Here is a 54,644-nt window from a genome sequence, read left to right on the forward strand (position 1 = left end):
GCTGCTGTCGGCCGTGCGCTGTGTGTTCTACGCGTTCGTGGCGTACTCCGTGCTCTCCTTCGCCGCGGGCGCGGGCGGCGGGAGTTCCAGCGACAAGCAGTCCCGGGACGTGACGGCCCGGGTGCTCGAGATACCCGGTGGGCAGTGGATCGTCGGCCTGGGCGGCATCGGCATCATGGTGGCCGGCGTGTGGATCGGGGCACGGGCCGTCATGCGCAAGTACCACAAGCACATGAAGCTCGGTGAGATGACCCGGGCGACGCGCCGTGCGGTAGACACGGCAGGGGTGGCCGGTGGAGCGGCGCGCGGGTTGGTGTTCGCGGTGGCCGGCGGCTTCGCCGTACGAGCCGCGGTCGACTACGAACCCGACAAGGCCAAGGGCCTCGACGACACCCTGAGGTCGTTCGCACAGACGCCGGTGGGCCCCTGGCTCCTGGTGATCGTCGCGGTGGGTCTGGTCCTGTTCGGGCTGTTCTCCTTCGCGATGGCCCGCTGGCGCAGGGTGTGAGCGGCGGAGGCCGATGAGACGGAGGCCGGTCCCCCACGGGGGACCGGCCTCCGTCTCGACGCGTACGTGCCCGCCGTGCCGCCCTTCGTCAGGACGCCGGCGACGCCGAAAGAGCCGCGCCGAAGGTCGAGTTGACGGCCGCGTAGCCGAACGAGTCCGGACCGAACAGGATGGACCCCTCCCCGGTCAGGCCGCTCGAACCGCCGTAGAGCATGCTGACGGCGCCCGTGTTGCGCCACTTGCCGCGCACACCCACCGCCAGGTCGGCCTTGCCGTCGCCGTTGTAGTCGGCGGGCGCGAGTGCCGTGCCGAACTGGTCGTTCGTCTCGGCGACCCCGACGACACCCTTCGTGTCGAGCGAGATGGTCTGCGCGCCGGTCGCGGTGAGCCAGTTCTTGCTGCCGGACAGGACGGTGAGCGAGCCGGCGTTCGAGAAGCCGTCGCTGTCGGCGGCGGTGGTGTTGCTGACGAGGAGATCGTCGTAACCGTCGTGGTTGACGTCCGCGAGCTTGTTGGCGATGCCCTCGTGCGGTCCGCCGGTCCACGCCACCGCGCCGGCCTTGTCGAGCCCGCTCGCGGTGCCCGGGAAGGTGCGCAGCAGATAGTCGTCGGGCCCGTCCTCGAAGACGGTGTCGATGACGACGTCGTCCTTGCCGTCGCCGTTCACGTCGCCCACCACGGCCTTGTAGTCGGCGAAGGGCAGACCGACGCTCGCGCCCAGCGGCGTGCTCTTCAGCCCGCTCCTGGAGCCGGGCAGTACGCCGAGTGTCCCCTCGTCGGCCGGATCGTCGTTGTAGGCCACGGTCACCAGGTCGGCGAACCCGTCGCCGTTGACGTCACCGCTGGAGACGCCGGTGGTGCCGGCGCCGCCGCCCGGCGGGGTGAAGCGGGTGATCTTCGGTGTCGGCGTGGAGCGCAGGTTCTTCGCGCCCTGCACGACGTCGACCTTCGTGCCGTCGGCCACCGCGAGGTCCCGCAGCCCGTCGTGGTTGAAGTCGCCCACCGCGAGCCGGCCGCCGAAGGCCTGGTGTGCCTTCACACTCGGCGAGTGGAAGGCGATGGCCCGGTCCGAGAGCCCCGCGGAGGAACCGAAGACGACCGTCACGGAGCCGGCGCCCTTCACCTCGCCGATGGCCTCACCGCTCGCCCCGACGATCAGGTCGGCATGACCGTCGCCGTCCAGGTCCCCCCAGGCGACCGCGGACCCGAACCGGTCCCCGGCCTCGGGCGTGCCGGGCACGCCCGCGTGGGACTGGGTGAGCCCTTGGTGGCGGGTGACCTTGACACCGGTCGCGGAGCCGAAGGTGAGGGCGACATAACCGGCACTCGCGTGGCCCTTGACCGACGCGGCGGGCGCCCCGATCCCCAGGTCGTCGTAGCCGTCGCCGTCGATGTCGGCGGGCTTGCCAGGGACGGCCGCCTTCGCCTGCGTTCCGCTCCCGCCCGCCGCCGCCGCGTGGTCGGCCTCCTGCGCGGCACTCGACGTGAACGAGGACGCCCCCGCGAGAGCGATGCCTCCGACCAGGGCCGTGACGGCCCCGGCGGAGAGGATGTGTCTGCGCATACGTGTCCCTTTCCGGTACTTGCCGGGTGAGACCCACGAGGAGCCCGAAGGGTTGGGCTCTCGGGGGAAACCGCTGAGCGGTGGTCGGTACGCCCGGCGTCGGCAAGGGCACACCGCCGGGCGGTGGTCCGTGTCCCTGGCACCGGCGTTCTCCCATGTGAATGGCGCCCGTATCGGCAACTCCCGTGCGGCAGCAACAAGCTGACGACGGGTCATGGACATGCGAGGGCGCGGACGGTGAGGATGAATGTCCCCACCCGTAGGAGTTGTTCATATGCATAGACGACGCCTGCTCTCCGCCTCCGCCGCCCTGACCGCCTCCGCCGCCCTCGTCCCCCCACTGACGGGCACCGCGCAAGCCGCCCCCCTGGCCCCCTCGCCGCAACTGCCGTCGAGAGCGGCGATCATCTCCGTCCTGCGGCGCGTCGCCGACCAGTGGACGGGCGCCCACACGAACTCCGGCGACAACGGGTGGGCCAACGCCACCTTCTTCAGCGGACTGCTCGCCCTCCAGGGCCTGACCGGCAGCACCACCTATCTCGGCTACGCCCGCAGCTGGGCGGAGAAGCACGCCTACGGCCTCAGCGGCGGAGTCACCACGCGTCACGCCGACAACCACTGCGCCGGGCAGGCCTACCTCGATCTGTACGAGCGCGAGCCCGACGAGCACAAGCTCACCGCGATCGAGACGTCGCTGCACCGCATGGTCTACACGGACCAGCCGGCCAAGAACGACGACTGGTGGTGGGACGACGCGCTGCACATGGCCATGCCGCCCTTCGCCCGCATCGGCGCCCTCCGCAACGACCCCCAGTACTGGGAGAAGGTGTACGCGCTCCACAACCACACCAAGCGCGTCGAGGGCGGTCCCGGTCTGTACGTCGCCTCGACGGGCCTGTGGTACCGGGACAAGCGGTTCCTGCCCGGCGGAATCCTCTCGCCCTCGGGCAAGCCGGTCGTGTGGTCGCGCGGCAACGGATGGGTGGCCGGCGGACACACCAAGACCCTCAAGGCTTTGCCGTCGACCGAACGGCACACCGCCGAGTACCGGGACGCGCTGACCCGGCTGGTGGTGGCCGTGGCCAAGGTGCAGCGCACCGACGGCTTCTGGAACGTCAACCTCGCCGACGCCGCGCACCTGCCCGGCCCCGAGACCAGCGGCACGTCCTTCTTCGTCTACGGCACGGCGTACGCGATCGCCGCCGGCCTGGTCGACCGGGCCACCTACCTCCCGGTGGCGGCCCGCGCGTGGAACGGCCTCGTCGCCACCGCCGTACACCCGGACGGCGTCCTGGGATACGTGCAGAACGTCGGCGACCGCCCGGAGTCGAGCCAGCCCATCACCTACAACAGCACCGCGAACTTCGGTGTCGGCGCCTTCCTCCTCGCGGGCACCGAGCTCGCCGGGCTGGCCAGTTAGTCACCCACGACAGACAGGTGCCCCCGCCGCTGGTGTGCGGCGGGGGCACCCTTGTGCCGATCGGTCAGGACGGTGCGGTTACGGCTGTGCGGTGAGCGTGAAGCTCTGTGCGGTGGATCCGTCACAGGTGCGCTGGGTGAGCTGGACGCTGTTCGTCGAGGCGCTCGCCGAGGTCAGGCACTTGCCGCTGTGCCGGGCCGTGAAGTGGTAGCGCCCGGTGCTCTCCTTCACCGGCAGCCACTGCTGGTTCTGCCCGCCCGAGTAACTCCACAGCTGGAGCGGCGCGTTGTCGGCCGTCGAGACACCGGTCACGTCGATGGCCTGCGCCGGGTTGGGCCGGATGGCGGCCTGCCGGTAGCCGCTGTCGGTCGAGCGGAACTGGAACTGCTGAGCCTGCGTACCGTTGCAGGCGTACTGCTGGATCGCCGTGCCGTTCGCCGTGGCGGCCGAACGGGCGTCCACACAGGTGCCGTTGCCGGCGTTCGTCAGCGAGTACCAGGACGTCTCGGAGATCGAGCCGTCCGGCGGGGTGGTGGTGGTGCCACCGCCCAGCCACTTCAGCCCGTCGAGCAGGAACTGGTTCTGACTCGCACTCGCGAACGTCGACGATGTACGCGTGTTGGTCGAGTAGTTCATCGCGTTGTGACCGAAGTTCGCGTACAGCATCTTGTACTGCGTGTTGGTCCACAGGATCGGGTAGTACCCGCTGTACCAGCTCTGGTTGGGGTCCGTGCCCAGCGGGAAGCTGCTGGGGTCGACCGAGGCCAGGATCTTGATGTTCGGGTTCTGCCGCAGGTCGTTGGACCAGCTGTACCACTCGCTGACCGACGAGGTGAACGTGGCCGGCAGGTTCTTGGTGGACGCGTGCGTACGGTCCTCGACCTTCAGCACCGCCGACGTGGGACCCCAGGTGTTCGTGGCGAAGTTACCGCTGCCGAGGAACGTGTTGTGGTACCAGGACCAGGCCGAGGCGTTGGTCGTGAAGGCCGAGACGTGGAAGCCCATCCAGGCGCCGCCGCCCCGCATGTACGTCTCGAAACCGCTCCGCTGTGCGGCCGTCTGCGGCAAGTCGTCCAGGAACAGCACGACTTGGTAGGCATTGACGCCACCGTTGGCGAGCAGGTCCCAGTTGTTGCTGGACGTGTACGTGAAGCCGTTCGCCGCGGCCTGCTTCGGGAACCAGTCGTTCGCTTCCTTCTCGAAGTCGATGTGCGCCGCGTCGTAGGTTCCGCTGTAGAGACCCAGCACCTTGAAGGGTGTCGCCGAGGTGCTGGCCTGGGCGGCGGGCGGTGCCGCCAGGCCGAGCAGCGTGGCCAGCAGGAGCAGGACCCGCAGGGCCGCACGTGCCGGACCGGATCTGATGGTGTTCATCTGCTGAGCGATCCTCTCTGTGCGGGTTACGGGAAGTTGGTGAGGTAGGCGACGTTGGTACTGGAGTTGGACGGTCCTCCGGTGTTGTTGATGATGTGGCTGATGGTCCCGACACCGCCCAGCGAGACGGTCACCATGTCGTGGAACTTGACCCCCGACACGCTCGGCACCTCGAAGGCGCGATCGGCGACCACGCTCGAATTGGAGCTGAAGTAGCAGTAACTGCCCAGACCCCATGCCTCATGGGAGGTGACGGAGGAGGCGACCTTGTAGGCGGGATAGCCCTTTCCGGTGCCGTTCATCCAGGACGACTGGTTCGGCGGGTCGTAGGGCATCTCGTTCTGGAAGAAGTACGTTCTGCCGCCGTTGCCGTTCCAGATGACCTGGGTCTTCTGGTAGTGCTCGACGAACAGGCCGTACGCGGTGACGTTGTTGCCGTTGACCACGAGGCCGGTGTCCGCCGTGTTGGTGGTCCAGCCGACCGTGCCGCCGTTGCCGTGGTCGGCCCGCCAGATCCAGGTGTGGTCGATGATCGTGTTGGCGCTGTTGATCACCAGCGAGTTGGTCGCCTTGCCGACGGTCGCGCCGCCGATCCGGATGAACACGTCGGACAGCTGGATCGGGTTGGCCGCGTGGGTGGCGGACGAGCCGGCCGGGCCGATCTGCATCAGCGTCGGGGAGTTGGTGGTGCCCGCGTCGATCAGCAGACCCGCGATCTGGATGCCGTCCACGTCGGCGGTGGAGACGGCCGTGATCCCGCCGTCCGGCACGAAGGTGGCCAGGCCCATGCCCAGCACGACCGTGTCGGGACGCGTGATGTTGATCGTCTGGTTGAGGTGGTAGACACCCGGGGTGACCAGCAGGTTCTTGCCCGCCGCGAGAGCGGTGTTCATGTCGGCCGCGGTGGCACCGGGCTTGACGATGTAGAACTGGTCGATCGGCAGGGACTTGCCCGCCGGGGTCTTCCCGCTCCACGTGGTGCCGACGGCGTTGGACTGCAGCCCGGGCACGAACACCTGGTAGGCGCCCGCGCTGTTGACGTACAGGAACGGCTTCTCGCGGATCGTCGGCGAGCTGGCGACGTTGGTGTACGTCGGGAAGGACTGGGCGGGCGCGCCCTGGTCACCGACGAAGACCATGTTCCAGTTGGATCCCGACCAGCTGCTCATCTGCGAGTTGCGGGTGAGGAACTGCTGCTGGGAGCCGGACTGGATCTGTCCGTCGACCTTGGTGTCGGAGATGAAACCGCCACTGGACCAGCCGCCGTCGTCGAGCGCGAGGTTGCCGCGCACGTGCATGCGCCGGTACGGGGCGGCCTGGGAGACGGCCCAGCGGTCGGTGCCGCCCGTCGGGTTCACCGAGAGGTTCTCGGCGTCGCGCCAGAAGTTCTGGGTGGCGTTGCCCTGGAACCAGTCGGCCTCCGCGTGCACGGAACCGTTGATGGTCACGTCGTCCGGCGAGAAGCCCAGGCCGGCGACCTGCGTGTAGAAGCCGACGTTGGCGTTGGCGCTGTAGGTGCCGGGCTTGAAGAGCAGGGCCTGACGGGCCGAGCCGAACTGGTTGGTCTCCTGCTGGGAGAAGACCGAGTTCAGCTTGGACTGGATGCTCGACGACGACATCGACGGGTCGAACACCGTCACATTGGGACCGAAGTCAGGAGTGCCCGGCGGGTTCGTGGTGCCACCGCCGAGGATGAAGGACTGCGCGGCGCTGCCGTTGCAGGTGTACTGCACCAGCTGCACGCTGTCCGCGGTGGAGGCGCTGGGGACGTCCAGGCACTTCCCGCTGTTGCGGTTGATGAAGTGGTAGGCGCCGTCCGCCTCGGCGACGGGCTGCCACTGCTGGTTGTTGCCGCCGGAGTACGTCCACAGCTGGGTGGTCGCGTTGTCGGCGGTGGAAACGCCGGTGACGTCCCAGGCCTTGGTGGAGTCGAGGTTGCTGTTCACCCGGTAGTAGCCGCCGCTGGTGGCCACCAGCTGCCAGTTCTGGGCACTGCTGCCGTTGCACGAGTACTGCTGGACGGCGGTGCCGTCGGTGCTCGTGGCCGAACGGACGTCGACGCACTTGCCGTTGCCCTTGTTGACCACGGTGGTGTAGCCGGTCGGTATGGCGTCCGCCGCCGCGGGCTTCGCGCTGGCCGAGGAGGCCGAGGTGAACTGGATACCGGTCGCGGTGGTCGCCACGAGCGCGACCGCGGTCAGAACCTTCGGTATCCGGTGACGGCCGGACAGTCTGTTCCGTCTGAGCACGGATTTCTCCTGTGTCGATGGGGGGTGAGCGGGGAGGAGTGCGTCCGTCAGCCGGTGTACTTGGCGAAGATGCTGGTGAACTGCCAGTTGGTCTGGGAAACGCCCGAGCACGTGTCGTTGTTCGGGTAGCTGCCCGAGCAGGGACGGTCACGGTTGACCGACCAGAACGTCAGCCGCGCCAGGTGGTGCTGCTGCGCGTAGGTCAGGATGGTCTGGAAGTCGGCCGTCGTGACGGTCTCGTTGACGTCCGTGATGCCGTTCATGGACGAGATGCCCATGTCCCGGTACGCCTGGTCGTCGGTGTACTTGTAGGCGTTCTTGAGCGCCGTCTTCAGGCCTTCCGCGGCCCGCTGCGTGAGTGTGCCCATGTTCTGGCCGGCGCCGCCGAAGTCGAACGGCATGATCGTCCAGGCGTCCACGGTCAGTCCGGACGCCGCGGCCCGGTTGATGAGGCTGGTGTCGGGACCGCTCTGCCCGGTGCCGATGGTGACGTACACCTTGAGACCCGGGTTGTTGGCCTTGACCGTTTTGAGGGCGTCCACGGTGCGCTGCTGGACGGTCCCGCTGCTGTAGGCGTCGGCCTCGAGGTCGATGTCGATGGCCTTGAGTCCGTAGGCGTTGATGACCTTCTGGTACGCCGCCGCCAGCTCACCGGCGCTGGAGCAGGAGCTCTCCAGCTTGTTGCCGCTGTAACCGCCGAAGGACGGGATCACGTCGCCGCCGTTGGCCCGGACGTTGTTCACGGTCTGCTGGTCGACACCGCCGGTCAGGGCGCGGCCGCCGTCCCACTGCGGGTTGCAGTAGCCGTTGCTGAGGACGAAGGCCAGCGTGAACCACTTGACGCCGGTCGCGTTCATGACAGTAACGGGGTTGGGCGGGCTGCCCCAGCCGTTGTAGATGTACGGCGCGACGGCCATCGGCGCGGACGTGGAGGGAGGCGGGGTGGTGCCCCCGTCGGCGGCGGGCGCGGTCCACTTCTGGTTGGCCGCGCCGCTACAGGTCCAGATCTGTATCGCGGTGCCGTTGGCCGAGGTGTTGCCCGTGACGTCCAGACACTTGTTCGCCTGCGGGTTGACGATGTCGCGGGACGTGCTGACGGTCCACTTCTGGTTCGCGCCACCGCCGCAGTCCCACAGCTGGAGCTTGGCGCCGTCGGCGGTCGAATTGCCGGTGACGTCAAGGCACTTGCCGAGGGCCCGGATGGTCCCGTCGGAGCCGACCGTCCACTGCTGGGCCGCGGTGCCGTTGCAGTCGTAGAGCTGTACGGCCGTGCCGTTCGCGGAGCTCGCGCCGGCCACGTCGAGGCACTTGCCGCCGAGCCCGGTGATGGTACCGGTGGCCGCGGCGGCGGGGGACATGGTGAGGGCACTGGCCGAGAGGGTCAGTGCTGCTGTCGAGAGGGTGACGCGCAGCGCGGTGGAGCGTGCGAGGGATCGTCTGGCCATCAAGGGGATCACAGCCCTTCAGAAGTGGCTGATGGTGGGGGGTTCACGTCCATGAACGAAGAGCGTATTCGTGGAGGCTTGGTGATCGGTGAACTTAAAGGTCTGCACCAGACACGTCAAGACATGAAGACAGGGGAACCGTCGAATTGGAATGTCTTGACGATGAGTTGAACGCGTCGGCGGTGTGAGGTCTTGACCTCGGCCGAGGCTCCACCGCCTCGGAAGGGGCAGCGGTATCGATATGTCGAGGCTCGCCGGGCCGTCCTCCAGGCGCCCGATCGCGGAGGGAACGATGCGTCGGGGATGACGACGTACTCCGCCCTCGGTGCGGCGCGTCGGCCGTGCGCGGCGACTTCTCAGCTCGCGCAAAGGAAGGCGTGCTAGAAGAAGGCCTGCACCGCCACCGCCCGTTCCCTTCGACGCCGACCGGCGTTCGTCACCCCTCTGGTGCCTGTCTGATGACCAACCCTGTCTGCGTCTCCTCCGCCGTGACGTCGTGGTCGAGCCGGAACGACTTGTCACCTTCGCTGATGCGGTGTTCGCGATCGCCATCACGCTGCTCGCGCTGGACATCTCCGTCCCCGACGGCCTGACCGACTCCGAGGTCGGGACCGCCCTGCGGGACGCGCTGCCCGCGTTCGGCGCCCATCTGCTGAGCTTCGCCGTCATCGGCGCGCTGTGGCCGGCGCAGCACGCGCTCTTCCGCCTGATCGCCGCGCTCGACCGCTGCCTGCTCCACCTCTACCTCGCGCTGCTCGCCGTCGTCGCCGTACTGCCCTTCCCGACCCGGGTCATCAGCGAATACGGCGACACGGCCGTGGCCACCTCGTGCTACGCCACGACCATCGCCCTCGCCGGGGCCCTGATCGCGGCCATGTCCGCCCGGCTCCGGGCCGCCCCCGCCCTCGCGACAGCGAACGCGTCGGCCGGCGACCTCGGGCGGTCGGTCCTGCGGGCCCTTCTGGTCGTGGCGGTCTTCGCCACCTCCGTTCCGGTGTCGCTCGCCTCGCCCACGGCGGCCAAGTACTGGTGGCTGCCGGCGATTCCCGCACGTCTGCTGTTCCGCGATCCGCCTGTGCCGGAAGGCGCGGAGACGAGTGCTGCCCGGGACAGCTGAACGTCCGGTCGGCCGAGCGCCGGTGAACAGCGCGCCCTGTCCCGACCGCGTGGTGGCTCCCTTCACTTCTTGAATGGTTCTTCGGTGGACGCACGCCGGCCGCAGGTGACACGAATCAGCGCCGTGATCGAAGCGCATCACCCATCTGTACGCGCCGCTGCCGCGGGCGTCCCGCACAGCCCCCCGCGGGTGTCCCCCGTGGAACGGGGCGGGCTGTCCTGCGGTGACAGGTTGAGGTGTCAGACTGACGGCATGGACGAGCGCGAATTCGGCAGGTCGGGTCAGCAGGCTTCGGTCATCGGTCTCGGCACATGGCAGTTGGGTGCCGACTGGGGTGATGTGGATGATCGCGAAGCCCTCGCCGTACTGGAGGCGGCGGCCGAGTCGGGCGTGACGTTCTTCGACACGGCCGACGTGTACGGCGACGGCCGGAGCGAGCAGACCATCGCCGCGTTCCTCAGCGGCAGGCCGGACCTCCATGTGCGGGTCGCCACCAAGATGGGGCGCCGGGTCGACCAGATCCCGGCGAACTACGTCCTCGACAACTTCCGTGCCTGGAACGACCGTTCCCGGCGCAACCTCGGCGTGGACCGCCTGGACCTCGTGCAGCTGCACTGCCCGCCGACGTCCGTGTACTCGTCCGACGAGGTGTTCGACGCCCTCGACACCCTGGTCGAGGAGGAGCGGATCGCGGCGTACGGGGTGAGTGTCGAGACCTGCGACGAGGCGCTGACGGCGATCGCCCGCCCGAACGTGGCCAGCGTCCAGATCATCCTCAACCCCTTCCGCATGAAGCCCCTCCGTGAGGTCCTGCCGGCGGCCGCCGAGGCCGGGGTCGGCATCATCGCCCGCGTCCCGCTGGCCTCCGGCCTGCTGTCCGGCAAGTACACGAAGGACACGGTCTTCGGCGCGAACGACCACCGGACGTACAACCGCCACGGTGAGGCCTTCGACCAGGGCGAGACCTTCTCGGGCGTCGACTTCGCCACCGGCGTCGAGGCGGCGGCCGAGTTCTCCGCCCTCGCCCCGGAGGACTCCACGCCGGCCCAGCTCGCACTGCGCTGGATCGTGCAGCAGCCGGGCGTGACCACGGTCATCCCGGGCGCCCGCTCGCCGGAACAGGCCCGCGCCAACGCGGCAGCCGGGAAGCTGCCGGCCCTGCCCCAAAAGACACTGGACGCGATCCAGGATCTCTACGACCGGCGGATCAAGGAGCAGGTGGAGGGGCGCTGGTAGGCGAAGACGCACGGCCGGGAGTGACGCGGGCGTGGTGCGGAGAGTGGCGGGGCCGGTACGAGGGCGACGGGCGGGAATGCTGCGGGCGTGAGTGCGGCCGGCGCGCGCTGCCGCTCGCCCCGCCGGTGGGCCTGCCCGGCGGGGGGTGCGGTGCGCTAGCGGGCCGCCGTCGGCTCATCCCGCACCTGCCCCGCCACCCCGAGCGCCGCGAGCTGCCGGTCGTGCAGGCGGCTGAGCAGCAGCACCGAGACCGTCGCGCCGATCAGGGCGCAGAACATGTCCCACTGGGTGTCCCAGGCGTCGCCCTGGGTGGCCAGGAAGTCGTCCGCCGCGCTTCCGCCGATCACCGCGGCCGCCCACTCGAACATCTCGAAGACCGCGCTGAAGGCGAGACACGCGCACACGGTGAGCGGCGCCAGCCAGCGGCTGCCGCGCAGCGGTGAGGTGCGGATCAGCACCTCGCGCACCAGGACTGCCGGGACGAATCCCTGCATGAGGTGACCGAACCGGTCGTAGGGATTGCGGTCGAGGCCGAGCCCGTCCCGCACCCAGTCACCCAGCGGTACCTGCGCGTACGTGTAGTGCCCGCCGAGCGCCAGCACCAGCGCATGCGCCGCGAGCAGACAGCACAGCAGGTTCGTGAGCGGGAAGCGCCGCCGGTACAGCACGGCCAGCGGAAGGCCGATCAGGACCCAGACCGTCTCCAGCAGCCAGGTCAACCGGTCGTGCGGGTGCCAGGCCGAGACGGCGAGCCCCGCGAGGACGACCCCGACGAGCACCAGCGGGAGCGTTCGGCGCGTGCCGGGTGCCGGAGTGACGGCCTCGGTGGCGGGTCGGGGCATGGGTGAGGCGGGGTGAAGTCCGGGCATCGATGGGCTCCTTGGGCTCCTGGTTCCGGCTGGCCCCATCGTGTCGGGGCGCGGCGCCGGGGACATGAGTACGTCTACTCACCCCGACGTCCGCTCTTCCCGGCCGCGGAGGTGGACCGGCCGGGCGGGACCGGTGTCACCAGCAACGCGCCCGACGCGGACGCGGCGCACCCGTATGTCGAGTCCGTACCGCGTCAACGGGCGCTCCACGGACGGCTCGTGGACGGACGCCGGCCTGACGACGAGGGGCGGCACGCGGCGTCTTCCCGCCCACCGAAGAGAGCGACACCGAGCGGGGGTCCGACCCGGCCGGGCTGCCCCGGAGAGTCTTGCGGTTCCGTGAGAACCCTCAGAGAACACTCACAGCGTTCTCACGGAACCAAATAAACGGGCGGGAACTCTTCCCATCGATCGCAGCGTTCATGTCACCAAGGACGCCGCATCGTAGGTATTTGATGATTGCGATGTGACGACCTTCACCCGGATGTGTCGGAAAGTGATGAATTCATTACGAGGGTGACACGTACCGGTGTGCGTAGACGCATCGTCAGACCGCGGGAGGATTTTCGTGCGACCGTTCACGCTCAACTACGCCTTGCCCAACGGGCATCCGGCCGCGCTGCCGCTGTACCAGTTCGATGTGTCCCTCCAACTGAACGTGCTGCCGGACGGCCGCCCGGCGGTGAGTGACCGCGCGCTTCTCATGGCCGCGGGCACGACGACGTCGACCGCCGGCTCCCAGACGCATTTCGACGACTGACGCCCGCGCGCGGATGACGGTCCTTGTCCTCACCGCCGAGCAGGACGTCACCGCCGACATGGTGGTGGCCGAACTGCACGCCCGCGGGGTGCCGGTGGTGCGTCTCGACCCCGCCGACCTCCCGGGCAAAGCCATGCTGTCCGCCGACTACGCACACGGGGACTTCAGCGGCCACCTGTCGGTCAACGGCCATGTGCTCAGCATGGGAGGGCTGCGCTCCGTGTGGATGCGCCGTCCGGGCGAACCGGCGGCGCACGCGGCGCAGCCCTCGCCGTGGCTCACCGCCGAGACCCGGCAGGCCCTGTTCGGCATGCTCTACTCCGCCGCCACCCGGTGGATGAACCACCCGAACAGCGCGGAGCAGGCCCGCCACAAGCCCTGGCAGTTGCGGATCGCCCAGCTCAGCGGTTTCGCCGTGCCGCCGACCGTCGTCACGACCGCGCCGCGGGTGGCGCAGCAGTTCGCGGCCGAGTACCGGGACGTGGTGGTGAAGTCCGCGTCGGGACCGCCGCCCGGTGAACCCGCGGTCTCCCTGCCGACCACGCTGATCGGACCCGACGCGGACTTCTCCGGCGTCGCGGCCGGCCCCGCGCTGCTCCAGCAGTACGTTCCCAAGCGGGCCGACATCCGGCTGACCTGCGTCGGTTCCCGGCTGTTCGCCGCGCGGAAGGCAGCCGCTCCGGGGCAGGTCGACGGGCGCTACGGCGAGACCGGTCACCTCTGGGAGACCACGGCCGTACCCGACCGCATCGCCAGGTCCGTCCAGGAGTACATGGCCTTCGCCGGGCTCGCCTTCGCGGCCTTCGACTTCGCCGAGGACGACGAGGGCATCTGGTGGTTCCTCGAGGGCAACCAGGGCGGGCAGTTCGGTTTCATCGAACTGGAGACCGGCCTGCCCATCGCGGAGGCCGTCGCCCTCTGGCTGGCCTACCGAAGACCCGACGGCCGCTCGCGTCTGACGTGAGCGGCACTGTTGCAAACTCATCGCCTTCTGAGGACTACGACCTGTCGGTCCTCAGGGGCTGCATGCCGTACGCGACCGCGGACCTGATGGCCGCCTTCGAACCGGCGGTGCGGCAGCGCCAGTTGGGGAGGACTGGCTCGGGGTGGGCCGGCTGATGCGCCAGGACGGCCACTGCGACGCGGGGGACTGAGGTCCGCGGCGGAGGAGTTGCGCCCCGCCAGGCCCGATCGGCAGGGCTCGCTTCCGCCGGCCGCCCGCTCGCGCGTTCGCCGGGGGACCGGCCCGGTCACCCGGTGGTCTCGTCCTCGAAGGACCGGAAGAAGACGTCGAGTGCCTGCTCGTTCGCGGAGTCGTTCCAGTCCTTGGCCGGAGTGGTCCAGCGGAAGGAGTAGCCCCGGCCGGGCTCGATGATGAAGCCGCGGCCCTGTGTCCGCTCACGCACGCCGTCGACATCGGAGAACCACTCCATGTCCGCCGCATCGAGTCCGCGGTAGTCGACGGAATGGACGTCGCCGATGCGCTCGAAGCCGTCCGTCGCCTCCCGCAGAGCCGGTTCGAGGTCCTGCCAGACCTCGACGGGGTCAGGGCCGAGCCGCTCGCTGTAGGTGATCGCCAGCGTGCGCGGATCTCCGGAGGCGCCGAAGGTGACGCGATAGGAGTTGTCCGTGGGGCCGGTGAGCTGAAGACGCTTCCAGCCCTTGGGCAGGTCGATGGAGAAACCTTCCGGCGCTCGGTAGCGGGCGAAGCCCGACGCCGGTGGATCCTGTGCACCGCGCGTAGCGGAAGGGGTCGGCGTGGGGGAGCGGGGCGGGGGAGAAGTGGGCCTGGCCGTGGGCGAGTTCTGGCCGGGGGGACTGCTGGGGGCCGCACGGGACGGCGTGGGGACGGCGACGGACGGAGTGTCGTCGGAGCTTTCGCCGGTCAGCGCGAGCGCGGTGAGCGAGGCCCCGGCCACGATCAGCGCCGCCACACCCAGCAGCACGGGCCGGCCGATGGACCGCCTGCCCCATACCCGTCCCGTGCGCCACGCGGCGGCGTACGCGTCGCGCAGACAGGGCAGGGGCGCCAACTGCTTCTGCTCCTCGGGGTCCTCGCGCAGGATGCGGTTGAGGGCCAGGCGGACGACCGGCTCGGGCAGTCGCTCCAGCGGATCCCTGCGGAGGAGCCCCTGCACGGCGGGGCTCAGCGGTCCCGCGTTCACCGGGGTCCGGATGGGGAGCCGGTCGACCGCCCGCAGCGTCGCGTCGACCGGCCCCCGGTCCCGGATGGGCGGTCGCCCCTCGATCATCGTGTAGAGGATCGCCCCGAGGGTCCACAGGTCCGAGGCGGGCCCGGTGGCCTCACCCCGGGCCTGTTCGGGCGAGGCGTACGACGGTGCGGTGATGCGCTGGGCCGCGGCGCCCCCCAGCAGACCCCAACCGGTCACGATGATCCGGCCGTTCTGCCGCACGAACACCTGGCCGGGGCTGAGGTCGCCGTGGGCGATGCCGGCATTGTGGGCGGCCGCGAGCAGGTCGAGCAGTTCCAGCCCCATGCGGGCCGCGCGGACATAGCTGACCGGTCCGTGCCGCAGGACGTCGCTCAGCGGCGTGCCCTCGATCCGTTCCATGACGGTCCACAGGGCGCCGTTCTCCTCGACGACGTCGAAGACCGTGGCCACCCGCCCGGGGAAGGCGAGCGCCATGGCCTCGGACTCCCGCAGGATCCGGGCTGCCGTACGGCGCAGGCTCTCGCCCGGGACGGGATCCGCGGGCCGCGTCTCCACCAGGGAGACGGGCCGCTGGAACTCGACGTCCTGACCGTGCCAGCCGGTCCTGCCCTCCTCCTGGTGCACGACCTCCTGGGGCCAGTACCTCCCGGAGATCCGCTCCTGTGTGGTGACGTGCCCTTCGGCCATGGTCATCCCTCGCGCTGCACTGGTCTCTCGCCTTTCCCGGTTGTACGGCGGGCGTGACGGTGGGTGTTCAACGAGTACGCGTTTTCGGCACACGTTTTTCTTTCACACCACCGATACCGAGCACGCGTGTGAAGGATCACCCATATGTGTGGGCCATAAGGTGACGCTACGGAGTCGCGCCGATGTACGACTCGGCGAACGCGGTCGCCGCGGCGGGGGAGTCGAGCAGGCGCCGCAGCCGCGCGGTGGCCGCCCCGGCCCGGAAGGGATCGCCCGAGGACGGCCCGTGCAGCAGCTCGGCGAACCACTGCGAGAACTCCTGGTATTCCCATACGCGCCGCAGACACGCCGCCGAATAGCCACGCAGACCACTGTCGTCGCCCGAGCCCCAGTACGTGACGAGCGCGTCGGCGAGCAGCAGCGCGTCGCGCAGCGCGAGGTTCATGCCCTTCGCGGCGATCGGCGCCACCAGATGGGCCGAATCGCCGGCCAGATACAGCCGCCCGTACGTCATCGGCTGCACCACGTAATTGTGCATGTCGAGCACCCGCTTCTCGATCAGCCGGCCCTCGGTGAGCGGGGGAGCACCGGTGACGGCCAGCCGCTCCCGCAGCTCCGTCCAGACCCTGTCGTGCGGCCAGTTCTCCGGGTCGTCGCCGGGCGGGCACTCGAGGTAGTACCGGGTGATCTCGGGGCTGCGGGCCATGTGTGCGCCGAAGCCCCGGGGATGGATGCCGAAGACGACGCAGTCGGAGGACGGCGGCGCCTCGGCGAGCAGCGCCAGCCAGCCGACTCCGTAGTCGAACCGCGAGACGGGGGCGGTCTCCGGAGACAGATACGTACGCGTCACGCCACGCGCGCCGTCGCAGCCGGCGACGACCACGCACTCGATGCGCCGACGCTCTCCGGACTCGGGATCCGTGTACGCCACGGAGGGCTGGGCGCTGTCGAGGCCGTGCAGCCGGACGTCGCGGACGCCGAAGCGGATGTCGCCGTCCCTGACGTCCGCGTACTCCCGCACCAGATCCGTGACCAGCAGGGGCTGCGGATAGACGAAGTGCCGGTCTCCGGACAGTTCCGCGTAGCGGAACCGGTGCCGCTCGCCCTCGAAGCGGAACTCGCACTCGTGGTGCGCCTGCGCCCGCTCCACCAGCCGGGTCGCCAGCCCCCGTCGTTGCAGGGCGCGCACCGCCCATTCCTCGATGAACCCCGCGCGCGGCCGCTGCTCGATGAACTCTCTGCTCTCGGCCTCCAGGACCACGCAGTCGACGCCCGCCGACCGCAGGATGTTGGCGATGGTCAGACCGGCCGGACCCGCACCGACGATGACGACGGGTATGCGCTCGGCAGGCAGGGAGGTGTCGGAGGCGAAGATCACCGAACCATTATGGCGGTGGCTCATCAAGGAGCCTCCGCCCGCCCGCAGTTGCCGGGGGCGGGCGGCCTCCGGTGCCCCCGGCCCAGGACCTGTCCTAGTTGAACGCGCCGCGCAACGCCGGCAGCAGGGTCTTCTCCGACCAGTCCAGATAGGCGGGCTGGGACGCGCCACCGATCTGCACGAGTGCGATCTCGGTGAACCCGGCCTCGGCGTACGGGCGTACGGCCTCCACGAAGGCGTCCGGGTCGTCGCCGCACGGGATCGACTCGGCGACGTCGTCGGGGGTGACGAACTGCGTGGCCCCGGCGAACGACTTGGGGTGCGGCAGTTCGGAGTTGACCTTCCAGCCGCTGCCGAACCAGCGGAACTGGTCGTGCGCCCGCCGTACGGCCGCGTCCCGGTCGGGGTCGTAGCAGACCGGCAGTTGGCCGACCCGAGGCTTGCCCTGTCCGCCGTGCCGGTCGAAGGCGCTGAGCAGTTCCGGCTTGGGTTCCGTGGCGATCACGAGGTCGCCGAGCCGGCCCGCCAGTTCGCAGGACCGCTCGCCGGAGACGGCGATCCCGATCGGCGGCGGCTGGTCGGGCAGATCCCACAGCTTGGCCGACTCCACGTCGAAGTGCGTGCCGCGCCGGGTGACATGGCCGCCTTCGAACAGGTCCCGGATGATGCCGACCGCTTCCTCCAGCATCTCGTGGCGCACGTCGACCGACGGCCAACCACCGCCCACCACATGCTCGTTGAGGTTCTCGCCCGAGCCGAGCCCCAGCCTGAACCTGCCCTCCGCGAGCAGCTGCATCGTCGCCGCCTTCTGCGCCACCACCGCCGGGTGGTAGCGGACGGTCGGGCACGTCACATAGGTCATCAGCGGGATGCGCGAGGTGGCCTGGGCGGCCGCGCCCAGCACACTCCACGCGTAGGGCGAATGCCCCTGCGACTCCAGCCAAGGGAAGTAGTGGTCCGACGTCACCGAGAAGTCGAACCCGGCCTCCTCGGCTCGCACCACATGGTCGACGAGGTCACGCGGGCCGGCCTGCTCCGTCATCATCGTGTATCCGATTTGCACCATAAGACACGGGTCCCCGATCCGATGTTCCGGAAACCGGAAGATCCCTCGTACGGCGCTAAGGGCTGTCCCGTTAATGATCTCTGACGCCTCGGGCGTGGTGGGCCGCTGTGCGGCCCGCCGGCCTATCCGTCGAGGGCGAGGTTGTGCATCTGTGCGCTGCCGAGTACTCGATCAGCCTCGACATCGAAGCCGTGCACCGGATGGCCGTAGTCGTCTTCCGGATCCATCAGCACCGGCTTGCCCAACCGCCGCCCGATCTCTCGAAGGAAGCCGCAGAACACATCAAGTCGCCCCTGCCCCTGCAACTCCCGCAGGTCGACATCGAAGTCGACTTCATCGGCGGCATGGAAACGGAAGATCGCCAGGACATCGGCAGCCGGCCAGACCCGCAGGCTCGGGCACTCCACGTCAGCCGAAGCCGACAGCACGACCTCCGCCCGAGGCACGGGAAGCACCGTCTCGCCCTCGGAGTGTCTGCCCAAGTGCGGGGCTCAGGGCGTGTTGTGAAAGTGCTGGTCGCGGCCACTCGTTGATGTATGCGACCGGCATGGCTGCCTCCTAGGGAGCGGTGCGACTGTCCGTATTGGCGGCCTTGATCCTGTTGGTGACCAACGCGTGAATCAGTCGGCGGTTTGCTTCCTGCGCGGTCATTCCCCAGTCCCACTCGTTCTTGTGGAGCCGTAGGGAGACGACACCGTGCCATACCGACCACAACAGGAGTGCGGAGGCGAACGGCGCGTCCGGGTCGACGAGCCGCGCCAGCTCTACGATGCGCGCCTGGAGTCGGGGGCCATGCGCGGCTCTGGTCTCCGGCAGTGCGTCGCTGCTCTCGAACAGGAGCTGGTATGCGCCCGGGTGGGCCATGCCCCAGGCGATGTAGGCGTCGCCGGCAACGACCAGGTGATCGTCGACTTCGGCCGTGGCGTCGAGGGCCGACTCGACGGCTTCGACCAGCGAGGCGTATTCGGTGTCGAGCACCGCGGAGCGCAGGTCCGCCTCGGAGGGGAAGTGCCAGTACACGGCCGAGGGGGCCACCCCGCAGGCCCGGGCGATCGAGCGCAGCGACGGAACTGCCACCGCTTGGGGCTCCGCCAGCATGCCGATCGCGGCGGCCACGAGCTCGGAGCGTAGGTCGCGGGTGTCTGTCTTGTTCACCAGTTCATTGAACACCCGTTCATGGTAGCGTGCAATGAACAGGTGTTCAGGAAGGTGGCGGCGGCATGCTCAGGCTGATGACGGTGATCAGGAAGCGCCCGGAGGTGTCCACGGAGGACTTCCGCCGCTTCATGGAACTGGAGTACGGACCGACCTATGTGGCACTTCCCCAGGTCAAGGAGTACGTGCAGTACTACCTGACGGACCTCGCGGCGGACGGGGAGGAGGAGCCGATCGACGCGATCGTGGGGATCGGCTTCGAGTCGGAGAGGGAGATGCGCGAGGCCCTCGCAACCGACGATTACCAGAAAGCGCGCGAACTGCGGACGGCCTACATGCGGGACACGTCCGTCGGTATTCATTCGGCCGTTCTGGACCGCAGGGTGCAGCTGGTCTGAGGGCTGTCCCGCAAACGATCTCCGTCCAAGCGCCGTCGCGGGTAGGCGGGGTGATCGGCGTAGGGTGAGGCGAGGTCGATCAGGTCGTCGCATGGCCAGGTCTCGCCGTCGTACTGGCAGTCATAGCGGTTGTCCCACCGGTGACGCTGCTGCGGCGCCAGGGTGCGGACGCGGTCCGCAAGGGCCGGCCGTGGAGCTTTCCGCTGGAGGACCGGGCCCTGCTCGTCGCGGCGTACTGGCGCACGAACCTGACCATGCGCCGGCTCGCCCCGCTGTCCGGGATCTCCAAGTCGGCAGCGGAGCGGATCATCGACAACCTCGGGCCGATGCTCGCCCTCCAGCCCCGCAAGCGGTTCGCCAAGGGGACCGTGCTCATCGTGGACGGCACCCTGGTGCCCACCCGCGACCACACGATCGCAGAGCGGTCGAAGAACTATCGGTACTCCACCAGCCACCAGGTCGTCATCGACGCCGACACCCGCATGGTCGCCGTGGTCGGCCGGCCACTCGCCAGGAACCGCAACGACTGCAAGGCATGGGAGGAATCCGGCGCCAAGGCCGCCGTCGGCAAGACCCTCACGGTCGCCGACGACAGCTACCCAGTCAACGACCCTGTGTACCAGCTGTGTTGGGTCTCAAGGGGTGTGCAGGCGACGCGTGGACACACGAGGTGTCGGAGGGAAGGATGGCCTATGCACCAAGTCGCCGAACTCCGTCCGCGGAGTAGTGGTGCCCACGCCACGTCCGAGCCGCCCGGAGGCCGACCCGCATGAACGCCCGCCCGCTGTCCGTCAGTACCCCCGTCGAGCAGGGCGTCGACGCGTCCGGTATCCAGACTTTCCTCGACGCGGTCGAGGCCGCGCCCGGCATCGAACCGCACAGTCTGATGATCCTGCGGCACGGCCGGCTCGTGGCCTCCGGCTGGTGGGCGCCCTACGCTCCGGAACGACCGCACCTGCTCTATTCGCTGAGCAAGAGCTTCACCGCCACGGCGGCGGGCCTCGCCGCCGCCGAAGGGCTGCTCGACTTCGACGACCCGGTGATCAAGTACTTTCCGGAGTTCGAGGCGGAGATCAGCGATCCCCGCAGCCGCGCCATGCTGGTCCGGCACGTCGCGTCCATGGCGAGCGGCCACCTCGCCGAAACCCACCAGGACGCCTACCGGCGGGACCGCGTGGAGCTGGTCCGCGGCTTCCTGCTGATTCCGCCGGACCGCGACCCCGGCACGGTGTTCGCCTACAACCAGCCCGCCACCTACACCCTCGCCACGATCGTCCAGCGCGTGACCGGCCTGACGCTCACGGACTATCTGCGCCCCCGGCTCCTCGACCCGCTGGGCATCGGCGAAGTGGCCTGGCAGCAGCGCCCGGCCGGCCGTGACCTGGGCTTCAGCGGACTGCACGCGCCGACGGACGCGATCGCCCGCCTGGGCCAGCTGTATCTGCAGGACGGCGTCTGGGAGGGGCGCAGGCTGCTGCCGTCCGGATGGGTCGCCGAGGCCACGCGCCCGCACATCTCGAATGCGGACGGTACGGCGGAGGGGGCGGCGTCCGACTGGCAGCAGGGGTACGGGTTCCAGTTCTGGAAGTCCCGGCACGGGTACCGCGGCGATGGTGCGTACGGCCAGTTCTGCCTTGTCCTGCCCGAGCACGACGCCGTGATCGCCACGACGGCGGCGACCGAGCAGATGCAGGAACTGCTGAATCTCGTCTGGCGGCACCTGCTGCCCGCGTTCGGCGACGCGCCGCTGTCCGGGCGGGACGACGAAGCGCTGCGGCAGCGTCTCGCGGGGCTGGCCCTGGCGCCGCTGGCGGGTGCGTCCGAGCCGTCCGGGCGGGCGGAGTCCTGGTCGGGTGCCCGCTTCTCGCCGGCCGGACCCGCCCGCGCCGATCGGCCGAAAACCCTGACGGAAGTCCTGGTCGAGGCCGGCCCGGACGGCTGGACCCTGTCGCTCGACGAGAGCGGAGCGCGCCTGGACCTGCGGCTCGTCGGGGCCGGCTGGAACATCGGCACGGACGACTCCGTCCCCACGGCGGTGAGCGGAGGATGGACCGGCCCGGACACCCTCCGGGCCGACGTGCTGTTCCTGGAGACCCCGCACCGGCTGGCGGTGACCTGCTCGCTCACGGACCACACCTTCACGGCGCAGTGGTACACGACGCCCCTGCACGGCGGTCCGCTGACCTCGCTCCGCGCCCCGTCCCACTCCCGCTCCCGCGAGCACGGAGGGTCGGCTTCCGGCACGTGACGGCTCGTGACGGCACGTGACGGCATGGGCGCGCGGCCACCGGCTCGCGCTGCCGCGCGCCCGTGGCGGGCCGACGCCGGACGTATGCCATGCCGGCCCCCGGGTAATCGCCGATGATCGTACGGGGACGACGAGGTGTGCCCAGGCGCGCCGTCACGCCAGTGGAGTGTGCTGATGCAACTGAATCTCGAAGGACGGACCGCGCTCGTCAGCGGTTCGACACAGGGGATCGGGGCGGCCATCGCCCTCGGCCTGGCCCGCGCGGGCGCCCGCGTCGGCGTCAACGGCCGTGACGAGGGCCGGGTGCGGGAGGCCGTCGCGCGGCTGGCGGCGCGGGCTCCGGAGGCGCTGTTCGTCCCCGTGGCCGCGGATCTCGGCACCGAGGAGGGAACGGACCGGGCCCTGGCGGAGCTGCCTGCCGTGGACATCCTGGTCAACAATCTCGGGATCTTCGGGGCGAAACCCGCCCTGGAGATCACCGACGAGGAGTGGCGGCGCTACTTCGAGGTGAACGTCCTCGCCGCCGTCCGCCTCACCCGCGCCTGTCTGCCCGGGATGATGGAACGGGGCTGGGGGCGCGTCCAGTACATCGCGAGCGACTCCGCGGTGGCGATCCCGGCCGAGATGATCCACTACGGCATGTCCAAGACCGCGCTGCTCGCCGTGAGCCGGGGGTTCGCGAAGGAGGCCGCGGGCACGGGCGTCACCGTCAACTCGGTCATCGCCGGCCCCACGCACACGGGCGGTGTGGAGGACTTCGTCTACGAGCTCGTGGACCGTGAGGTGCCCTGGGACGAGGCGCAGCGCACCTTCATGCGCGAGCACCGGCCCCAGTCGCTGCTGCAGCGATTGATCGAGCCGGAGGAGATCGCGAACCTCGTCGTCTATCTGAGCTCGGACCAGGCGTCGGCGACGACCGGCGGTGCCGTCCGGGTCGACGGCGGCTACGTCGACTCGATCCTTCCGTAGGCCTGTGCGCGCGGTACGGCGGCCGGTCTCGGCGGAGCAGCCTGGGAGAAGCCGCCTCGGAGGAACCGCCGATATCGCGGCAACGAGAGCCGGCCGCCGAAGAAATCCGCGTGATTTGGCGTCCCGGAGAGTTTGGGACGGCGCGGCAGGGTCAGCCGTATTCGTGAGTACGTATCGCCGAAGCAGTGAGGATGTGAACTGCCGTGGCCAAGAACCAGAAGGCAAAGGGCAAGACGGAGCAGGTCAAGGGAAAGGTCAAGGAGACCACCGGCCGTGCCGTAGGCAATGAACGCATGACCGCCGAGGGAAAGATGGAGCAGTCGAAGGGCGACGTCCGTCAGGCCAAGGAAAAGACCAAGGACGCGTTCCGCCACTGAGGCCACCGAAATCGCCGGAGCCGCCGCCTACTCGTGCGGCGCCAAGGAAATCTCCGGATCCGCCGCACGCTCGTGCGGCGCCACAGAAATGGCCGGAACCGCCGCGCATCCGTGCGGCGGCACCGAAATCGCCGGGCCCGTCGCACCCTCGTGCGGCGGGCCCGGCGATGTGCCGGGCGACCGGTGGCCCTTCCGCCCTCCGGGCGACCGGTGGCCCTTCGCCGAGCACCCGGTGGAGGACAGCAGAGCGGGCCCGCCCGGCCGAGCCGGCGGACCCCGGTACGCCCCGGAGGACCCCGCTTCAGCCGCCGGCGATGACCTCGGCGAGGAAGCCGTCGAGACAGACCTCCTCGTGCCCGGGCCGGACGACCTCGTACGTCTCGTCGAGGAAGGACACGACGGCCGGCGCCCAGGCCAGCACCACGGCATGGTGCCGCTCACCGTCCGCATGGGAGTCGCCGAAGAACTCCAGGCGCAGTTCCTCCCATTGACCCGTGGACTGCGGGCGCATGCGCACGTCTCCCTCGCCGACCGGTCGCCGGATCCCGTCGGCCAGCATCTGCCGGTCGAGTCTCCATCGGGCGAGGACGCGGCCGTCGTGGCTGAACACCACGGTGACGGCGAACGGGTCGTCCGCGTCGTAGGTCATGTGAGCGAGCACGGGGAACCGTCCCGTACCGCCCGCCTCGAGCTGCGTGACGAGCGTCCTGTGGACCATGGGGATCACGAGGGGCCTCCGGAGGAAAGGAAAGTAGAGACCTCTAGTACCCCCGCTCCGCGCATGATGCTCACACGTACGGGGGATTCACACGGAAGTCGCCGGTTCACCCCCCGGCGGTCGCCCGGGCAGGGCCCGACCGGCGGGAAGCCGGACACCTCGGCCCCCGGAAAACGGCCCCGGCGAGCGCTGCCGAGGGGCGGCGGCCGAAGAATCGCACCATTCTGGATGCAGATGCGATCACGTCGCCCACATCGGGGAAGGCGAGTGCCATGAGCGAATCAGAGCTACCGCCGGATGAGCGGCCCGTGGACCTGTACCTCGACCTCCTGCGTCTCCGTATGTCTCCCACCGACTACGCGCTGCTCCTGCGCATGGTCGAACCGGTCCTTGAGGCGATCGAGGAGCAGCGCGTCGGACCGATCGAACTGAGTCTCGAAGGCGCGGACGGCGACACCGTCTCGCAGGAGGTCCGCGACGAGGCGTCACTGGTCGTCGCGGTCGCTGTGACCGGACGCATGGACAACCAGATCGTCGAGATCGAGACCGAGGAGGCGGGTCCCGTCCGGGTCGTCACGGATTCGGGCACCGCCGCGGATCCCGCCCGGTGCAAGGAGATCGCCGACTTCATCGGTGAGCGGCACCGCCAGGACGAGGAACTGCGCGGCATCGCCGAGGTGAGCGGGCTGCCGACCGATGTCTGAGGCCCGTGAGTGTCCGCGGCCGCCCGGCCACGGCGTGGCCTGCGGCTGACGCCCGCCGGGTCTCCGGCGGGCCGCCGGACACCACCGCGGCGTCCGGGGCGAGGTCACTCACCAGGGCAGGAAGACGTGTACTTCCTTGCCGCCGGCCTTCGGCACCACGCTGACCTGGTCGCTCAGCGCGTGGATGAGATGCCAGCCGATGCCCCCGCCACCCTGGCTCGGGTGGAAGGAGCGGGGCGTCGGCGGGGTCGTACTGGTGTCGTGCACGGCCACATGAACACCGTCGAAGGTGCGGCGCATCTCCAGCCGGAACGGCCCGGGGGCGTACTGAACCGCGTTGGCGGCCAGTTCCGTCACCACCAGCAGGACATCGTCCCAGCGCTCTGCCGCGCTGGGCAGGCGCACACGGGAGAGCGCGCGGAGGTAGTCCTCCGCCTCGAGCCGGGCGTCGGTCACATTGCGCAGCTCACCGGCGAAAGTGCTGGTGCGGCCCTCCATCTCCTCGGGTGCCAGGTCCTTGTCCCAATGCGGCTCAGTAGCCATCTCGCCTTCCCGGTTCGTGCGGACGGGATGACGCGCTCTGCTCGCCCCCGCCGCGGGCGGCCGGAGGCCGGGCGTGGGGGCGGGGCGCAGTCGTGGGCACGGCCTGCCGGCCTATGCCGCACGGTCCTCGCGCCGGCGACTGGGCATGCGCCGCTTCAGAGCTCGCCGTTCGTTCTCACTCGTACCGCCCCAGACGCCGATGGTCTGACTGGTGTCGAGTGCCCATTGCAGGCAGGCGTCGCGGACCGGGCAACCCCGGCACACCGCCTTCGCCTCCTGGATCTGCAGCAGCGCCGGGCCTGAGGTGCCGACGGGGAAGAACAGGTCGGGGTCGACGCTGCGGCAAGCCGCGGCGTCCCGCCAGTTCTCCATGACAGGCCTCCTTGGATCGAGTCGTGCCGGTCGGTGGGGCTTCCGTCGTTGTCCGGGTCACCTGCGGACGCACATGTGAAACAGCCGATGCGCGGGCAACTGCCGCCAGAGGAGCTTTTTCACACCTCCACGGCACCGCGGTCACCCCACGATGCTCCACGCGGTGGTGCCGTTCGCCGCCATGAGGACGAAAAGGACCACGATGTCCGCGATGCCGAGCCACAGCCCCAGCAGCGCCCGGAACCGGCGAGGAGTGCCCCGGCGCAGGGCGATCGTGGCCAGGGCTATCGCGATGGGGCCGAGGACGAGATTGAGGACGAGCAGTCCGACGAGGCCGAGGACGAAGGAGGCGACGGCCATTCCTTCGGTGTCCCGCCGGCCGGTCTCCCGGCGCGGTGGTGCTGTCATGCGCATCGGTCACGCCCTCCCCGGCCGGCCGCGCCGGCGCCGCTCACGGACGGCGAACACGGCGAGCCAGCCGGCGATGACCACGCTCGCCACCAAGGTCACGGGCAGCGGGAGGTACGCGGCCGATCCGACGACGAACGCCAGCAGCAGCAGCGCCACGACAAGGAACAGCATGTCTACCTCCCCTCGCGTGCGGTCACGGACACCGGTGAAGATCGCCTGTGCAGCAACATGCGGTTACAGGTTTCCCGCGGCGCCGACGTCACACCTGCGTATGCCGGTTCGCACACGGGATTCACTCGGCCTGCCGCAAAGGGAGATTGGCCGCCCGGCTGCGGGGTACTCCGACGATCTTGCGATGTCAGCCGGAGAAAGGGCAGGTAGTAACCAGTGCCGGAAGAGAACCAGAAGAACGTCTTTGTCATCGGCCTGGACGAGGCCAATATGCCGACACTGCGCGCCGCGCCGGGCGCCAAATCCCTGCGATTCCACGCCCTGTTGTCGATCGAAGAACTACAGGGAGGTGAGGTGTCGGTACCTGACCTCATCGACAAGGCGCAAGGAGTACTGGACGCATTCGACGGAAGCATCGACGCGATCGTCGGCTACTGGGATTTCCCGGTCAGCACCCTCGTCCCCATCCTCGCCGAGCGCTACGGAACCCGCAGCACCAGCCTGGAATCCGTGGTCAAATGCGAGCACAAATACTGGAGTCGGCTCGAACAGCAGAAGGTCACCGACCGGCATCCGCGTTTCGGCCGGGTCGATCTGGAGGCCGACGACCCCCGCCCTCCCGAGGGCGTGCGATTCCCGATGTGGATCAAGCCCGCTCTGTCCTACTCGTCCGAACTCGCCTTCGGTGTCAAGGACATGGACGAATTCCGGGCCGCTGTCGCCCAGGTCCGTGAGGGCATAGCCCGGGTGGGCCGCCCCTTCGAGTACATCCTCGACCGGGTCGACCTGCCGCCGGAGATGGACGGGGTCGGCGCCCAGGTGTGCCTCGCCGAAGAGGCGATGACCGGGCTCCAGGTCGCCGTCGAGGGATACGTCCACGAGGGCGAAGTGACCGTCTACGGCGTGCTGGACTCCATCAACTACCCCGACACGCCGTGCTTCCTGCGTCACCAGTACCCCTCGACGCTTCCGCCGCCGGTGATCCGGGAACTCCACGAAGTCACCGAGCGCGTGATGACCCGGATCGGCTTCGACTCCGCCACCTTCAGCGTGGAGTACTTCTACGACCCGAAGACCCAGGAGATCAGTCTGCTGGAGATCAACCCCCGGCACTCCCAGAGCCACGCGGAGCTCTTCCAGTACGTCGACGGCGTACCCAACCACCACTGCATGCTCGGCCTCGCCCTCGGCGACGACCCGCGCATGCCGCACCGCGAGGGTTCCTACGCGACTGCCGCGAAGTGGTACCACCGCTGGTTCACCGACGGAGTGGTGCGCGACGTCCCGTCCGCCGAGGACATCGAGCGCATCGAGCGGGACATCGCCGGAGTGCGCGTCGATGTCGTGCCCGAGCGCGGACAGCGGCTCTCCGAACTGTCCCAGCAGGACAGCTACAGCTTCGAGTTGGCCCACGTCTTCACCGGAGGCAGCGACGAGAAGGACCTGCGCGAGAAGTACGACCACTGCGTGGCCGCGCTGGGTCTGACCTTCGACGAGAACCCGCAGGAAAAGCTCGAGAACGAGAACCCGCACCACTGAGGAGCACGCCGGCCCTATGCGTTACGTGACCAATCTGCCGTACGCCACCAAGGAAGAAGACCACGTCAGCATCCCCATGTCGGACGGTGTCCGGCTGTCGGCGCGTATCTGGCGTCCCACGTCCTCGGACCAGGAGCCCGTCCCCGCGGTGCTGGAGTACATCCCCTACCGCAAGCGCGACCTGACCGCCGTGCGCGACTCCCTGCACCACCCGTACATCGCCGGGCACGGCTACGCCTGCGTCCGGGTCGACCTGCGCGGCACCGGCGAGTCCGAGGGAGTGCTGAAGGACGAGTACCTGGAACGGGAGCAGGCCGACGCGGAGGAGGTCCTCGCCTGGCTCGCCGACCAGCCGTGGTGCGACGGGAGCACCGGCATGATGGGCCTGTCGTGGGGCGCCTTCGCCGCCCTCCAGGTGGCCGCCCGGCGGCCGCCGAGCCTGCGCGCCATCGTCATCGCCTCCTTCACCGACGACCGGCACGCCGACGACATGCACTACATGGGCGGCGCCATGCTCTCGGACAACCTGGCCGAGGCCGGCACCATGTTCGCCTACGCCACCTGCCCGCCCGATCCCGCGGTGGTCGGCGACCGCTGGCGCGCCATGTGGCACGAACGGCTGGAGAACACCAGCCCCTGGGCTCTCGAGTGGCTCCGCCACCAGCGCCGCGACGACTACTGGCGCCATGCCTCGGTCTCCGAGAACTACCAGGACGTACGCTGCCCCGTCCTCGCCTCCAGCGGCTGGGCGGACGGGTACTCCAACGCGGTGACCCGGCTGCTCGGCAACCTGGACGTGCCCCGCAAGGGGCTGATCGGACCCTGGTCGCACAAGTTCCCCCACCTCGGGGAGCCCGGCCCGGCCATCGGGTACCTCCAGGAGGTCGTGCGGTGGTGGGACCACTGGCTCAAGGGTGCCGACAACGGCGTGATGGACGGCCCCATGCTGCGGACCTGGATGCAGGACAGCGTGCCGCCGTCCACCTCGTACGAGGAGCGGCCGGGCCGCTGGGTTGCGGAACCCACCTGGCCGTCCCCGCACATCCGCCCCGTCACCCATCCGCTGACCCGCCACCGGATCGGCTCTCCCGGCGAGGCCGCCCCGGACGGCGACGGAGCCGCGATGACGGTGCGCTCGCCGCTGTCCGTCGGCCAGTTCGCGGGCAAGTGGGCCTCCTACAACGCGCCCCCGGACCTGCCCTACGACCAGCGCGAGGAGGACGGCGGCTCCCTCGTCTTCGAGACCGAGCCGCTGACCGAACGGCTGGAGATCCTCGGCTCGCCGACCGTCGAACTCGACCTCTCGGCCGACGCCCCGGTCGCGATGGTCGCCGCGCGGCTGTCCGACGTCAGCCCGGACGGCGCGGCCACCCGGGTCACGTACGGCCTGCTGAACCTCACCAGGCGCGACGGCACCGAGCACCCCGAACCCCTGGAGCCCGGACAGCGCTACCGGGCGACCGTGCACCTCAACGGAGTCGCGCAGGCGTTCCCGCCGGGGCACCGCATCCGGCTGTCCCTGTCCACGTCGTACTGGCCGCTGGCCTGGCCGCCCCCCGGGCCGGCCCTGCTGAGCGTTCACGAACACTCCAGCACCCTCACGCTCCCGGTCCGGCCGACGGACGAACCCGACGAGACGCCCGCCCAGCCATTCGCGGAGCCCGAGGGAACCCCGCCGCTCACGGTGACCCGGCTGGAGCCGCCGGAGGCGCGGTGGGAGGTGAAGCGGGACCTGGTCGGCTACCGCGCCGAACTGGAGATCGTGAAGGACCAGGGGCTGATCCGCCTCGACGAGATCGGTCTCGACGTCGGCCGCCGCGCCTACGAGCGCTACACGTCCGTCGCCGACGACTTCACCTCGGCCACCGGCGAGACCACCTGGACCATGCGCTTCCGCCGCGACGACTGGGACGTGCGGGTGGTGACGCACACCCGGGTCCGCTGCGACGAGCGGGACTTCTTCGTGGACGCCACCCTCGACGGCTACGAGGGCGACCGCCGGGTGTTCTCCCGTACCTGGAACGAGACGGTGCCGCGCGATCTGCTCTAGGCCCTGTCGGCCGAGGACATGCGTTGATGTCCGCTGCCCGGGCACCCGCGAGGGAGAAGCGGAGCAGAACCACACAAACGAGCGCTGGAGGCCTTCCCCATGACCGTCCCCGATGAGCACCGCCCCCACACCGCCGCCACCGATCCGGCAGCCCGACGTCCGGACGAGGCCCAGGGGCGGGGCGGCACCGGCCGCACGCTGCGCGAAGCCCTGGAGGAGGCCCAGGTGCGTCCGGACGACTTCACGGAGAGGGAGGGGAATCAGGCGTGAGTGCACTCACCGGCTTGGAACGGGCGCTGGAGCGCCTCGGCGGGACGCTGCTCGCGCGCGTCCGCCACAAGGAACCGGTCGAACTGGTCGAGGCCCTGCACCGGGAGTGCGACGAACACGTGGTCGTGTGCAGCGAGAGCCGCGTCGTTGTCCCCAACGCCTACGACGTGGAGCTGGCCGAGTTCGCCTTCGAGGAGATCGAGCGCAACGGCGACCGTATCGACCAGGTGCTCACCGAGAGCCTGCTTCGCCACGGCGAGCGCAAGGGCTATGAATGGGCCGGCCCGCTCGCGGTGCATGTCACCAAGTCCCGCCATGTGCCCAACGGGCGCTACCGCGTGGGAAGCCGGGTCATGCACCACGTGCGTGCCGACGCGTTCCGGTCCCCGGAGCCGGCCGAAGTGCCGGTCGTCCAGGCCGAGTCGCCCGCCCCGGCGCCCGTGGGACGCGGCCTGCTGCCGCAGCCGCGACCGCAGATGTGAGGGCGGCCCGCCGGGACGTCGTCCGCGGCGGGCCCGGCCGGGCTACTCCCCGCGGTGCCGCCAGTACCAGACGACGCCGATCAGCGCGGCGACGAGGAACGCCACCGGCAGGATCAGGCCGGGAATCCGGGCGGCGTTCACAGGGCGCCCCCGGTGCGGGACGGGAGACGTGGGGAGGGCGTGCCGGCCATGGCGGTCTTTCTTCTCGAGCGGGTATCCAGCCTGATAGTGGCCTCGTACGACGGGTTCTGGCCAGCCAGAGCGCAATAGGAGGTCTGTGTCAAGTACCCCTGTGCGTGCCGTCCACGACTCACCGGATGGAGGGACCATGTTCGAGGGCTTCGAGACCAGTACCGTCCAGGCCGGGGAGGCCTCCGTCTTCGTCCGGTACGGCGGGGAGGGGCCGCCGGTGCTGTTGCTGCACGGCCACCCCAGGACCTCCGCGACCTGGCACCGCGTCGCTCCGCAGCTGGTCGACCGGGGCTTCACGGTCGTCTGTCCGGACCTTCGCGGATACGGCCGGTCCCGTGGCCCGGCGCCCACCGCGGACCACACGGCCCACTCCAAGCGCGCCGTCGCCAACGACCTGGTGGCGGTGATGCGTTCCCTCGGACACGACAGGTTCGCGCTGGCCGGCCACGATCGAGGAGGCCCGGTCGCTCTGCGTCTCGCCCTCGACCACCCGGACCTGGTATCACGGGCCGCGCTGCTCGACTGCCTGCCCATCAGCGAGCATCTGTCCCGTATCACCGCGCGGTTCGCCACCCAGTGGTGGCACTGGTTCTTCTTCGCCCAGCCGGACATCCCCGAACGGGTCATCAACGCCGACCCGGACCGCTGGTACCACGGCGACCCGGAGGTCATGGGGCGGGAGAACCACGACGAATGGCGCGCGGCCACCAGGAACCCCGAGGTGGTGCGGGCGATGCTGGAGGACTACCGGGCCGGCCTGACCGTCGACCGACGCGACGAGGAGGCCGACCGGGCCGCCGGAGTGCGGATCCGGTGCCCCGCGCTCGTCCTGTGGTCGCTCCGGGACGATCTCGAGGACCTCTACGGCGATCCGCTGAAGATCTGGCGGGACTGGGCACCCGACCTGCGCGGTCACGGGATCGACTCCGGGCACCACATGGCCGAGCAGGCACCGGACGAACTCGCCGCCGCCCTCGGAGACTTCTTCGCCGCCTGACCGGACGGCGGGGGTCACCCGGCCTGTGGAGCAGGCGGGCAGACGTTCCTGTGGTGCCAAGGCCCCGTCCCTGCGTCCGTCCGCGATTTCTGGGCAGACGACATACTGATTCTTTGACGCCGGACTCCCCGGAACCCGGAGGCGACGTTGACGTACAACACACAGGATCCACGCCCTGCCCAGATCACCCAGGAGCGGGACGCGGAGAAGTTGGTGCAGCTGGAGGACGAGAACCTCCAGCTGAAGCAGGCGGTGCACTCGCATGCCACGGTCGATCAGGCGATCGGTGTCGTCCTGGCCGTCGGCGAGCTGGCACCGGACGACGCCTGGGAGATCCTGCGGGAGGTCTCCCAGCGCACGAACGTCAAACTGCGGCACGTGGCCGAGGTGATCGTCGAGTGGGCGCGCACGGGCGAGCTGGCCGCCGAGATCAAGGGCGAGCTGGAGCGCGAACTCCGTCTGGCCCGGCTCCGCAGGCAGTCGGCGGAGCGGACCGGCTGACGCGGAGCGGACCGGCTGACGCGGACCGGACCGGCTGACGCGGATCGCACTCGCTGAGCCGGCCCCCCGTGGACCGAGCGACCCGGCCTAGTTCTTCAGCCGCTCCCGCAGTTCCTCCTCATCGGCGAGGAACCAGGTCTGGCGCCCGCGGTTGCCTTCGCGGACGAAGTCCCGCAGCGACGAACTGTCCGCCGTGTGGCGGGAGATGTCACCGAGGACGACGAGTCCTATCCGGTAGTTGGCGAACTTCTGGACGATGTCGCCGGCGACGCGGGTGCGCAGCTGGAAGAACGCGTCGTCGAACCGCTCGGCGGGGATGACGGCCCACTGGGCGCCCTGGTAGGAGGCGTTGCCGATGACATCCAGGGCGTCCTGTTCGCTTGCGATGACCTCGTCCTCGGGGGCGTACATCAGGACGGACACGCCATGGATCGTCTGGAGGGTGCTCATGGGGGTCAGGCTACGTCCGGATGCGGACGCGGTCGATCTGTTTCCCGGCGGACGAAGTCCCGCCCGCATCCGTGCCGCTCGGTCGTCAGGACACGCAACCGACGTGCGCGAGCGCCTGCTTGAGGAGAACTCCGTGTCCGCCCGGCATCTCGTTGAGGACCCCTGGGGAGACGGCCTCCTGCGGGCTGAACCAGACCAGGTCGAGAGCGTCCTGCCGGGGCCGGCAGTCACCGGTCACCGGGACGACGTACGCGAGCGACACCGCGTGCTGGCGTGGGTCGTGGTACGGGGTGACGCCGTACGTCGGGAAGTACTCGGCGACGGTGAAGGGCTGCAGGGACGACGGCACCCGGGGCAGTGCCACCGGGCCCAGGTCCTTCTCCAGATTTCGCAGTAGAGCGTCCCGTACCCGTTCGTGGTGCAGGACGCGGCCGGAGACGAGGGTACGGCTGACCGTCCCGTCCGGCCCGATGCGCAGCAGCAGTCCGATGCTGGTGACTTCGCCGCTGTCGTCGACGCGCACGGGCACGGCCTCGACGTACAGGATCGGCATGCGCGCCCGCGCCTGCTCGAGTTCGTCGGCGCTCAGCCAGCCGGGCGTGGTCTCGGTCATGTCAGACATTGGCTGATCATACTTTCCATCCCGCCCCGCCTCCCAGCGTGTCCCCTTACCGCCTTGCGCGTGTTCCGCACGCGTGGTCCGGGCAGCCGGTTGCGCCCCACCGACCGCGCTCGCCTGATCGGCCCCGCCCGCACCGGCGGGTCGCCGCTCGGGCGGCCGCATGACGGGGGAGGAGGTCTAGAGTGAGCGGAAGGTGGTTGAAACGCCAACCAGGTCTTTCCTATCTGAGGAGCTCCCCCATGGAACCCATGGATTCGGTGGACCCCAGCCCTGCACACCCCGTGGACCCCAGCCCTGTGATCTCCGTGGATCTGGCCGCGCTCGAAGCCGAGCGCGCGCGGATCCGGGACACCCACCTGGCCGCGGAGCGACCGGCGAGCTCCGCCCGCGGGGTGCACCACCTCGCGCTGCTCTCCTCCGACGTGGAACGGACCGTGCGGTTCTACCAGGACGTCCTGGAGTTCCCCCTCACGGAGATCATCGAGAACCGCGACTACAAGGGCTCGACGCACTTCTTCTTCGACCTGGGCAACGGCAACCTGCTGGCCTTCTTCGACTTCCCCGGACTCGACCTCGGTCCCTACGCCGAAGTGCTCGGCGGACTCCACCACCTGGCCGTCTCGGTCGACCCCACCACCTGGCGGCGGCTGCGCGAGCGGCTCTCCGCCGCAGGCGTCGAGTACCAGGAGGAGAGCGGTTCGTCGCTCTACTTCCGTGACCCCGACGGCGCCCGTGTCGAACTGCTCGCCGAGCCCCTCGGCGAGATGTACGGCAGCTCCGTGCGCTGAGTCGGCTCAGCGCGGCCCGGACCGGCGTGCCCACCCCGTGATCCCTCGCGTCAGCGCAGCCGTTCCGCCCAGTTCGCCGGCACGCGTCCGGCGGGTCCCGGTACGGGCTGGTCGGCCGGGTGGCTGAGCGGGGGAGCGAGCTCCGGCCCCGACTCGTACAGCTCGGAGGTCTCGAAGTTCCAGAACCAGCTCTCACCGGGTTCGTAGCTGCGGATGAAGGGATGACCCGACTCCTGCGCGTGCGCGGTGGCGTGCTTCGCCGGCGAGTCGTCACAACAGCCGACGTGACCGCACTGGGCGCAGCGCCGCAGATGGAACCACCATCCGCCGGCGGCATCGCAGTCGAGGCACCCCGTGCCGCTCGGCGGGACGCTGGGATCGATTCCGGCGGGCAGGCTCATGACGGCTCCTCGGGCGGGTCGGGTTCCTCTGCGGTCAGCGGCAGGCGGACCTGGAAACGGGTGTCGCCGGGTACCGACTGCACCTCGAGATGGCCGTGGTGCTTGTTGACGACGATCCGCCAGGAGATGTCGAGGCCGAGCCCCGTACCCTCGCCCACCGGCTTGGTGGTGAAGAACGGATCGAAGATGCGGCCGCGGATCTCCGCGGGCACCCCGGGTCCCGTGTCCCGGAACTCGACCAGCAGCCGGTCCCGGTCGAGCGCGGTCCGCACGGTCAGCGTGCCGTCCCCGTCCGTGCTGTTCATCGCCGAGACCGCGTTGTCGATGAGGTTGGTCCACACCTGGTTGAGCTCGCCGGGGTAGCCCGGGATGCGCGGGAGCGTACGGTCGTAATCCTTGACGACGGTGATGCGCGGCCCGATCTTGGCGGAGAGCATCAGCAGGGTGCTGTCGAGCAGTTCGTGCACGTCGCAGACCTGGTACGGGGCGCGGTCGAGCTGGGAGTACTGCTTGGCGGCGTCGACCAGATGCGAGATACGGGTGGTGGAGTCCTCGATCTCGGTCATGAGGAGCTCGGTCTCCACGGTGTAGTTGAGCCAGCCGACGGCCCCCGGGAGGATCTCCTCGTCCACGGCCGCCGCGACCTGGTCGAGCCAGTCGAGGTCGAGGCCGGCCTGCACGAACGTGGGCGCGAGCCGCCACCCGTCGGTGATGCCGTGGTCGTCGAACCAGTCGCTGAGGGCGTCCTCCCGGTCGGCGGCCTCCAGCGGGCTGAGCACGGGGGCCTTGGCGACCCGTTCCGCCGTGCGCTCCTGGATCTCGATGAGGCCGGCCAGGTCCTCGCGCGTGAACGGGCCGCCGGCGATGATGCCCAGCTTGTGCCGCATCTTGGCCACCCGTTCCCGCAGGGACGAGGTGGCCCGCACCGCCGCCGCGGCCGGGTTGTTCAGCTCATGGGTCAGGCCGGCCGACAGCGAGCCGAGGGCCAGCAGCCGCTCCCGCTGCCCGATCGCCTGCTGGGTGTTCTTCGAACCGAAGAAGAGCCCCTCCAGCAGATGGACGGCCATCGGGAACCAGTCCTGCATGATGGCCGCGAAGGTCTCGGCGGGCAGCACGAAGAACCGCGAGGGCTCGGTGACCCGCATGGAGCTGTTGTAGACCGGCCGCACCCGGTCACCCAGGTAGGCCTGCATGGCGCCGGAGTACACACCGCGACTGGAACTGCGGCTGATCTCCACGTCGTCGTCCCCGACCCGGCGCGAGAGCACGACCGTGCCCTCCAGGAGCACGAAGAAGCAAGCGGCCGGCTCACCCTCGGTGTAGACGGACCCCGGTGCGAACTGCTCCACCCGGCCCTCGCGGCACAGCCGGTCGAGCTGGTCGGCGTCGAGCTTCTCGAAGAGGAACAGCGTGCTGAGCTCGGCGACGCTGCACGGCACCGGCCGCCCGCTCATGACTGTTCCAGATAACGGTGGACGAGCATCACTGCCATGGCTCCCTCTCCGACCGCGGACGCGACCCGCTTCGCGGACTCGGCGCGCGCGTCGCCGGCCACGAACACGCCGGGCACATTCGTCTCCAGGTGGTACGGCGGCCGGTCCAGCTCCCAGCCGGCGGGCGGCTGACCGTCGTCGGTCATGTCGGGGCCGGCCATGATGAACCCGCGCGGGTCCCTGAGCACCGTCCCGTCCAGCCAGTCGGTGAGCGGGGCCGCGCCGATGAACACGAACATCCACTGCGCGTCGACGAGTTCGGTGTGACCGCTCGCCACGTCCTTCAGGGTGAGCTGCTCGAGATGGTCCGAACCGTGCGCTGCCTCGACGACCGTGCCGTGGCGCACGCTGATGTTGGGCGCGTCCTCGATCTGCTGGACGAGGTAATGCGACATCGACGCCGACAGCGACGAACCGCGCACCAGGATGGTGACCGACTTCGCGCCCCGGGACAGATACATGGCGGCCTGCCCCGCCGAGTTGGCCCCGCCGACGATGTACACGTCGTGCCCCTGGCAGGCGGCCGCCTCGGTCAGGGCCGAGCCGTAGAACACCCCGCACCCGGTCAGATCGGCCAGTCCCGGCGCCGCCAGCTGCCGGTAGGACACACCCGTCGCCAGGATCACGCTGTGCGCGGCGATGGCGGAGCCGTCCGAGAACCGGACGGTGCGCGAGGCGCCGGTGACGTCGAGCCCGGTGACCTCGCGGGTGGTGAGGATCTCGGCGCCGAACCTGGTCGCCTGCCGTCGTGCGCGGTCGGTGAGCTGCGCCCCGGACACGCCGTCCGGGAAGCCGAGGTAGTTCTCGATCCGTGAGCTCTGGCCCGCCTGGCCGCCGGTCGCCGACCGCTCGACGAGTACGGTCCGCAGCCCCTCCGACGCCCCGTACACGGCCGCCCCGAGCCCGGCCGGGCCGCCGCCGATGACCACCAGGTCGTAGAACTCGGCCGCCGGTGTGGTGGCCAGTCCGACGTGCTCCGCGAGGTCCGGGTCCTCGGGCTCGACGAGCGGGGTGCCGTCCGGGGTCACCACGAGCGGCAGCCGCTGCCCGTCCTGCCCGGCGGCGGACAGCAGACGCCGGCCCTCTGGGCTGTCGGACGAGTACCAGCGGTAGGGCACCTGGCTGCGGGCCAGGAAGTCCCGCACCCCCGCCGAACGCGCCGACCAGCGGTGTCCCACCACCTTGCAGACCGCCACGGGCCGGTAGTCGGCGCTCCGCCAGGCGTCCAGCAGATCGTCCAGGACCGGATAGAGCTTCTCCTCCGGCGGGTCCCAGGGCTTGAGCAGGTAGTGATCAAGGTCGATCACATTGATCGCGTCGATCGCCGCGCTCGTGTCGGCGTACGCGGTCAGCAGCACCCGCCGCGCCCCCGGATACACATCCAGGGCCTGCTCCAGGAACTCGATGCCGTTCATCTGCGGCATCCGGTAGTCGGCCAGGATCACCGCCACCTGGTCGCCGCGCAGCTTCAGCTCGCGCAGTGCGTCCAGGGCGGCGTCCCCGGACTCGGCACGCACGATCCGGTAGGTCTCGCCGTAGCGACGCCGCAGATCGCGTGCCACGGCGCGCGACACCCCGGGATCGTCATCCACGGTCAGGATGACGGTCCGCGCCGGACTGGCGGCCTGAGTCATACGTCTCCCACCCCGAGCAGGTCCGTGTACACGCCCAATCGTAAGTACGATCGGTCACCTTTGCGCTGGAACCGTGAGGCGGCGGGGCTCCAGGGCTCAGCCGGGCGTCGCGGGATCGTCCGCGGCGGGCGTCATCTCCTTCCGCACCCGGGGCAGGATGTGCGCGACGAAGTCCTCCACGGCGATGTCCAGACCGATGTCGTGCTGTGCGTGTTCGGACAGGTACCAGCGGTGTTCGAGCAGCTCGTGGTAGAGCTCGGCGGGATCCATGGAGCCGCGCAGGTCTTGCGGGACGGCGCGCACGGTGGGCCGGAACACCTCCCGTACCCAGCGGTGGGCGAGCACCTCCGGGCGGGCGGCCAGCGGGTCGCCCGGGGCGTAGTCCTCCTGGGTCGCCATCCAGCTCTCCAGGTCGTTCAGCAGCCGGCGGGCCTGGTTCTCCTCGGCGTCGAGCCCGGTCAGCCGCAGCAGCTGGCGCTGGTGATGGCCCGCGTCGACGACCTTGGGGACGAACGTGACGGTGTCACCCTGGGGGGAGTGTGCGATCTGCATCTCGGCGACGTCGAAACCGAGGTCGTTCAGCCGCCGGATCCGCCGGTCCATGTAGTGATGCTTGCCCGCCGGATACACCGAGGTGCGGGTCAGCTCCTCCCACAGCCCCTGGTAGCGCGCGCAGATCTCGGTACCGAAGGCGATGGGATCCACGGAGGGGTGCAGCGCCCCCGCCGCCTCCAGGTCGAGCAGCTCGCCGCTGATGTTGACGCGGGCGAGATCGAGGTCGTACTCGCGCTGCCCGGTGCTCAGTTGAGGGTGCAGTTCCCCGGTCTCGGCGTCCACCAGATACGCCGCGTACGCCCCCGCGTCGCGGCGGAAGAGGGTGTTGGACAGCGAGCAGTCGCCCCACGCGAACCCCGCCAGATGCAGCCGGACGAGCAGCACGGCCAGCGCGTCCATCAGCCGGTGCATGGTGGCCGGCCGCATCGTCGTCTCGAACATCGACCGGTACGGCATCGAACCGCCCAGGTGCCGGGTGATCAGGACGGATTCGAGGGGCCCGGCGTCACCGTCACGGCCGGTCACCACGGCGAGCGGATCGACCGCCGGGATGCCGAGCCGGTCCAGGCTGCGCAGCAGTTCGTACTCGCGCAGCGCCGGCCGCTCGGCGAGCTCCTTGACGGCCACCACTTCCGTTCCGGCGCGGGCGTAGCGCACCACGTGCCGCGAGATACCGCGCGGCAGCGGCACCAGGTAGTGCTCCGGCCACTCCTCCAGGGGCAACTGCCACGGCAGTTCGAGCAGGAGCGCGGGATGCTCCGGATTGGTGGCGCTGATCTGCAATGCCATCGGTGCGCTGCCCTCACCTGTTCTCGACGGTCGCTCGCAGGAGCATCTCCGCATCCGCACGTCCGTTTCGTCAACAGGCAGCCCCCGGTCCGGGCTCTTCAGCAGCGGGCCACGGGCGTCGTCAGGAGCGGGACACGGCGTCGACCAGCGCCGTCAGCGCCGCGGCGAGCGGGGCCAGGCCCGGCCCGGTGAGCCCGCCCGGCTCGGTCATGTACGTGTCCCGCCGGATCTCCACCATCAGGGCCGAGACCCTCGGCTCCCTGCCGTAGAAGTCCAGGGGCACGTACGCCCCGGAGAACGGGCTGTCGACGCCCGTGCCGCCGAGTCCCGCGAAGGCCTCCCGTGCGAGCGCGAGCAGCTCGGGCGGCGTGTGGAAGCCGTCGGTGCCCAGACACACCGGCGGCCGAGGCCCCTCGCCGTGCAGTTCGTACGGCAGCCGGTCCGTGGGATACGAGTGGACGTCGATGACGACCGCGCGCCCGGTCACGGCCAGGCGGTCGGCCACCGCCTCCGTCATCGCCCGCGCGTACGGGTGGAAGTAGCGGTCCACCAGTGGCCCGGGATCGGTGTCGGCGGAACGCAGCGGTGTGCGCTGTGTGGTGCGTGTGTAGACCGCGCCCATCCCGACGGACAGCATCTCCTCCCGCTCGTCGGGAAAGCGTTCGGGGTCGATCACCAGCCGCGACAACCGGTTGACGAACCGCCAGGGTGTGACCTCGGCGGCCCCGGCCGCGAGCGCGGCCAGTTCGGCGGTGTGCGCGTCGGTGATGTGGTCCAGCTCCTCCTTCAGCGCGGTGTCGTCGAGGAGTATGCCGTCGCGTACGGATGCCGGGATCTCCCGCGCGGAGTGCGGCACATGCAGGAGCACGGGTGAGCCGGCGGTGCCGGGAAGAAGCGCGAAGGACTCGGTGGCGTTGTTCATGGGCCGATTGTCGCGGTGGCCGCCGCGTCACCTCACCCGCCGTTCCCGTGGTGCGCGTAGCGCTCGATCAGGGCGGCCCGGGTGGTTTCGAGCCGGTGGGCGAGGATGGCGGCGATCGTACGCGTCAGCGACAGCTCCAGCGCGGGATCGTCGGCGCACAGCCGGTTGACCGTATCGGCCTCGAACTCATAGGCGCGTACGGGGCTGAACGCCTCCGCCCCGAAGTCCCAGCGGTGCGGCGGGAACAGCCAGGACCAGCCCAGCAGATCACCGGGCCCCAGCGTCGCGACCGAGATGCGCCTGTCCCCGACGACCTGTTGGTCCAGGGAGACCGTGCCGGAGCGGACCACCCAGAAGCGGTCCGCGGTCCCCCCTGCCTCGAAGATCCTTCCGTCCGCCGGGAACGAGACCTCACGGGCCACGCCCATCAGGCGGTCACGGTGGTCGGCGGAGAGGGCGTGCAGCAACCGGAGAGCAGTGGGCATCGCGGACCTCCGTCGCGCCGCCCCGGGAACACGGCCCCGGACCTACGACGGGTGCTGCGGCGCATCTCGAACCGGTGGTGTCCCGTCACCCTCCATTGGAGCGGAATACGGGCGTTCCGTCGCGCCGGAGGCCGGGATTCCGCCACTTTCCGGCCTCCGGGCACGCTGCGTCAGGGCTTGCGGGCCACGCCCCCGTGGACATCCGTGGGCTCGGGCGAGCTGCCGGGCTCGGGGCGCCACAGCGGGCAGGACACGATGCCGGGTTCGACCAGCTCCAGGCCCTCGTAGAAGGCCGAGACCTGCTCCGGGCTGCGCAGCACGTACGGGATGGCGCCGGTGTCGTCGTAGCCCTGCTGGGCTTCCTTGAGGGCGGCGTCGGTGTCGGTGCTGTCGTAGTGCACGAAGTAGCTGCCCGGGGGCAGGGCGGCCTGCAGGCGGCGGACGATCGACTTGGCCTCGTCGTAGTCCTGGATGTGGCCGAGAATGCCCATGAGCATCAGGGCGACGGGCTTGCTGAAGTCCAGGATCCGGCTGGCCGCCTCGATGATCTTCTCGGGCTCGTGCAGGTCCGCGTCGATGTAGTCGGTGACACCCTCGGGCGTGCTGGTGAGCAGTGCCTGGGCGTGGCGGAGCACCAGCGGGTCGTTGTCGACGTAGACGATGCGGGACTCGGGTGCGATCCGCTGGGCGACCTGGTGGGTGTTGTCGTACGTGGGCAGGCCGGTGCCGATGTCCAGGAACTGGCGGATGCCGAGCTCCTCGGCCACGAAGGTCACGGTGCGGATCAGATAGCCGCGGGAGGCGCGGGCCATGGTCTCGATGTTCGGAGCGACCTCGCGGTAGGCGTCGCCCGCCTCCCGGTCTACCTCGTAGTTGTCCTTCCCGCCCATCCAGTAGTTCCAGATGCGGGCCGAGTGCGGCACCGTGGTGTCGATCTTGGACAGCGCTTCTTGGTCCGGGGTGGGCCGGCCGTCTGCCATGGGGAATCTCCTGCCGTACGTCACGCGTGGTCTGTCCCTAACCTACCGTCAACTTCCGTCTGGCTCGCCGCAGTTGAGCAGGCCGGACAGCCGGGGCGCGGATGGGATGTCCCGGTTCACCCGCGTCGACGGTCACGACCGGGACGTGCTGCGCCAGCGTGCGGAACGCCCGCGCGTACGCGCTCACCGCGTCCGCGCCGTCCCGCTCCTGTCCGTTGGGGCAGGCGGCCGGGGAGCCCGTCAGATGGATGAGGGCGCCGTCGCGTTCCGCCACGGCCTCGGCGAAGTCGAGTGCCTGGATCCAGGTGACCCGGGAGTGCCCCCGGCGCAGCGGTCCGTACACGAGCTCGTGGATGATGCTGCCGTCGACGGTCAACCTGCCCGGCATGGCGAGGAGTTCGCGGTACGGCAGGGTCGGGTCCAGATGGTGGAGGGGACCCCGCGTGTGCCTGATCGTGAATCCGTGCCGGGCCAGTTCGGAGATGAGGCCCGACCGGCTCACGTCCTCGGGGCCGTCGACGACCAGGGTCCGGCACTGGGTGAGAGCCTGCTGGAGGTTCATTCCCGTACCTCGGGTGCGGGCCGGCCGGTGCGCCCAGGGCGCACGGCCGGGTCCGGGAGATGAGGCGGCGTGCGCATACGACCCCCTGAAAGACGACCGGCTTCCCCAGTGTGGGGGGACAACCCGCACGGCGGGAGTGGGCGTGCGGGTTGTCCGGTTGTGCGGGCGTAGTGGCGGCGTACGGGCCCGCACGTTCAGGGGGCCGGGTGTCCGGCCGGTGATCAGGCGATCAGGAAGTCGGCCTGACCCGACTTGACGCCGGTCAGGAACGAGACCATCTCGTCCCGGGTGTAGATCAGTGCGGGCCCCTCGGGGTCCCTGGACTGACGGAGGGCCACGCTGCCGTCGGTCAGCAGCTTGGCCTCGACGCAACTCCCGCCGTTGGTGCCGCTCCAGGGCTTGAGCCAGCCCTCGGTTCCCAGCTCGGTGGCGGTCATGCCGCTGTGGAAGTCCATGGATCCCATGGTTCACAACTCCTTACGCAGTTCAGCCAGGATGTCCCTGGTTCGAGCGACCGGCTCCGCCTGTACGGACATCCGGTCCAGTACTTCGAGATAGCTGACGACGTCGGCGGGCTGATCGACATAGACCGCGCCGGCGAGGCTTTCGGTGTAGACGACATCGGGCAGTTCGGAGAAGCCGAAGCGGAAGTAGTGGAAGGGGCCGAAGGCGCCGGGATGGGCGCCCACGCCGAAACGCATGATCTGGATCTTGACCTTCGGCAGGTCCAGGGCCTCGTGCAGCCGGTCGATCTGGGCCCGCATCACGTCGGCGCCGCCGACCGGCCGGCGCAGCACCGTCTCGTCCAGGACGGCCCAGATGGCGGGTGCGTCCGGTTTGGCGAGCAGATCCTGGCGCTTGACCCGCAGGGCGACCCGGCGGGCGATGTCCTCCTTCGACTCATTGGGAAAACCGACGTGCATCAGCGCGGTGACGTAGTCGGGCGTCTGCAACAGCCCGGGCACGTAGTGGGGTTCGTAGAGGCGGATGACGCTGGCTTCGCTCTCCAGGCTCACATAGGCGCTGAACCACTCGGGCAGCACGTCGCGGTACTTGTACCACCAGCCCGGCCGATTGGCCTCCCTGGCCAGGCGCACGAAGTCGTCGATCTCCGTGGCGGGGACTCCGTAGGTGCGCAGCAACTCCCTTACGTACGGGATGCGGAGGCCGACCTCGGCCTTCTCGATCCGGCGGACCGTCAAAGGGGTGACCTCGATGGCCTGCGCCGCGGCCTCGAACGACACTCCCGCGTGTTCCCGCAGGTGCCGAAGGCGTTTGCCGAGAACCATCCGCAAGACGGTCGGTGCGCTGCCGCCAGAGCGGTTCTCGCTCACGTCCTACCTCCCGGTACGGGCGTCACAGCGTGCAGTGTGCCATGCGGTCGATGGCGGAGACAGGGTGATGCGAATAGTTCTGAAATTATCAGAACGCCGGTTGCAAGGTGAGTCTGTCGGCCACCATAGTGATCGAGAGACCTGCCGCACCGTTCGTGCCGGCGAGGTCGAACTGTGCTCGGCCGTACCGCACTTGAGGGACCGGCAGGTACGGGCCGAAGCCGCACATTGACCGATGTGAGACCTGGGTGGCCACCATGACCGACGGACAATCGAGAAGTCCCGGCAAGGGGTCCACCGCGGCCAACAAGGCGCTGGCCGCGGCCCTCAGAGACGCGGGCTGCTCCTACGCCTCACTCGCCCTGCGGGTCAACGAGCTGGGGCACCGCCAGGGCGTGGACTCCAGCTACGACAAGGCGTCGGTCACCCGCTGGCTCCAGGGCCAGCAACCACGCGGCGCCACACCCGAGTTGATCGCCACGGTGCTGTCCGAGCGGCTCGGCCGGGCCGTCTCGCCGACGGACCTCGGCTTCCACCCCGATCAGCAGCGCCCGGTCGCGGGCAGGGCACTCGTCTACGGCGAGGACGTGGCGGAAACGCTGCACACGCTGGCCGAGCTGGGGTCGACGGACATCTCCCGGCGCAGCCTCCTCGGCTCGGTGCCCTTCGTCGCCGGAGCCCTGGCCACCCCCCAACGCGAGTGGCTGCTGTGGCTGTTGGAGAACCAGGACGGCCCGCACCTGGCCCCGGTGACAGGCGGTGGCCCGGTCGAGCAGGTGCACGCGATGATCGGCATGTTCGACGCGATGGACAACCAGTACGGCGGCGGCGGAGTGCGCACCAGCATCGTGCACTACCTGTCCACCGAGGTCGTCCCCCTGTTGCAGCGCCGCGGCACGGCTCCGCATCTGCTGCGCCTGCTGTACGCGGCGGCGGCGCGGCTGGGCGCGATGGCCGGCTGGAGTTCGTACGACGCGGGGGAGTACGGCCTGGCGCAGCGCTACATGACCCAGGCGCTGCGGCTGTGCGCCGAGGGCCGCGACCGGGTCCTGGGCGGCCAGATCCTGGCCGGCCTCTCCCATCTCGCCACCAGTCTCGGCCGCCCCGACGAGGGGGTGGCCCTGGCCCGGGCCGGCATCGCCACCGCGAAGGGTGCGGGCAGTCCGCTCGGGCTGATGCGGCTGTACGCCATGTCGGCGCGCGGATACGCGGCCCAGGGCTCCGCGCGCGAGACCGCCGAGGCGCTGCGGCTGGCCGAGCACCAGTGGGACGCCAGCCGGGGCGCCGCCCAGGAGTCGGTGTGGGTGCGCTTCCTCGACCACCACTATCTGCAGGCCGAGTCCGCGCTCTGCTTCCGTGACCTCGGGCAGGCCGCGCAGGCCGAGCGCACCGCGAGCGAGTCCCTGCGCGCCAACGCCGACCGGCGCAGGCGCCAGGCCATCAGCCGCTCCGTCCTCGCGACCGCCCATCTTCAGCAGAACCGCCTCGACGAGGCCGTCGGCACCGCCACCGAGGCGCTCGACACCCTCGCCACGGTGCACAGCGAGCGGTCCATCCAGGCACTGCGGGACTTCCGCAGGCGCCTGGCGCCGCGCCGGCACGAGGCTCTTGTCCAGGAGTTCGAGCGCAGGTCCCGGCCGGTGCTGGGGGCGGTGGCATGACCAGGGAGCCGGGGCTCTTAGCCGCCGGGGCGTCCGACGCGTCAGTGACCGCCGGAGCATCCGACGCCTTGGCGGCCGCCGGAGCGTCCGACGCCTCAGTAGCCGTCGGGCGAGGGGGCGTTCTGCGCTCGGTCGACGGGCAGATGGGCCCCGGAGATCCCGCTCGACAAGTCCGACAGCAGGAACGCCACCACCCGGGCGACCTCCTCCGGAGCCACCGGCTCCCCGCCCGGGAGCTCCGCGGCCACGAACGCGGCGAACCCTTCGGGATCGTCGCGGCGCATCCGGTCCCACCGTCGGCCCGGGATGAGCATGGACCCGGGCGAGACGGCGTTCACCCGGATCCCGTCCGGTCCGAGCTCGCGGGCCAGCGATGCGGCCAGCTGGATCTGCGCGGACTTCGCCACCCCGTACTGCGCGTACGGGCCGGGCTTCCAGCCGGAGATCGACGAGATCACCACGACCGAGCCGCCGCCGGCCGCGCGCAGGTGCGGGACCGCTGTCCGTACCAGGCGCGCCGTGTGGCCGACGTTCAGCTCCCAGGTCGCGGCCCAGTCCTCGGCCTCGGCCCGTTCGAACCGGCCCCCGCGAGAGCCGCCCGCACAGGCCACCACCCCATCGAGGCCGCCAAAACGTTTCGCCGAGGTCGCGACAAAGCCCTCCAGCCGGCCCGGCTCGGTGACGTCGAGGGCATCCGTGAACAGCTCGACGGCGTCGACCGAGGCGGCCAGTGCCGCCAGGTCCTCCGCCGTACGGGCGCAGGTGGCCACCCGCGCCCCCTCGGCCGCGAGCAGCCGCACGATCTGCTCGCCGAGCCCGCGCGTCCCACCGGTCACCACGACGCGCTTGCCGCGTACGCCGGACCATCCGGTGGCCCCGTGCCGAGGCTGTCTGGCCGGGCTTCCGCTCACGTTCCTCATCCGATCGAACATACCTCCCGCACCACTACGTGCGCGCAACCGGACAACCCCCATAACCCCTGGTCCGACCCCTGCTCCGCCCTGTTGGCTGCCCGTGCAGCCAACGACACCGTCCCCCCACCCGTGCTGCACACGAAGGAGGACCGATGACGGCATCCCGAGCACAGCACCGCCGCCCGTCGACCTCGCTGACACACGGCGCGCACGCGCCGGACGACCACGCGCCCCCCGGTCGGGCCCTGGCCGGTGAGGCTGCCGTGATCCGCTTGAACAAACCCCACGTCCTGCGGACCGCGGTGCCCGCGCACCCGTCCCAGGCGGCGGGCATACGGCGCATGGTCGCCGCCCACCTCGCGCACCTGAACCTCCCGGACGAGATCCTTGACAACGCTGTCTTGGCTACGGACGAGGTGTTCGCCAACGCCGTGAAGCACGGCAGCACCGACACCGCCGACACGATCATCGTCACCGTCGAGTCCACGGCACGGGAACTGCGGGTCACGGTCGCCGACGGCTCTTCCGGCGTCCCCCGCTCCCGCCCGGCGGACGAGGCCGCGGAGTCCGGCCGCGGACTGGCCATCGTCGACGCGCTGGCCGACGACTGGGGAGTCGCACCGCCCGAGCCGGGCGTGGCGGGCAAGCGCGTGTGGTTCACCCTGGCACTTGGTGAGGCGCCATGAAGACTTCCTCCGGACATGTGACGAGCGGCCCGGGGAGCGGCTCCTGGCAGGGCCTGGCGCACGAGGCCGAACGGAGCTCGGCGCACGAGGTCGAGCGGCACGTGGCGCACGAGGTCGAGCGGCTTCCGGTCAACGAGGCCGAACGGAGCTCGGCGCACGAGGTCGAGCGGCGTCCGGCGAGCGAGCTGGGAGACGGCTCTGCGGAGCACCGGGTGAGCGAGCCGGGAGACGGCTCTGCGGAGCATCGGGTGAGAGAGCCGGGACGCGCTTCTTCGTACGGGCCGGCGGACGGTTCTTCCGGGCACGTGGCCGACGGTCTGCCCGAGCGTCCGGCGAGCGGTGTCCCGCGGCCACCGGTGACGGAATCCGCGGGCGCGCGGTATCCGACGGCGCGGCTGCTCCCGGGGCTGGCCGCGGCACTGGCCGTGGAGCTGGAGCGCCGCGCGGAGGACGAGAAGCGTCTGATGAGGCTGGCGCGGACGGACCCCGCCCCGCACCGCCGGCGCGACCTCATCGAGTGCCGCAGAGACAACGCCGACGCGCTGGGGGCGATCGTCCGCCGGCACGGCTGGCCGACCGCCGACCAGGTCGGCACCCCCGCTTCGACGGCCGCCCTGATGATCCTGCTGCACGCCCCCGACTTCGACTTCCAGCTCCTGTGCCGTGACCTCATCGCCCACGCCGCCGCGGACGGCCGGTGCCCCGCCGCGCACCACGCCTACATCGCCGACCACTGCGCGGTCGAACTCGGGCAGCCGCAGTTCTACGGCACCCGGGTCAACCCGGTGACCCTGCACCCGTACGCGGTCCGGCAGCCCGGGACCCTCGACGAGCGGCGCCGGGATGTCGGACTGTGCCCGCTCGACGAGCAGATGCGGGCCCTGCGGCTCGGCGGCTGAGACGCCCTCGCAGCTGCACGCGCCACACCCCGCTCAGCCCTGTCTCCAGTCTCCGTGGAGACGGAACCGCAAGATCCACCGGACAGACCCTGGCCGCCGGCGGACGTGATGTGCAGCACGCGGGGAATTGCCGGTGTCATGCCACGGGGATGATTCTGGCTGGGCACGGCTTGATCGCCGATCCAGGAGCGAGAATTCCCTGGCCACGGCATGTTCCGTTCATTTGACACTGCGTCGAGCGCACGGATAAGAAGCACCTCTCGGAGGTCGAGAGGTGGATTGTGTACGAGCCGAATGTGATCGGGGACTGGCAGGAGTGCGACGAGCATGCCGGCCTGCGTGTCCGCGTCCACGGCTTGGAGCGCGCCGAACCCCCACGAGGACGCGACGACGCCGCTGAAGGCCTCACCTACTTCAGGTTCCGCGTGACCGTCGAGAACCGCGCGAGTGACTACTTCGGCATCCACCTCGAGGACGGCCAGATCGATGTACGCCTGGGCGCCGACGGCGAGAGCGCGCTGCTCGACTGGCGGAACTCCCAGTTCATCGAGGGCTTCGACGTCTATCCCCTGCGCCGGGTCACGGCCGTCCCGTATGCCGCGGGCACCGATGCCGACCTGAACCGGGTGGACATCCAGGTGCAGCTGAAGGTCGACGACGAGTGGACCGACCGCTACCTCTGGTCGGGCGGCGTCGACCTGCCCGAAGGACCGGTCGGCACCGGCGTACGCGGCGGCGCGGCGGAGGACGGACTCGCGTGCCAGGTGAGCAACTTCCTCAGGCGGGAAGCGGGCCCCGCCGCCGAGTGAGCCCCACCGCCGGGGTGTTGACCACAGCCCGGCGGTCGCCGGGAGCAACTCGATGCGCCCGGCGGCCACATGGAGCACCGGCACAGCAGGAGCGCCCGCGGGTCTGCACGGCGGCGTGCTACAGGAAGCGCCGGATCGGGGTGACCGCGACCTCCTTGAGGCGCTGGGGGACAGGCCTGCGCTTCCAGCGCAGCGGGTCGATGGCCTCGGCCCGCTTCTGGTCCGCGTCGAAGTCCTGGTCGAGCGCGGCGGTGAAGTGCTCGTCGAGCACGGCGAGCATGACTTCTTCGTCGTGTTCCATGGAACGCCGGTTGAAGTTGGTCGAGCCGATCAGCGCGGCCACCCTGTCGACCGTCATGATCTTGGTGTGCAGCATCGTCGGCTGGTACTCGCGGATGTCGACGCCCGCGTCCAGCAGAGTGCCGTAGTGATGCCGGCCGGCGAGCAGACAGGCCCGCTGGTCGGTGTGCGGGCCCGGCAGCAGGATCTCCACGCGCACGCCACGGCGGGCGGTCGCGCTCAGCAGGTCCACGAAGTACTGGTCCGGTGCGAAGTACGCGGTGGCGAGGCGGAAGCGTTCCTCGGCGGAGGTGAGCATGACCCGGATCAGGGTCTGCATGTCCTGCCAGCCGAAACTCGCCGAGCCCCGCACCACCTGCACGGTCGCCTTGCCCGGCTGTTCGTGTTCCGTGAAGCGGTCGCGGGAGTCGAACAACTCGGCATGGCACTCGGCCCAGTTCTGGGCGAAGGCGGCGGCGATGCCGTCGACGGCCGGACCGCGGACCTTCACATGGGTGTCCCGCCACTCGGAGGGGTTGCGGGCGTTCCCGCACCATTCCTCGGCGATGCCGACTCCGCCGGTGAACGCGGTGTGTTCGTCGACGATGAGCGCCTTGCGGTGGCAACGGTGGTTCTGCTTCAGGGGCGAGAGCCAGAGCGGCTTGCGGAACCAGGCGACCTGCACCCCGGCGGAGTGCATCGACTCCAGCAGGTCGCCCTCGATCTCCTTCGCGCCGAAGCCGTCCAGCAGCAGCCGGACGCGAACGCCCGCGCGGGCGCGGTCGGCCAGCGCGGACGCGAAGTCATGGGCTATCTGCCCGCGCCAGTACACGAACGTCATCATGTCGACGGTGTGCTCGGCGGCGCGGACCGCGTCGAGCATGGCGGGAAAGATCTCGTCCCCGTTCCGCAGCGGGACCAGTTCGTTGCCCTCGGTCGCGGCGATTCCGATCAGGCGCTCCAGACGTCTTCGCAGGCGCTGCTTGCGCAGGTCCGCATCGGCCCCCGACACGGCCGTCCCGGCCGCGCCTTCGTCTGCCGCGTCGTACTCGACTCCCACCGCAGCCGTGTTGTGCATGCGTCTTCTCCTGTTGTCCGTCCGCCGGGCGCCGACATGTCCATCGGAGCCGTGCGCCCTGACCGTGTCACACCTTCGCCGGGTCCCGTGACGGGAGCGCGTGGGGGCGTGGTGGGAGGGGCGGCCGCGCCCGCCCTGTTCTCCCATGGCGCGGCCATGCCCCTCCGCTCGACCGCGCCGGCTCCGGGGTGACCCTTCCCCTTCGCCGGACGCGGGAGCACTGCCACCGACGCGACCGGGGGGAGTGCGTCAGTGGCACACGATCTGTTGCCCCGGATCCGGCGGCGCACTCCGGTGAAATCCGCGGGGTCCGCGGCCGCATTTCCCGGTGGCCTCCGGATCCGGGTGCCGCTGCGCGACACTGGGACCATGGACACGTACGCGTCCGCGGTCGCCGGTTTGCGCGAACGGCTCGGGGTCGAGCTGTTCAGCCGGGTCGCGGGGCCCGACGGACCCGCCAACCGGGCCCGGATCCACGAAGCCCCGGGGCCACGGTGGTTCGGCGCCGACCGCCCCATCCGGACCGTCCACGGCGACGCCTCGATGTTCGTCGGCGGACTGCGCGCGCTGCTGCTGCAGTCACTGCACCCGCTGGCGATGGCCGCGGTGGCGGCCCATTCCGGCTACCAGGGCGACCCGTGGGGGAGACTGCAACGCACCAGCACGTTCCTCGCCGTCACCACCTTCGGCGCCGCCGACGACGCCCAACGGGCCGTCGACCACGTCCGCGCCATCCATCAGGCGGTACGCGGAACCACGGACCAGGGTGAGCCGTACCACGCCGCCGACCCGCACCTGCTCGGCTGGGTGCACGCCGCGGAGACGGACAGCTTCCTCCACGCTCACCAGCGCTACGGTTCGCATCCCCTGGACGCGGACGCGTGTGACGCGTACGTCGCGGACACCGCAGTGGTGGCAACCGCCCTCGGCGTGGTCGATCCGCCCCGCGACCAGGCGGAGCTGGCCGAGGTGCTGGCCTCCTACCGGACCGAGCTGCGAGCCACACCGCAGGCCCGCTCGGCGGCGCGCTTCATCCTGTTCCGGCCACCGCTGCCGCTCGCGGCCCGGCCGCCGTACGCCGTGCTGACCGCGACCGCGGTCGCCGACCTTCCGCCCTGGGCCAGGGGACCGCTGCGGTTGCCGCGTGTCCCGGTCGTCGAGGACGCCCTCGTCCGGCGGGCCGGCCATGGGCTCGTCAGGACGATCAGGTGGGCGATGACGGGCCCGCCCCCGGCACGGGCGCGCTGACGCGAGAGCGGGCCGGGGGTGAGGCGGTCCCTTCCGGGGCGGCGTCTGAGCAGGGCGGTGACCGGGGTGGCGCGTCTACGGTTCCGCGTACGCCTCGACGGCCGCCGTCCGCAGGGCCTCGGCGACGCGGGCGGCCGGCTCGGACAGCGGGTGCGGGAGGTGGGCGAGGACGAGACGGCGTCGCTCCTGCGGTCCGCCCCGTACGGGCAGGATCCGCACCCCCGGCGGTGCGGCGCGGGCGAGCGAGGCCGGCACGGTGGTCAGACCGCAACCGGCCGCGACCAGGTGCAGTTTGGCCAGCCAGTCGCGGGCGGTGTGGGCGATCTCGGGCCGCTCGTCCAGACCGGGCCAGACGCCCATCAGCCCGTCCTCGCCGGAGGCGGGGCCCGCGATCCAGCGCCGGCCGCGCAGGTCCGCGACATCGACGAAGTCACCGCGGGCGAGCGGATCGGTGGCGGGCAGCGCCAGCCGCAGGCTGCGTTCGGTGAGGGTGAGCAGGGTGAGGGGCGGCGACTCGGTGTCGGGCGGCCGGAACGGCGGGGCACAGGCCAGCAGAGCGAGGTCCAGACTGCCGGCCCGCAGCGCGCGGACCAGCGCGGGGGTGCTGCCCTCCCGGGTGATGACCGTGACGGCGGGGTGCGCCCGGCGCAGCGCGGTGAGTGCCTCGGTCACCAGGACGGCGCCCGCGCTGGGGAACCAGCCCACCCGAACCGTGCCTGCCTGGGCCGGCAGCCCGGCCAGCTCGCGCGCGGTCGTGTCGATCTCCTCGATCACGGTCGTTGCCCTGCGCAGTACGACATGGCCGGCCGCGGTGAGCCGTACCCCCTCGCGGCGTCGCTCCAACAGGGCCGTCCCGGCGGCACGTTCGAGTGAGGCGATCTGCCGGGACACCGCGGACTGGGTGTAGCCGAGCGCGCCGGCGGCCGCGGTGAACGTGCCCTGCTCGGCCACCTCGCGGAAGACCCGCAGAGCGGTCAGCGAGACATCACTGAAGTCCATGACGTCTACGCATACCAGGCGCGCCCGGCTCTCGCTGGCCTCATGCCGATTCCGGATCCTGCGACGACCGTTGTCCGTGCAGATGGCTCCGGAAGAACGCGGTCAGCCCGGCGACGGCGAGCGTCACGTACGGGTCCCTGTCGTACAGGTCGACGTGGGTGGCGCCCTCGATGGTCCGGAGCTCCTTGGGTTCCCGTGCTTTCCCGAAGGCCTCGGTGGTCATGTGGGCGGTGACCGCCTCCGATCCGACGATCATCAGCAGAGGCCGGGGAGCAATGAGGGCGATGAACCGGAAGGGGTCGAAGGAGACGATCCGGTCGACGCTGTTCCAGGTGAAGGACTTGGCCGAACGCGGATGCCGCGCACGGTCGGTGCAGTAGTACTGCCGGCCTTCGTAGGTGTGCCAGTGGTCCGGGCATCCACTCGGCGGAGGTCACGCCCCCACCGCCGAGCGCCCCGGCAGCAGCCGGGACGAGGCGGTGTGACCGGCGTGCCCCGTCCCGGCCGAGGCGGACGGGCGCGCTCGCGCCCTCCTCGGCGGGATCGGAGCTCGCCGTCACCCCGCGAACGGGGTGAAGTGTGCCGGTGAGTGGTCGATCGGCAGGTCGGGGTGGCGTGCCCCAAGGATCTGGGCGCTGCACACGAACAGGTTCTGGGGCAGGCGGTCGAGGGGGAACCAGCGCCAGTGGCCGACGCTCTCACCGGGCTGGTCGGCGGGCCGGCCGTGCCAGAGGGTGACGTGGGCGCCCACGGTGACCCGGACGACGCCATCGACGTGGTCGAGGTGGCTCCCCAGCAGACGCACGTCCACGGGCTGCGCCCTCAGTCCGGTCTCCTCGCCGAGTTCGCGGACGACGGCCTCCTGGAGCGACTCGCCGGCCTCCACCGTGCCGCCCGGAAGCTCCCAGGTCCCCTTGCGGTGACGGCCCAGGAGCAGCCCCCGGGGTCCGTACACGAGGGCGCCGACACCGAGCGCCGCGTGCGCGACCGGTGGCAGGGACGCGCGCGGGCGGGAGGAGATCCGGGCAGGGCGGCGGACCCGGAAGATCCGGTACGAGGCGAAGTCGCCCTCCTCCGTGGCATCGAGGACGTCGACGTGCTCCACCCGCAGCCCGTGTTCGTCGAGCAGTTCCTCCCAGAGTTCCGGAGTGAGCACCCACATCTGGACGGTGACCTCGTCGCCGCCGGCGAGCCGCAGCGTTTCGGGCCGCGCCCCGACGGCCGTGGACGGGCCGTGCCCACGGGAGTTGGTGTGCAGCGCGGTGAAGCACAGGGTGCCGCCGGGCGTGAGGGCCGCCGCGAGCGCGGGCAGCAGCCGGCGCGGGTCGATGTACGGGAGGGCGTTGACGGAATAGATCACGTCGTACGGCTCGGCGGACCGCAGGTGCTCGACGGCGTCGGCCGCCACCAGACGCAGACCGGGCAGGTCGCCGTACCGGGCCCGGGCCCGTTCGACCTGGCTGGGGGAGGCGTCGACGGCGTCGACCAGGGCGCCGCGCTCGCGTACGAGATGCGCCGCGTGCCGGCCCGGGCCGCAGCCCAGGTCGAGGACGCGCTTGCCCGACAGGTCGCCGAGGATCTCGGCGCCCGGGCCGGTGCCCCAGAAGCCCCAGTCGATCCGGTCGACCTCCGCGAGGGCGGTCCGGCGCCGGATGTGGTGGGTTCCGTATGCCTGCCAGGCGTCCGCGTTGATCTCTTCGGCGCTCACCGTGCCGTGCTCCTTTCGTGGGCGGGGCGGCACGGCGCAGGGCCGGCCGCGGCCGGCCCGGGCGGCGACGCGAGCGCGGTGCCGTTGAGCGCGACCTGCGTGCAGTCAACCAACTACGGGGGGAGCGCATACAGGTGCGCTCGGTAGCACCGGCAGCGCCAGGATGCCGCGGAAGTTGCCGGTGCGTCCGCGCGGACGGAGGAACTGGAGGGGACGCCCGGCGCTCTCGCCACTACCGAATCGCCCCCCATTCGGAGATCCGGGTAATCGCGGTTGCGAGCACAGCATTTCTGCTGTGCGACAGCCGTGTGCCGGTGTGTGAAATCGGTGCGGACGTTCTTGACCGGCCCGGCGGCCCGCTGCTTCGATCGGTGGCATGAAGCGACAGGACCTCACGCGTCGGCGCCACGTCGACCTCGTGCGCGTCTCCAGCTGCGTCTGTCGCCGCAGGGCCTGAGCGAGCCCCTCGGCCCCGGCTGTCGCGCCTTTCTCTTTCGCATTCACCTTCCCCTTCTTCTGCCTTCTCTTCGGTCGCCCCTTTTCTCAAGAGGCGGTACGGGTGCGATCCCGCACGGGGCCGGAGATGAATTCGGGTGCCCGAAAAGCCCGCTCCAAGTAGCGCTTCAAGAACCGCTCGCAAGACCACTCCCAGAAAAAGGAGTCACCCCATGAGCACCGTCGCCCCCACCCAGTGGAAGTCCGGTCCCGCTCCGCAGGACCCGCAGGGCTGGATCGAGCGGGCCGCGGAGGTCGCCGCCGTCCTCGCGACCGACGCCGCCGCCCGCGACAAGGCCGCCGCCACCCCGTACGCCGAAGTGCAGTTGCTGAAGGACGCGGGTCTGGTCACTCTGCTCGGCCCGGCCGAGCACGGCGGCGGGGGACAGGACTGGCCCACGGCCTACCGCGTCGTCCGCGAGGTCGCCAAGGCCGACGGCTCGATCGGTCAACTGCTGGGCTACCACTACCTGTGGAACTGGGCCGCCCGGCTCGTCGGCACCCGTGAACAGTGGACCGAGGTCGAGGCCCGGGCCGCCCGTGAGCAGTGGTTCTTCGGCGGCGCGGTCAACCCGCGCGACAGCGACGTGGTCGTCACCGAGGACGGCGACGAGCTCGTCTTCACGGGTCACAAGACCTTCTCCACCGGCAGCAAGGTCTCCGACGTCACCGTCCTCGAAGGCGTGCTGGACGGCACCGACCAGCACATCTTCGCCATCGTCCCGTCCGACTCGGCCGGACTGACCTTCCACGACGACTGGGACAACATCGGCCAGCGCCTCACCGAGAGCGGCAGCGTCACGCTCGACGGCGTCCGCACCCCGTGGGCCTCGGCAGCGGGCTACGTGGACAAGGTCTTCCAGCCGCGGGTGTACAACACCCTCAACGTCCCCACCATCCAGCTGGTCTTCG

The 54,644-nt window shown here is 70.3% G+C and carries 56 protein-coding genes and 2 pseudogenes (2 of these 58 cut by a window edge); 26 read left to right on the forward strand and 32 right to left on the reverse strand.

Annotation, left to right across the window (positions count from 1 at the left end; all coding sequences use genetic code 11):
• A protein-coding gene (locus tag ACFVYF_RS24120; protein WP_389458445.1) for a DUF1206 domain-containing protein crosses the window boundary here: on the forward strand, window positions 1-508 show its 3' portion. The gene continues 326 nt to the left of window position 1, outside the view; only the last 508 of its 834 coding nucleotides appear in the window; its start codon lies off the left edge, out of view; its stop codon occupies window positions 506-508.
• Window positions 509-596: 88 nt separating this feature from the next.
• On the opposite strand, the gene ACFVYF_RS24125 is transcribed toward ACFVYF_RS24120, so the two are convergent.
• Window positions 597-2,072 (reverse strand): FG-GAP-like repeat-containing protein, encoded by a 1,476-nt coding sequence (locus ACFVYF_RS24125; RefSeq protein WP_389458447.1) that lies wholly within the window; start codon window positions 2,070-2,072, stop codon window positions 597-599.
• Window positions 2,073-2,346: 274 nt separating this feature from the next.
• Here ACFVYF_RS24125 and ACFVYF_RS24130 point away from each other — a divergent pair, with 274 nt between their 5' ends.
• The gene (locus ACFVYF_RS24130) at window positions 2,347-3,492 is read left to right on the forward strand and encodes a glycoside hydrolase family 88 protein (RefSeq protein WP_389458449.1); all 1,146 of its coding nucleotides are present in this window, start codon (window positions 2,347-2,349) and stop codon (window positions 3,490-3,492) included.
• Between the two features lie 78 nt (window positions 3,493-3,570).
• Here ACFVYF_RS24130 and ACFVYF_RS24135 read toward each other — a convergent pair whose 3' ends face one another.
• The 3 genes from ACFVYF_RS24135 to ACFVYF_RS24145 are packed head-to-tail and all read right to left on the reverse strand — an operon-like array spanning window position 3,571 to window position 8,557.
• Window positions 3,571-4,863, reverse strand: coding sequence for a ThuA domain-containing protein (locus ACFVYF_RS24135; RefSeq protein ID WP_389458451.1), 1,293 nt, complete (start codon window positions 4,861-4,863; stop codon window positions 3,571-3,573).
• Window positions 4,864-4,889: 26 nt separating this feature from the next.
• A complete protein-coding gene (locus tag ACFVYF_RS24140) occupies window positions 4,890-7,112 on the reverse strand; it encodes an RICIN domain-containing protein (protein WP_389458453.1) in 2,223 nt (740 codons plus the stop codon).
• A gap of 47 nt (window positions 7,113-7,159) precedes the next feature.
• Window positions 7,160-8,557, reverse strand: coding sequence for a lectin (locus ACFVYF_RS24145; protein ID WP_389458455.1), 1,398 nt, complete (start codon window positions 8,555-8,557; stop codon window positions 7,160-7,162).
• Window positions 8,558-9,053: 496 nt separating this feature from the next.
• Here ACFVYF_RS24145 and ACFVYF_RS24150 point away from each other — a divergent pair, with 496 nt between their 5' ends.
• A complete protein-coding gene (locus tag ACFVYF_RS24150; RefSeq protein ID WP_389458457.1) occupies window positions 9,054-9,674 on the forward strand; it encodes a TMEM175 family protein in 621 nt (206 codons plus the stop codon).
• A gap of 252 nt (window positions 9,675-9,926) precedes the next feature.
• Window positions 9,927-10,910, forward strand: a complete 984-nt coding sequence (locus ACFVYF_RS24155) for an aldo/keto reductase (RefSeq protein ID WP_389458459.1) — start codon at window positions 9,927-9,929, stop codon at window positions 10,908-10,910.
• 155 nt (window positions 10,911-11,065) lie between these two features.
• On the opposite strand, the gene ACFVYF_RS24160 is transcribed toward ACFVYF_RS24155, so the two are convergent.
• Window positions 11,066-11,752, reverse strand: coding sequence for a DUF2238 domain-containing protein (locus ACFVYF_RS24160; RefSeq protein ID WP_389458683.1), 687 nt, complete (start codon window positions 11,750-11,752; stop codon window positions 11,066-11,068).
• A 595-nt stretch (window positions 11,753-12,347) separates the two neighbouring features.
• Here ACFVYF_RS24160 and tgmA point away from each other — a divergent pair.
• Both tgmA and tgmB read left to right on the forward strand, forming a co-directional pair.
• A complete protein-coding gene (gene tgmA / locus ACFVYF_RS24165) occupies window positions 12,348-12,539 on the forward strand; it encodes a putative ATP-grasp-modified RiPP (protein WP_389458461.1) in 192 nt (63 codons plus the stop codon).
• A gap of 13 nt (window positions 12,540-12,552) precedes the next feature.
• Window positions 12,553-13,503 carry an ATP-grasp ribosomal peptide maturase gene (gene tgmB / locus ACFVYF_RS24170; RefSeq protein WP_389458463.1) on the forward strand — a complete coding sequence of 317 codons (951 nt, stop codon included), beginning with the start codon at window positions 12,553-12,555 and terminating at the stop codon, window positions 13,501-13,503.
• 286 nt (window positions 13,504-13,789) lie between these two features.
• On the opposite strand, the gene ACFVYF_RS24175 is transcribed toward tgmB, so the two are convergent.
• From ACFVYF_RS24175 to ACFVYF_RS24195, 5 genes and pseudogenes are all read right to left on the reverse strand, one after another.
• Complete coding sequence (locus ACFVYF_RS24175; protein ID WP_389458465.1) at window positions 13,790-15,400, reverse strand: serine/threonine protein kinase; 1,611 nt, start codon at window positions 15,398-15,400, stop codon at window positions 13,790-13,792.
• 166 nt (window positions 15,401-15,566) lie between these two features.
• Window positions 15,567-16,802, reverse strand: a complete 1,236-nt coding sequence (locus ACFVYF_RS24180) for a 4-hydroxybenzoate 3-monooxygenase (RefSeq protein ID WP_389458467.1) — start codon at window positions 16,800-16,802, stop codon at window positions 15,567-15,569.
• A 70-nt stretch (window positions 16,803-16,872) separates the two neighbouring features.
• The gene (locus ACFVYF_RS24185) at window positions 16,873-17,844 is read right to left on the reverse strand and encodes an LLM class F420-dependent oxidoreductase (RefSeq protein ID WP_389458469.1); all 972 of its coding nucleotides are present in this window, start codon (window positions 17,842-17,844) and stop codon (window positions 16,873-16,875) included.
• Window positions 17,845-17,966: 122 nt separating this feature from the next.
• A pseudogene (locus ACFVYF_RS24190) lies at window positions 17,967-18,320 on the reverse strand (hypothetical protein); the annotation flags it as partial.
• 82 nt (window positions 18,321-18,402) lie between these two features.
• A complete protein-coding gene (locus ACFVYF_RS24195) occupies window positions 18,403-18,999 on the reverse strand; it encodes a TetR/AcrR family transcriptional regulator (protein ID WP_389458471.1) in 597 nt (198 codons plus the stop codon).
• Window positions 19,000-19,064: 65 nt separating this feature from the next.
• Between ACFVYF_RS24195 and ACFVYF_RS24200 the strand changes: the two genes are divergently transcribed.
• From ACFVYF_RS24200 to ACFVYF_RS24220, 5 genes and pseudogenes are all read left to right on the forward strand, one after another.
• Window positions 19,065-19,397 carry an EthD domain-containing protein gene (locus ACFVYF_RS24200; RefSeq protein WP_389458473.1) on the forward strand — a complete coding sequence of 111 codons (333 nt, stop codon included), beginning with the start codon at window positions 19,065-19,067 and terminating at the stop codon, window positions 19,395-19,397.
• A 140-nt stretch (window positions 19,398-19,537) separates the two neighbouring features.
• Window positions 19,538-20,170 (forward strand): annotated as a pseudogene (locus ACFVYF_RS24205) (transposase family protein); the annotation flags it as partial.
• Window positions 20,167-21,645: a serine hydrolase domain-containing protein gene (locus ACFVYF_RS24210; protein ID WP_389458475.1), complete on the forward strand. Its 1,479-nt coding sequence runs from the start codon at window positions 20,167-20,169 to the stop codon at window positions 21,643-21,645. The pseudogene ACFVYF_RS24205 and the gene ACFVYF_RS24210, both read left to right, overlap by 4 nt.
• A gap of 174 nt (window positions 21,646-21,819) precedes the next feature.
• Window positions 21,820-22,614, forward strand: coding sequence for an SDR family NAD(P)-dependent oxidoreductase (locus tag ACFVYF_RS24215; RefSeq protein ID WP_389458477.1), 795 nt, complete (start codon window positions 21,820-21,822; stop codon window positions 22,612-22,614).
• A gap of 203 nt (window positions 22,615-22,817) precedes the next feature.
• Window positions 22,818-22,991: a CsbD family protein gene (locus ACFVYF_RS24220; RefSeq protein WP_389458479.1), complete on the forward strand. Its 174-nt coding sequence runs from the start codon at window positions 22,818-22,820 to the stop codon at window positions 22,989-22,991.
• 301 nt (window positions 22,992-23,292) lie between these two features.
• Here ACFVYF_RS24220 and ACFVYF_RS24225 read toward each other — a convergent pair whose 3' ends face one another.
• A complete protein-coding gene (locus tag ACFVYF_RS24225; RefSeq protein ID WP_389458684.1) occupies window positions 23,293-23,709 on the reverse strand; it encodes an SsgA family sporulation/cell division regulator in 417 nt (138 codons plus the stop codon).
• 272 nt (window positions 23,710-23,981) lie between these two features.
• On the opposite strand from ACFVYF_RS24225, the gene ACFVYF_RS24230 reads away from it, so the two are divergent.
• Window positions 23,982-24,413 (forward strand): hypothetical protein, encoded by a 432-nt coding sequence (locus ACFVYF_RS24230; protein ID WP_389458481.1) that lies wholly within the window; start codon window positions 23,982-23,984, stop codon window positions 24,411-24,413.
• Between the two features lie 108 nt (window positions 24,414-24,521).
• Here the strand turns inward: ACFVYF_RS24230 and ACFVYF_RS24235 are convergent, their stop codons facing one another.
• From ACFVYF_RS24235 to ACFVYF_RS24250, 4 genes are all read right to left on the reverse strand, one after another.
• Complete coding sequence (locus ACFVYF_RS24235; protein WP_389458482.1) at window positions 24,522-24,956, reverse strand: ATP-binding protein; 435 nt, start codon at window positions 24,954-24,956, stop codon at window positions 24,522-24,524.
• Between the two features lie 111 nt (window positions 24,957-25,067).
• On the reverse strand, window positions 25,068-25,328 hold the full coding sequence (locus tag ACFVYF_RS24240) for a WhiB family transcriptional regulator (protein ID WP_389458484.1): 261 nt from the start codon (window positions 25,326-25,328) through the stop codon (window positions 25,068-25,070).
• Between the two features lie 141 nt (window positions 25,329-25,469).
• Window positions 25,470-25,742, reverse strand: a complete 273-nt coding sequence (locus tag ACFVYF_RS24245; protein WP_389458486.1) for a DUF4190 domain-containing protein — start codon at window positions 25,740-25,742, stop codon at window positions 25,470-25,472.
• A gap of 3 nt (window positions 25,743-25,745) precedes the next feature.
• Window positions 25,746-25,910: a hypothetical protein gene (locus tag ACFVYF_RS24250; RefSeq protein WP_389458488.1), complete on the reverse strand. Its 165-nt coding sequence runs from the start codon at window positions 25,908-25,910 to the stop codon at window positions 25,746-25,748.
• A gap of 270 nt (window positions 25,911-26,180) precedes the next feature.
• On the opposite strand from ACFVYF_RS24250, the gene ACFVYF_RS24255 reads away from it, so the two are divergent.
• The 6 genes from ACFVYF_RS24255 to ACFVYF_RS24280 all read left to right on the forward strand — a co-directional run bounded on the left by ACFVYF_RS24255 (window position 26,181) and on the right by ACFVYF_RS24280 (window position 31,941).
• Entirely contained in the window at window positions 26,181-27,449 is a 1,269-nt protein-coding gene (locus ACFVYF_RS24255; protein ID WP_389458686.1) for an acetyl-CoA carboxylase biotin carboxylase subunit family protein, read from the forward strand.
• Between the two features lie 16 nt (window positions 27,450-27,465).
• Window positions 27,466-29,499 (forward strand): CocE/NonD family hydrolase, encoded by a 2,034-nt coding sequence (locus tag ACFVYF_RS24260; RefSeq protein ID WP_389458490.1) that lies wholly within the window; start codon window positions 27,466-27,468, stop codon window positions 29,497-29,499.
• Window positions 29,500-29,598: 99 nt separating this feature from the next.
• Window positions 29,599-29,769 (forward strand): hypothetical protein, encoded by a 171-nt coding sequence (locus ACFVYF_RS24265; protein WP_389458492.1) that lies wholly within the window; start codon window positions 29,599-29,601, stop codon window positions 29,767-29,769.
• Window positions 29,766-30,251 (forward strand): DUF3662 domain-containing protein, encoded by a 486-nt coding sequence (locus ACFVYF_RS24270; protein ID WP_389458493.1) that lies wholly within the window; start codon window positions 29,766-29,768, stop codon window positions 30,249-30,251. The genes ACFVYF_RS24265 and ACFVYF_RS24270 overlap by 4 nt, the downstream gene beginning before the upstream one ends.
• Before the next feature lie 328 nt (window positions 30,252-30,579).
• Entirely contained in the window at window positions 30,580-31,440 is an 861-nt protein-coding gene (locus tag ACFVYF_RS24275; protein ID WP_389458495.1) for an alpha/beta fold hydrolase, read from the forward strand.
• Between the two features lie 147 nt (window positions 31,441-31,587).
• Window positions 31,588-31,941 (forward strand): ANTAR domain-containing protein, encoded by a 354-nt coding sequence (locus ACFVYF_RS24280; RefSeq protein ID WP_389458497.1) that lies wholly within the window; start codon window positions 31,588-31,590, stop codon window positions 31,939-31,941.
• An 87-nt stretch (window positions 31,942-32,028) separates the two neighbouring features.
• On the opposite strand, the gene ACFVYF_RS24285 is transcribed toward ACFVYF_RS24280, so the two are convergent.
• Together ACFVYF_RS24285 and ACFVYF_RS24290 are read right to left on the reverse strand one after the other, a co-directional pair.
• On the reverse strand, window positions 32,029-32,391 hold the full coding sequence (locus ACFVYF_RS24285) for a DUF4180 domain-containing protein (RefSeq protein ID WP_389458499.1): 363 nt from the start codon (window positions 32,389-32,391) through the stop codon (window positions 32,029-32,031).
• Between the two features lie 85 nt (window positions 32,392-32,476).
• A complete protein-coding gene (locus tag ACFVYF_RS24290; RefSeq protein ID WP_389458687.1) occupies window positions 32,477-33,004 on the reverse strand; it encodes an NUDIX hydrolase family protein in 528 nt (175 codons plus the stop codon).
• Between the two features lie 248 nt (window positions 33,005-33,252).
• On the opposite strand from ACFVYF_RS24290, the gene ACFVYF_RS24295 reads away from it, so the two are divergent.
• Complete coding sequence (locus tag ACFVYF_RS24295) at window positions 33,253-33,801, forward strand: VOC family protein (RefSeq protein WP_389458501.1); 549 nt, start codon at window positions 33,253-33,255, stop codon at window positions 33,799-33,801.
• Window positions 33,802-33,851: 50 nt separating this feature from the next.
• Here the strand turns inward: ACFVYF_RS24295 and ACFVYF_RS24300 are convergent, their stop codons facing one another.
• From ACFVYF_RS24300 to ACFVYF_RS24345, 10 genes are all read right to left on the reverse strand, one after another.
• The gene (locus ACFVYF_RS24300; RefSeq protein WP_389458503.1) at window positions 33,852-34,202 is read right to left on the reverse strand and encodes a UBP-type zinc finger domain-containing protein; all 351 of its coding nucleotides are present in this window, start codon (window positions 34,200-34,202) and stop codon (window positions 33,852-33,854) included.
• Window positions 34,199-35,656 (reverse strand): ATP-binding protein, encoded by a 1,458-nt coding sequence (locus ACFVYF_RS24305; RefSeq protein ID WP_389458505.1) that lies wholly within the window; start codon window positions 35,654-35,656, stop codon window positions 34,199-34,201. Before ACFVYF_RS24305 ends, ACFVYF_RS24300 begins: the two co-directional genes overlap by 4 nt.
• Window positions 35,653-37,329, reverse strand: coding sequence for an FAD-dependent oxidoreductase (locus ACFVYF_RS24310; protein ID WP_389458508.1), 1,677 nt, complete (start codon window positions 37,327-37,329; stop codon window positions 35,653-35,655). Before ACFVYF_RS24310 ends, ACFVYF_RS24305 begins: the two co-directional genes overlap by 4 nt.
• Before the next feature lie 96 nt (window positions 37,330-37,425).
• Complete coding sequence (locus ACFVYF_RS24315; protein WP_389458510.1) at window positions 37,426-38,673, reverse strand: DUF4032 domain-containing protein; 1,248 nt, start codon at window positions 38,671-38,673, stop codon at window positions 37,426-37,428.
• A gap of 121 nt (window positions 38,674-38,794) precedes the next feature.
• Entirely contained in the window at window positions 38,795-39,595 is an 801-nt protein-coding gene (locus ACFVYF_RS24320) for an N-formylglutamate amidohydrolase (RefSeq protein ID WP_389458512.1), read from the reverse strand.
• Window positions 39,596-39,627: 32 nt separating this feature from the next.
• Window positions 39,628-40,080, reverse strand: coding sequence for a cyclic nucleotide-binding domain-containing protein (locus ACFVYF_RS24325; protein WP_389458514.1), 453 nt, complete (start codon window positions 40,078-40,080; stop codon window positions 39,628-39,630).
• A 170-nt stretch (window positions 40,081-40,250) separates the two neighbouring features.
• Window positions 40,251-41,060, reverse strand: coding sequence for an SAM-dependent methyltransferase (locus tag ACFVYF_RS24330; protein WP_389458516.1), 810 nt, complete (start codon window positions 41,058-41,060; stop codon window positions 40,251-40,253).
• Window positions 41,061-41,097: 37 nt separating this feature from the next.
• Window positions 41,098-41,622: a hypothetical protein gene (locus ACFVYF_RS24335; protein WP_389458518.1), complete on the reverse strand. Its 525-nt coding sequence runs from the start codon at window positions 41,620-41,622 to the stop codon at window positions 41,098-41,100.
• A 221-nt stretch (window positions 41,623-41,843) separates the two neighbouring features.
• Entirely contained in the window at window positions 41,844-42,086 is a 243-nt protein-coding gene (locus ACFVYF_RS24340; RefSeq protein WP_383273106.1) for a DUF397 domain-containing protein, read from the reverse strand.
• A gap of 3 nt (window positions 42,087-42,089) precedes the next feature.
• Entirely contained in the window at window positions 42,090-42,911 is an 822-nt protein-coding gene (locus ACFVYF_RS24345; RefSeq protein WP_389458520.1) for a helix-turn-helix domain-containing protein, read from the reverse strand.
• A gap of 293 nt (window positions 42,912-43,204) precedes the next feature.
• On the opposite strand from ACFVYF_RS24345, the gene ACFVYF_RS24350 reads away from it, so the two are divergent.
• Complete coding sequence (locus ACFVYF_RS24350) at window positions 43,205-44,617, forward strand: hypothetical protein (protein ID WP_389458522.1); 1,413 nt, start codon at window positions 43,205-43,207, stop codon at window positions 44,615-44,617.
• A 95-nt stretch (window positions 44,618-44,712) separates the two neighbouring features.
• On the opposite strand, the gene ACFVYF_RS24355 is transcribed toward ACFVYF_RS24350, so the two are convergent.
• Window positions 44,713-45,537: an SDR family NAD(P)-dependent oxidoreductase gene (locus tag ACFVYF_RS24355; RefSeq protein ID WP_389458524.1), complete on the reverse strand. Its 825-nt coding sequence runs from the start codon at window positions 45,535-45,537 to the stop codon at window positions 44,713-44,715.
• A gap of 146 nt (window positions 45,538-45,683) precedes the next feature.
• Between ACFVYF_RS24355 and ACFVYF_RS24360 the strand changes: the two genes are divergently transcribed.
• The 3 genes from ACFVYF_RS24360 to ACFVYF_RS24370 all read left to right on the forward strand — a co-directional run bounded on the left by ACFVYF_RS24360 (window position 45,684) and on the right by ACFVYF_RS24370 (window position 47,925).
• Window positions 45,684-46,217: an ATP-binding protein gene (locus tag ACFVYF_RS24360; RefSeq protein ID WP_389458525.1), complete on the forward strand. Its 534-nt coding sequence runs from the start codon at window positions 45,684-45,686 to the stop codon at window positions 46,215-46,217.
• Window positions 46,214-47,116: a DUF6624 domain-containing protein gene (locus ACFVYF_RS24365; protein ID WP_389458526.1), complete on the forward strand. Its 903-nt coding sequence runs from the start codon at window positions 46,214-46,216 to the stop codon at window positions 47,114-47,116. The genes ACFVYF_RS24360 and ACFVYF_RS24365 overlap by 4 nt, the downstream gene beginning before the upstream one ends.
• Window positions 47,117-47,397: 281 nt before the next feature.
• Window positions 47,398-47,925: a hypothetical protein gene (locus ACFVYF_RS24370; protein ID WP_389458527.1), complete on the forward strand. Its 528-nt coding sequence runs from the start codon at window positions 47,398-47,400 to the stop codon at window positions 47,923-47,925.
• A 118-nt stretch (window positions 47,926-48,043) separates the two neighbouring features.
• Here ACFVYF_RS24370 and ACFVYF_RS24375 read toward each other — a convergent pair whose 3' ends face one another.
• Window positions 48,044-49,282, reverse strand: coding sequence for a phosphatidylserine/phosphatidylglycerophosphate/cardiolipin synthase family protein (locus ACFVYF_RS24375; RefSeq protein WP_389458528.1), 1,239 nt, complete (start codon window positions 49,280-49,282; stop codon window positions 48,044-48,046).
• A 369-nt stretch (window positions 49,283-49,651) separates the two neighbouring features.
• On the opposite strand from ACFVYF_RS24375, the gene ACFVYF_RS24380 reads away from it, so the two are divergent.
• Window positions 49,652-50,530, forward strand: a complete 879-nt coding sequence (locus tag ACFVYF_RS24380) for an oxygenase MpaB family protein (protein ID WP_389458529.1) — start codon at window positions 49,652-49,654, stop codon at window positions 50,528-50,530.
• Window positions 50,531-50,605: 75 nt separating this feature from the next.
• Here ACFVYF_RS24380 and ACFVYF_RS24385 read toward each other — a convergent pair whose 3' ends face one another.
• The 3 genes from ACFVYF_RS24385 to ACFVYF_RS24395 all read right to left on the reverse strand — a co-directional run bounded on the left by ACFVYF_RS24385 (window position 50,606) and on the right by ACFVYF_RS24395 (window position 53,237).
• Entirely contained in the window at window positions 50,606-51,529 is a 924-nt protein-coding gene (locus ACFVYF_RS24385) for a LysR family transcriptional regulator (RefSeq protein WP_389458530.1), read from the reverse strand.
• A 40-nt stretch (window positions 51,530-51,569) separates the two neighbouring features.
• Window positions 51,570-51,785: a hypothetical protein gene (locus ACFVYF_RS24390; RefSeq protein WP_389458531.1), complete on the reverse strand. Its 216-nt coding sequence runs from the start codon at window positions 51,783-51,785 to the stop codon at window positions 51,570-51,572.
• A gap of 300 nt (window positions 51,786-52,085) precedes the next feature.
• Window positions 52,086-53,237: an NUDIX domain-containing protein gene (locus tag ACFVYF_RS24395; RefSeq protein ID WP_389458532.1), complete on the reverse strand. Its 1,152-nt coding sequence runs from the start codon at window positions 53,235-53,237 to the stop codon at window positions 52,086-52,088.
• Window positions 53,238-53,613: 376 nt separating this feature from the next.
• Between ACFVYF_RS24395 and ACFVYF_RS24400 the strand changes: the two genes are divergently transcribed.
• Both ACFVYF_RS24400 and ACFVYF_RS24405 read left to right on the forward strand, forming a co-directional pair.
• Entirely contained in the window at window positions 53,614-53,694 is an 81-nt protein-coding gene (locus ACFVYF_RS24400; RefSeq protein WP_389458689.1) for a putative leader peptide, read from the forward strand.
• 211 nt (window positions 53,695-53,905) lie between these two features.
• Window positions 53,906-54,644, forward strand: partial view of an acyl-CoA dehydrogenase family protein gene (locus ACFVYF_RS24405; protein ID WP_389458533.1) — the 5' portion only. The gene runs 479 nt beyond the window's last position; only the first 739 of its 1,218 coding nucleotides appear in the window; its start codon is at window positions 53,906-53,908; the stop codon falls past the right edge of the window.

The sequence above is a fragment of the Streptomyces sp. NPDC058274 genome (genome assembly GCF_042881375.1).
Classification (GTDB): Bacteria; Actinomycetota; Actinomycetes; order Streptomycetales; family Streptomycetaceae; genus Streptomyces.

Bases quoted from the DNA above. Each gene is read 5' to 3' on its own strand.
- ACFVYF_RS24225 (WP_389458684.1), bottom strand. From the start codon at position 23,709: ATGGTCCACAGGACGCTCGTCACGCAGCTCGAGGCGGGCGGTACGGGA.
- ACFVYF_RS24235 (WP_389458482.1), bottom strand. From the start codon at position 24,956: ATGGCTACTGAGCCGCATTGGGACAAGGACCTGGCACCCGAGGAGATG.
- ACFVYF_RS24245 (WP_389458486.1), bottom strand. From the start codon at position 25,742: ATGCGCATGACAGCACCACCGCGCCGGGAGACCGGCCGGCGGGACACC.
- ACFVYF_RS24215 (WP_389458477.1), top strand. From the start codon at position 21,820: ATGCAACTGAATCTCGAAGGACGGACCGCGCTCGTCAGCGGTTCGACA.
- ACFVYF_RS24300 (WP_389458503.1), bottom strand. From the start codon at position 34,202: ATGAGCCTGCCCGCCGGAATCGATCCCAGCGTCCCGCCGAGCGGCACG.
- ACFVYF_RS24240 (WP_389458484.1), bottom strand. From the start codon at position 25,328: ATGGAGAACTGGCGGGACGCCGCGGCTTGCCGCAGCGTCGACCCCGAC.
- ACFVYF_RS24145 (WP_389458455.1), bottom strand. From the start codon at position 8,557: ATGGCCAGACGATCCCTCGCACGCTCCACCGCGCTGCGCGTCACCCTC.
- ACFVYF_RS24185 (WP_389458469.1), bottom strand. From the start codon at position 17,844: ATGGTGCAAATCGGATACACGATGATGACGGAGCAGGCCGGCCCGCGT.
- ACFVYF_RS24180 (WP_389458467.1), bottom strand. From the start codon at position 16,802: ATGAGCCACCGCCATAATGGTTCGGTGATCTTCGCCTCCGACACCTCC.
- ACFVYF_RS24260 (WP_389458490.1), top strand. From the start codon at position 27,466: ATGCGTTACGTGACCAATCTGCCGTACGCCACCAAGGAAGAAGACCAC.
- ACFVYF_RS24230 (WP_389458481.1), top strand. From the start codon at position 23,982: ATGAGCGAATCAGAGCTACCGCCGGATGAGCGGCCCGTGGACCTGTAC.
- ACFVYF_RS24335 (WP_389458518.1), bottom strand. From the start codon at position 41,622: ATGAACCTCCAGCAGGCTCTCACCCAGTGCCGGACCCTGGTCGTCGAC.
- ACFVYF_RS24125 (WP_389458447.1), bottom strand. From the start codon at position 2,072: ATGCGCAGACACATCCTCTCCGCCGGGGCCGTCACGGCCCTGGTCGGA.
- ACFVYF_RS24400 (WP_389458689.1), top strand. From the start codon at position 53,614: ATGAAGCGACAGGACCTCACGCGTCGGCGCCACGTCGACCTCGTGCGC.
- ACFVYF_RS24390 (WP_389458531.1), bottom strand. From the start codon at position 51,785: ATGATCGTCGGATCGGAGGCGGTCACCGCCCACATGACCACCGAGGCC.
- ACFVYF_RS24340 (WP_383273106.1), bottom strand. From the start codon at position 42,086: ATGGGATCCATGGACTTCCACAGCGGCATGACCGCCACCGAGCTGGGA.
- ACFVYF_RS24380 (WP_389458529.1), top strand. From the start codon at position 49,652: ATGGACACGTACGCGTCCGCGGTCGCCGGTTTGCGCGAACGGCTCGGG.
- tgmB (WP_389458463.1), top strand. From the start codon at position 12,553: ATGACGGTCCTTGTCCTCACCGCCGAGCAGGACGTCACCGCCGACATG.
- ACFVYF_RS24330 (WP_389458516.1), bottom strand. From the start codon at position 41,060: ATGGCAGACGGCCGGCCCACCCCGGACCAAGAAGCGCTGTCCAAGATC.
- ACFVYF_RS24310 (WP_389458508.1), bottom strand. From the start codon at position 37,329: ATGACTCAGGCCGCCAGTCCGGCGCGGACCGTCATCCTGACCGTGGAT.
- ACFVYF_RS24320 (WP_389458512.1), bottom strand. From the start codon at position 39,595: ATGAACAACGCCACCGAGTCCTTCGCGCTTCTTCCCGGCACCGCCGGC.
- ACFVYF_RS24135 (WP_389458451.1), bottom strand. From the start codon at position 4,863: ATGAACACCATCAGATCCGGTCCGGCACGTGCGGCCCTGCGGGTCCTG.
- ACFVYF_RS24275 (WP_389458495.1), top strand. From the start codon at position 30,580: ATGTTCGAGGGCTTCGAGACCAGTACCGTCCAGGCCGGGGAGGCCTCC.
- ACFVYF_RS24265 (WP_389458492.1), top strand. From the start codon at position 29,599: ATGACCGTCCCCGATGAGCACCGCCCCCACACCGCCGCCACCGATCCG.
- ACFVYF_RS24155 (WP_389458459.1), top strand. From the start codon at position 9,927: ATGGACGAGCGCGAATTCGGCAGGTCGGGTCAGCAGGCTTCGGTCATC.
- ACFVYF_RS24305 (WP_389458505.1), bottom strand. From the start codon at position 35,656: ATGAGCGGGCGGCCGGTGCCGTGCAGCGTCGCCGAGCTCAGCACGCTG.
- ACFVYF_RS24325 (WP_389458514.1), bottom strand. From the start codon at position 40,080: ATGCCCACTGCTCTCCGGTTGCTGCACGCCCTCTCCGCCGACCACCGT.
- ACFVYF_RS24375 (WP_389458528.1), bottom strand. From the start codon at position 49,282: ATGCACAACACGGCTGCGGTGGGAGTCGAGTACGACGCGGCAGACGAA.
- ACFVYF_RS24315 (WP_389458510.1), bottom strand. From the start codon at position 38,673: ATGGCATTGCAGATCAGCGCCACCAATCCGGAGCATCCCGCGCTCCTG.
- ACFVYF_RS24345 (WP_389458520.1), bottom strand. From the start codon at position 42,911: ATGGTTCTCGGCAAACGCCTTCGGCACCTGCGGGAACACGCGGGAGTG.
- ACFVYF_RS24290 (WP_389458687.1), bottom strand. From the start codon at position 33,004: ATGACCGAGACCACGCCCGGCTGGCTGAGCGCCGACGAACTCGAGCAG.
- ACFVYF_RS24255 (WP_389458686.1), top strand. From the start codon at position 26,181: ATGCCGACACTGCGCGCCGCGCCGGGCGCCAAATCCCTGCGATTCCAC.
- ACFVYF_RS24295 (WP_389458501.1), top strand. From the start codon at position 33,253: ATGGAACCCATGGATTCGGTGGACCCCAGCCCTGCACACCCCGTGGAC.
- ACFVYF_RS24360 (WP_389458525.1), top strand. From the start codon at position 45,684: ATGACGGCATCCCGAGCACAGCACCGCCGCCCGTCGACCTCGCTGACA.
- ACFVYF_RS24175 (WP_389458465.1), bottom strand. From the start codon at position 15,400: ATGGCCGAAGGGCACGTCACCACACAGGAGCGGATCTCCGGGAGGTAC.
- ACFVYF_RS24365 (WP_389458526.1), top strand. From the start codon at position 46,214: ATGAAGACTTCCTCCGGACATGTGACGAGCGGCCCGGGGAGCGGCTCC.
- ACFVYF_RS24130 (WP_389458449.1), top strand. From the start codon at position 2,347: ATGCATAGACGACGCCTGCTCTCCGCCTCCGCCGCCCTGACCGCCTCC.
- ACFVYF_RS24210 (WP_389458475.1), top strand. From the start codon at position 20,167: ATGAACGCCCGCCCGCTGTCCGTCAGTACCCCCGTCGAGCAGGGCGTC.
- ACFVYF_RS24285 (WP_389458499.1), bottom strand. From the start codon at position 32,391: ATGAGCACCCTCCAGACGATCCATGGCGTGTCCGTCCTGATGTACGCC.
- ACFVYF_RS24200 (WP_389458473.1), top strand. From the start codon at position 19,065: ATGCTCAGGCTGATGACGGTGATCAGGAAGCGCCCGGAGGTGTCCACG.
- ACFVYF_RS24160 (WP_389458683.1), bottom strand. From the start codon at position 11,752: ATGCCCCGACCCGCCACCGAGGCCGTCACTCCGGCACCCGGCACGCGC.
- ACFVYF_RS24355 (WP_389458524.1), bottom strand. From the start codon at position 45,537: ATGAGGAACGTGAGCGGAAGCCCGGCCAGACAGCCTCGGCACGGGGCC.
- ACFVYF_RS24250 (WP_389458488.1), bottom strand. From the start codon at position 25,910: ATGCTGTTCCTTGTCGTGGCGCTGCTGCTGCTGGCGTTCGTCGTCGGA.
- ACFVYF_RS24385 (WP_389458530.1), bottom strand. From the start codon at position 51,529: ATGGACTTCAGTGATGTCTCGCTGACCGCTCTGCGGGTCTTCCGCGAG.